The 57671-nt window shown below is 54.8% G+C and carries 44 protein-coding genes and 1 riboswitch (2 of these 45 cut by a window edge); of the genes, 4 read left to right on the forward strand and 40 right to left on the reverse strand.

Annotated features, from left to right (window positions below; genetic code table 11):
- From L6H98_RS04130 to L6H98_RS04140, 3 genes are all read right to left on the reverse strand, one after another.
- On the reverse strand, nt 1-998 hold the 5' portion of the coding sequence (locus L6H98_RS04130) for an MFS transporter (RefSeq protein WP_236413718.1). The gene continues 229 nt to the left of window position 1, outside the view; 998 of the gene's 1227 nt are visible here — the first part of the coding sequence; its start codon is at nt 996-998; the stop codon falls past the left edge of the window.
- Nucleotides 999-1157: 159 nt separating this feature from the next.
- Entirely contained in the window at nt 1158-3221 is a 2064-nt protein-coding gene (locus L6H98_RS04135) for a molybdopterin oxidoreductase family protein (RefSeq protein ID WP_236413119.1), read from the reverse strand.
- 564 nt (nt 3222-3785) lie between these two features.
- Nucleotides 3786-4628 (reverse strand): formate/nitrite transporter family protein, encoded by an 843-nt coding sequence (locus tag L6H98_RS04140; RefSeq protein ID WP_236413120.1) that lies wholly within the window; start codon nt 4626-4628, stop codon nt 3786-3788.
- A gap of 212 nt (nt 4629-4840) precedes the next feature.
- On the opposite strand from L6H98_RS04140, the gene L6H98_RS04145 reads away from it, so the two are divergent.
- Nucleotides 4841-5341: a hypothetical protein gene (locus tag L6H98_RS04145; RefSeq protein ID WP_236413122.1), complete on the forward strand. Its 501-nt coding sequence runs from the start codon at nt 4841-4843 to the stop codon at nt 5339-5341.
- Between the two features lie 76 nt (nt 5342-5417).
- Here the strand turns inward: L6H98_RS04145 and L6H98_RS04150 are convergent, their stop codons facing one another.
- The gene (locus tag L6H98_RS04150) at nt 5418-6779 is read right to left on the reverse strand and encodes an FAD-dependent oxidoreductase (RefSeq protein WP_236413124.1); all 1362 of its coding nucleotides are present in this window, start codon (nt 6777-6779) and stop codon (nt 5418-5420) included.
- A 470-nt stretch (nt 6780-7249) separates the two neighbouring features.
- Between L6H98_RS04150 and pelA the strand changes: the two genes are divergently transcribed.
- On the forward strand, nt 7250-8422 hold the full coding sequence (gene pelA / locus L6H98_RS04155) for a pectate lyase (protein ID WP_236413126.1): 1173 nt from the start codon (nt 7250-7252) through the stop codon (nt 8420-8422).
- A gap of 130 nt (nt 8423-8552) precedes the next feature.
- Here the strand turns inward: pelA and L6H98_RS04160 are convergent, their stop codons facing one another.
- From L6H98_RS04160 to L6H98_RS04205, 10 genes are all read right to left on the reverse strand, one after another.
- On the reverse strand, nt 8553-9032 hold the full coding sequence (locus tag L6H98_RS04160) for a glutathione peroxidase (protein ID WP_236413720.1): 480 nt from the start codon (nt 9030-9032) through the stop codon (nt 8553-8555).
- Nucleotides 9033-9174: 142 nt separating this feature from the next.
- The gene (locus L6H98_RS04165) at nt 9175-10002 is read right to left on the reverse strand and encodes a ferric iron reductase (protein ID WP_236413128.1); all 828 of its coding nucleotides are present in this window, start codon (nt 10000-10002) and stop codon (nt 9175-9177) included.
- 212 nt (nt 10003-10214) lie between these two features.
- On the reverse strand, nt 10215-11096 hold the full coding sequence (locus L6H98_RS04170; protein WP_236413130.1) for an ABC transporter ATP-binding protein: 882 nt from the start codon (nt 11094-11096) through the stop codon (nt 10215-10217).
- A gap of 477 nt (nt 11097-11573) precedes the next feature.
- A complete protein-coding gene (locus L6H98_RS04175; protein ID WP_236413132.1) occupies nt 11574-14801 on the reverse strand; it encodes a hypothetical protein in 3228 nt (1075 codons plus the stop codon).
- Nucleotides 14798-16057, reverse strand: a complete 1260-nt coding sequence (locus tag L6H98_RS04180; protein ID WP_236413133.1) for a hypothetical protein — start codon at nt 16055-16057, stop codon at nt 14798-14800. The genes L6H98_RS04175 and L6H98_RS04180 overlap by 4 nt, the downstream gene beginning before the upstream one ends.
- 162 nt (nt 16058-16219) lie before the next feature.
- A complete protein-coding gene (locus tag L6H98_RS04185; RefSeq protein WP_236413135.1) occupies nt 16220-16867 on the reverse strand; it encodes a beta-mannanase in 648 nt (215 codons plus the stop codon).
- A gap of 21 nt (nt 16868-16888) precedes the next feature.
- Nucleotides 16889-18172, reverse strand: a complete 1284-nt coding sequence (locus L6H98_RS04190; RefSeq protein ID WP_236413137.1) for a vWA domain-containing protein — start codon at nt 18170-18172, stop codon at nt 16889-16891.
- A gap of 139 nt (nt 18173-18311) precedes the next feature.
- Nucleotides 18312-20795 carry a transcription initiation factor TFIID gene (locus L6H98_RS04195; protein WP_236413139.1) on the reverse strand — a complete coding sequence of 828 codons (2484 nt, stop codon included), beginning with the start codon at nt 20793-20795 and terminating at the stop codon, nt 18312-18314.
- Nucleotide 20796: 1 nt separating this feature from the next.
- The gene (locus L6H98_RS04200) at nt 20797-24186 is read right to left on the reverse strand and encodes a tubulin-like doman-containing protein (protein WP_236413141.1); all 3390 of its coding nucleotides are present in this window, start codon (nt 24184-24186) and stop codon (nt 20797-20799) included.
- A 52-nt stretch (nt 24187-24238) separates the two neighbouring features.
- Nucleotides 24239-26035 carry a vWA domain-containing protein gene (locus L6H98_RS04205; RefSeq protein WP_236413143.1) on the reverse strand — a complete coding sequence of 599 codons (1797 nt, stop codon included), beginning with the start codon at nt 26033-26035 and terminating at the stop codon, nt 24239-24241.
- Nucleotides 26036-26304: 269 nt separating this feature from the next.
- Here L6H98_RS04205 and L6H98_RS04210 point away from each other — a divergent pair, with 269 nt between their 5' ends.
- Together L6H98_RS04210 and L6H98_RS04215 are read left to right on the forward strand one after the other, a co-directional pair.
- The gene (locus tag L6H98_RS04210; RefSeq protein ID WP_236413145.1) at nt 26305-26448 is read left to right on the forward strand and encodes a hypothetical protein; all 144 of its coding nucleotides are present in this window, start codon (nt 26305-26307) and stop codon (nt 26446-26448) included.
- Nucleotides 26449-26450: 2 nt separating this feature from the next.
- Entirely contained in the window at nt 26451-27383 is a 933-nt protein-coding gene (locus L6H98_RS04215; protein WP_236413147.1) for a hypothetical protein, read from the forward strand.
- Between the two features lie 902 nt (nt 27384-28285).
- Here the strand turns inward: L6H98_RS04215 and L6H98_RS04220 are convergent.
- The 26 genes from L6H98_RS04220 to L6H98_RS04345 form a co-directional block, all read right to left on the reverse strand.
- On the reverse strand, nt 28286-29824 hold the full coding sequence (locus tag L6H98_RS04220; protein ID WP_236413149.1) for a DEAD/DEAH box helicase: 1539 nt from the start codon (nt 29822-29824) through the stop codon (nt 28286-28288).
- A gap of 167 nt (nt 29825-29991) precedes the next feature.
- Nucleotides 29992-31437: a SulP family inorganic anion transporter gene (locus tag L6H98_RS04225; RefSeq protein WP_236413151.1), complete on the reverse strand. Its 1446-nt coding sequence runs from the start codon at nt 31435-31437 to the stop codon at nt 29992-29994.
- Between the two features lie 542 nt (nt 31438-31979).
- Entirely contained in the window at nt 31980-33650 is a 1671-nt protein-coding gene (locus L6H98_RS04230; protein ID WP_236413153.1) for an AarF/ABC1/UbiB kinase family protein, read from the reverse strand.
- Nucleotides 33651-34022, reverse strand: a complete 372-nt coding sequence (locus L6H98_RS04235; protein ID WP_236413155.1) for a phasin family protein — start codon at nt 34020-34022, stop codon at nt 33651-33653.
- 139 nt (nt 34023-34161) lie between these two features.
- A complete protein-coding gene (locus tag L6H98_RS04240) occupies nt 34162-34800 on the reverse strand; it encodes a ThuA domain-containing protein (RefSeq protein ID WP_236413156.1) in 639 nt (212 codons plus the stop codon).
- Nucleotides 34801-35126: 326 nt separating this feature from the next.
- Nucleotides 35127-36614, reverse strand: a complete 1488-nt coding sequence (locus L6H98_RS04245) for a cobyrinate a,c-diamide synthase (RefSeq protein WP_236413157.1) — start codon at nt 36612-36614, stop codon at nt 35127-35129.
- A 137-nt stretch (nt 36615-36751) separates the two neighbouring features.
- The gene (locus tag L6H98_RS04250) at nt 36752-37837 is read right to left on the reverse strand and encodes a cobalamin biosynthesis protein (protein WP_236413158.1); all 1086 of its coding nucleotides are present in this window, start codon (nt 37835-37837) and stop codon (nt 36752-36754) included.
- Nucleotides 37830-38627 carry a precorrin-4 C(11)-methyltransferase gene (cobM, locus tag L6H98_RS04255; protein WP_236413159.1) on the reverse strand — a complete coding sequence of 266 codons (798 nt, stop codon included), beginning with the start codon at nt 38625-38627 and terminating at the stop codon, nt 37830-37832. The genes L6H98_RS04250 and cobM overlap by 8 nt, the downstream gene beginning before the upstream one ends.
- Nucleotides 38624-39340, reverse strand: a complete 717-nt coding sequence (gene cobI / locus L6H98_RS04260) for a precorrin-2 C(20)-methyltransferase (RefSeq protein ID WP_236413160.1) — start codon at nt 39338-39340, stop codon at nt 38624-38626. Before cobI ends, cobM begins: the two co-directional genes overlap by 4 nt.
- On the reverse strand, nt 39337-40593 hold the full coding sequence (gene cbiE / locus L6H98_RS04265) for a precorrin-6y C5,15-methyltransferase (decarboxylating) subunit CbiE (RefSeq protein WP_236413722.1): 1257 nt from the start codon (nt 40591-40593) through the stop codon (nt 39337-39339). Before cbiE ends, cobI begins: the two co-directional genes overlap by 4 nt.
- Before the next feature lie 13 nt (nt 40594-40606).
- Nucleotides 40607-41755, reverse strand: a complete 1149-nt coding sequence (locus tag L6H98_RS04270) for a cobalt-precorrin-5B (C(1))-methyltransferase (RefSeq protein ID WP_236413161.1) — start codon at nt 41753-41755, stop codon at nt 40607-40609.
- Between the two features lie 309 nt (nt 41756-42064).
- Nucleotides 42065-42712 (reverse strand): precorrin-8X methylmutase, encoded by a 648-nt coding sequence (locus L6H98_RS04275; protein ID WP_236413162.1) that lies wholly within the window; start codon nt 42710-42712, stop codon nt 42065-42067.
- Nucleotides 42713-43221: 509 nt separating this feature from the next.
- Complete coding sequence (cobK, locus tag L6H98_RS04280; protein ID WP_236413165.1) at nt 43222-43992, reverse strand: precorrin-6A reductase; 771 nt, start codon at nt 43990-43992, stop codon at nt 43222-43224.
- Complete coding sequence (locus L6H98_RS04285; RefSeq protein ID WP_236413167.1) at nt 43989-45164, reverse strand: sirohydrochlorin chelatase; 1176 nt, start codon at nt 45162-45164, stop codon at nt 43989-43991. The genes cobK and L6H98_RS04285 overlap by 4 nt, the downstream gene beginning before the upstream one ends.
- A gap of 106 nt (nt 45165-45270) precedes the next feature.
- Complete coding sequence (cobJ, locus tag L6H98_RS04290) at nt 45271-47085, reverse strand: precorrin-3B C(17)-methyltransferase (protein WP_236413170.1); 1815 nt, start codon at nt 47083-47085, stop codon at nt 45271-45273.
- A 275-nt stretch (nt 47086-47360) separates the two neighbouring features.
- Nucleotides 47361-47586, reverse strand: a riboswitch (cobalamin riboswitch).
- Nucleotides 47587-47830: 244 nt separating this feature from the next.
- Nucleotides 47831-48655: a uroporphyrinogen-III synthase gene (locus tag L6H98_RS04295; protein WP_236413172.1), complete on the reverse strand. Its 825-nt coding sequence runs from the start codon at nt 48653-48655 to the stop codon at nt 47831-47833.
- Between the two features lie 148 nt (nt 48656-48803).
- Nucleotides 48804-49958 (reverse strand): endospore germination permease, encoded by a 1155-nt coding sequence (locus L6H98_RS04300; RefSeq protein WP_236413174.1) that lies wholly within the window; start codon nt 49956-49958, stop codon nt 48804-48806.
- A gap of 48 nt (nt 49959-50006) precedes the next feature.
- Nucleotides 50007-50228: a hypothetical protein gene (locus L6H98_RS04305; protein ID WP_236413175.1), complete on the reverse strand. Its 222-nt coding sequence runs from the start codon at nt 50226-50228 to the stop codon at nt 50007-50009.
- Nucleotides 50221-51420, reverse strand: a complete 1200-nt coding sequence (locus L6H98_RS04310; RefSeq protein WP_236413178.1) for a Ger(x)C family spore germination protein — start codon at nt 51418-51420, stop codon at nt 50221-50223. The genes L6H98_RS04305 and L6H98_RS04310 overlap by 8 nt, the downstream gene beginning before the upstream one ends.
- Nucleotides 51421-51424: 4 nt before the next feature.
- Nucleotides 51425-53011 (reverse strand): spore germination protein, encoded by a 1587-nt coding sequence (locus L6H98_RS04315; protein WP_236413179.1) that lies wholly within the window; start codon nt 53009-53011, stop codon nt 51425-51427.
- A 216-nt stretch (nt 53012-53227) separates the two neighbouring features.
- Nucleotides 53228-54220, reverse strand: a complete 993-nt coding sequence (locus L6H98_RS04320) for a siderophore ABC transporter substrate-binding protein (RefSeq protein ID WP_236413181.1) — start codon at nt 54218-54220, stop codon at nt 53228-53230.
- A 30-nt stretch (nt 54221-54250) separates the two neighbouring features.
- Nucleotides 54251-55009 carry an ABC transporter ATP-binding protein gene (locus L6H98_RS04325; protein WP_236413183.1) on the reverse strand — a complete coding sequence of 253 codons (759 nt, stop codon included), beginning with the start codon at nt 55007-55009 and terminating at the stop codon, nt 54251-54253.
- Complete coding sequence (locus L6H98_RS04330) at nt 55006-55971, reverse strand: iron chelate uptake ABC transporter family permease subunit (protein WP_290371415.1); 966 nt, start codon at nt 55969-55971, stop codon at nt 55006-55008. Before L6H98_RS04330 ends, L6H98_RS04325 begins: the two co-directional genes overlap by 4 nt.
- Nucleotides 55968-56921: an ABC transporter permease gene (locus L6H98_RS04335; protein WP_236413185.1), complete on the reverse strand. Its 954-nt coding sequence runs from the start codon at nt 56919-56921 to the stop codon at nt 55968-55970. The genes L6H98_RS04330 and L6H98_RS04335 overlap by 4 nt, the downstream gene beginning before the upstream one ends.
- 262 nt (nt 56922-57183) lie before the next feature.
- Nucleotides 57184-57588, reverse strand: coding sequence for a DoxX family protein (locus L6H98_RS04340; RefSeq protein ID WP_236413187.1), 405 nt, complete (start codon nt 57586-57588; stop codon nt 57184-57186).
- A gap of 46 nt (nt 57589-57634) precedes the next feature.
- On the reverse strand, nt 57635-57671 hold the final stretch of the coding sequence (locus L6H98_RS04345; RefSeq protein ID WP_236413189.1) for a M56 family metallopeptidase. Its footprint extends 824 nt past the window's final position; 37 of the gene's 861 nt are visible here — the last part of the coding sequence; its start codon lies beyond the right edge, outside the window; its stop codon occupies nt 57635-57637.

A 57671-nucleotide genomic window follows, 5' to 3' on the forward strand; every position in this document is an offset into this window, starting at 1 on the left:
GAAATAAACGCCGGGGTTGCAGGCGAGATCAGCATTTCCCCGAACGTAGCCAGCACCATCGCAAGCACCATGCCCGGATAATTATACATCGTGATCATGACCAGGTAAGCCATGCCGTAAAATACGGCGCTCGCCGTCATCTGTGCATTGGACGTGCGTGCCATGGTCCGCTTAACCCAAGTGGTGAACGGTTGGCCCACAAAAATCAGCACGCCGTTCAACGTCCAGAGCAGGCCGTACATTCGTTTTTCCATGCCCTCGGAGATGATGTACGGGGACACGCCCGTATTCCAGATCGAGTTGCCGAACAGCAGAAACAGCACGCCCAGGCTCATGAACAGATACAACCTGACATTGCCGAGCAAAGCCCATGTGCTTGCGCCTGTTTGACCGGTCCGGCTGCGTTTGGCAAGATGCACGCCCCCCTGTTCCGGCTCTGCTTTCGACAGGTAGAACCAGAAAAAGACCGCAAATGCCGCTGATGTCACCCCGTTCAATACAAAGCTGAGATGATACGAAAAGTCCGCCAAAAAACCGCTGAGCGCCGTTCCTATGGCCACGCCGATATTGTTCGCCACATAGATGACGTTGAACAGTTCAGCCCGCCGCTCGGCAAACCGAAACCCGACAAATGCCTGGATTGCAGGCAATGATAATGAACTGAACAGGCCGATCCAGCCCATGGCGCAAATGAATACGACCCAGTAGGCGCTAATGAACGGCAATGCAAACAACCCGGCCGCATTCAGCGCAAGCGAACCGATGATCAGCTTTTTGACGCCGACGCGGTGGTACAATGCGCCCCCCAGCAGTTGGCCGAATATGCCGCCAAGCGACTGGATGAGGATGACGAACCCGGCATTAGCCATCGTTTGTCCAAGCTCGTCGAACACGTACATCGTGGTCAGAGGCCACATCAAGGCACTGCCCGTGGCGTTGACCAAGCTTGCGAGCAAAAACACTTTTACTTCTTTCGGATACGTATCAAGCCATCTCAACATGTCGATTCCATTCTCCTTCATTCAAAACAAAAGCCTTCGCTCCGGCCGTCTGATCAGCCCTGAGCGAAGACATGGTTATTCTAGGTCTATTCGTTCATTGTTGTTTCCACTGCCCTCAGTCCATCTTACCCGAAAACATGACATGCGCAAGCACACTCATTGACGCTTCACTTCAACAGTGGATGAGAAAAAGGTCGCTCCATTGCCCATGTCGGACAATCGGTTTGGCGTCAGCATGTTGACCCGCTGTTTCCGTCCCGCGCCGTCCCACCATAATCCTTGGCTGATGACCGTCCCCGGCAGCATCGCATCGCTGACCTTCGCGACCAGCTCGATGCGCCCGCGGTCGTTCCAGACGATAATCGGGTCGCCGTCGGCCACGTTCCGGCGCTCCGCGTCTTCAGGATGAATGTGCAGCAGCGGCATTTTCTCCATCTTCTGATGCTTCGCCGAGTTGGCGAAGGTGGAATTCAGGAAATTATGGTTCGGCGGGGAAAGGAACATCAGCGGATATTTGTCCTCTTCGCTTGGCCGGCGCTCGCCATCATACCCTTCCACCGCCGGGTGGTATGTCGGCAGCGGCGGCAAGCCGCGCTCCCGCATCGTTTCCGAGTACAACTCGATTTTGCCGGACGGCGTGGGCAGCGTTTCGAGGAACGTGGCATGCGCCGCCATGTCCAGCTTCACGAACCGGTTGGCTTTGAGTGCTTCCAACGTAATGCCATTCATGTACGGATTGCCCGTATCTTTTAGCGCATCCGCGATCATTTGCTCCGGCGTTTCGCTGAATATTTCGGGGTCATACCCCATCGCTTGTCCCAGCAGTGAAAACAGCTCCACATTGCTTTTGCTCTCCCCGATTTTCGCGATAACCGGTTCCTGCAGCTGCACATACTGATGCCAATACGATGTGTACAAATCCGTTTCTTCGAACGAAGATGCCGCAGGCAGCACGATATCGGCGTATTTGGCGGTATCCGTCAGAAACAGGTCATGCACGACCGTAAAAAGGTCTTCTCTGGCAAAACCTTGCATAACCCGCTCTGTATCCGGCGCAACCACCAACGGGTTGCTGCAATAAACCATGAGGGCCCGAATCGGCTGCTCCGCCTCCAGCAGCGCTTCACCGATCCGGTTCATGTTCACGACGCGCGGTTCCGGGTTCGCTCGCAGTTCCGGGCGCTCCAAGGCATCGCCGTTGGTGCTGGCATAACTGTTCGTGCGCACGGCCCCGCCGCCGCGCTTCAGCCAGTGCCCGGTAATCGCGGGCAGGCAGGCAATGCTGCGCACGCTCATGCCGCCATGGTCGTGGTGCTGCAGCCCGTTGCCGATATGGATGTAACCCGCGTCGGCGCGCCCGTACAGCTCGGCAAGCTTCACGATGTCCTCGGCCGATACGCCCGTAATCCGCGCCACCCGCTCAGGCGTGTACTCGCGGACATGCTCGCGCAGCGCCTCGTGACCGACGGTATATTTTTGCATGAAGGCTTCGTCCACCATCCCGCGTTCAAACAGCACGTGCATAAGCCCGAGCGCAAGCGCGCTGTCCGTGCCTGGATAGAGCGGGATGAACCAGTCAGCCCACTGTGCGGTGCGATTGCGATGCACGTCGATGACGACGATTTTCGCCCCTTTTTTGCGGGCTTTCTCGGCCAGCACGACTTGGTGCATGTTGGTGCTCACGATATTGCCGCCCCATACCACAATGACGTCCGCGTGCTCCGTATCTTCCGGCAATGTGCCGCGATTGGCACCCATCGTATATTTCCAGCCCGTATTGCCTGCCGCATTGCAGATTGTCTGCTCCAGCACGCTGGCACCCAAAGCGTTGAAAAAACGTTTGTCCATGCCGTCCACGCCGAGAATGCCCATGTTGCCGTAGAAATTGTAGGGCAAAATGCATTCCGGTCCGTACGTCTCGGACAACGCGCGGAACCGGGTCGTGATCTCGTCGATCGCTTCGTCCCAGCTGATGCGTTCGAACCGCCCCTCTCCCTTGGCGCCGACACGTCTGAGCGGATACTGCAGCCGTTCCGGATGATAGACTCGCTCCGTCATGTTTCTGACCTTGTTGCAGATGGCGCCTTTTGTGATGGGATGATCGGGATTGCCCGTCACCTTCACGATTTTTCCGTTCTCCTTATGTAGCAGCAGGCCGCACGTATCCGGGCAATCAAGCGGGCAAACCGCCGGAAATACGCCATTGTCCTGATCGATCATGTCCTTTCTCCTCCTCCTGCAAAATGCTATTGCTATATCATATCGCCAATTCGACTTTTTGCGCAAAAAAAGTTTGCTTTGCCTGATTCACCTAAAGATGGCGCGGGTACAATATAAGCAAGGCATCAGGTTAGTGTTTCCCCACTTCCTCCTTATGCCATATCATGGACCACTCCCGAAATTCGCCATGAACAGGTTTCGTTCCCCCGAACCTCTTCGTGGCGAATTTACTTTTCTGCGGTTTACATTTTAAAATGATAAAAAAACAAGTGCAGGCATCCCTGCACTTGTTTCGTTATGAGTATAAAACGGTCCTCTTCACGTTACGTTATAACCTCTCGCGGCTTACGAACCTTACACACCTTATTCGGGTTGATTTGGCCGTCTTGCATCGGTAACGAACCTCAGACACGTTATAGTTAGCGTAAGGCCACCCGATTCCCCTTTTTCGGTAAAATAGCGTGCGTAGGATTCGTTAGCGCTGAACAAAGCGGAAATGAGCCATTATAAGATGCCTCAGGTTCGTTACGCGTCGGATCACGTTGGATTCCTCCATCGCAGGCATTATGCCTGCTTGCTCCATACCGCTCTTGTCTCCGCCTTCGGCTGCGCCCCTTCCGCTGCGGCCGCCTCCGGTTTGGCTGTGCGCATATACGCCAGGTAGTACGCCCCCGCCACAAAGAGCGCGCCTCCCGTCAGATTCCCCAACCATACGGGCACAACATTCATAAAGAACTCGCCCCACGAATAGTGCCCTTCGAAAATGGCCGCCGGAATCAGGAACATGTTGGCCACAACGTGCTGGAAGCCGATGGCCACGAAAGCCATCGTCGGAAACCAGATGCCCAGCACCTTGCCGCTCATCGTGTCGGCTGCATAGGACAACCATACCGCCATCGCCACCAGCCAGTTGCAGCCGATGCCGGAGATGAAGGCCTGCAGGAAACCGTCATGCAGCTTATGCCCCGCCATATCGACCAATTTGGTCAAGTATGCTCCGTCGCCGGTCAATCCCAGTACGTGGCCGAAGAAATACGCAACGAACAGCGCACCCAACAAATTGCCGAGCGTCACCAGCAGCAGGTTTTTGAACATGCTGCCTGGCGTAATTTTGCGTGTCGCTGCCGCCAGCGGTACGGCCATCATGTTGCCTGTCAGCAGCTCGCCGCCCCCGACCAAAACCATGATCAGCCCCACCGGGAACACTGCGGCCCCGATAAAATTGGCGATGCTTCCCCACTCCGCCGGAGCAGAGGCAATGACCCGAATATCCAGCAAAAAGCCGAGCGCGATAAACGCTCCGGCCAGAAAACCGAGCACCAACACGGTAGATACCGGACTTTGCGCTTTTTTCATCCCGGTCTGCGCCGTATATTGTGCAACCTCAAGAGGTGTTTTTGCCGCCATAACGCATCCTCCTCTTACTGTGTGATGAATCGCCCTGACAAAGGTCTTTTCTCTTCACCGTTCAACTTCATGTTTTCATTGTATCTCGCCAGGCGGCAAAACTTTGTGCAAATAATCACAATGCCCGTATTAGCGATAATGTTGAACATGTTCCTTTCCATAAAAATGCGGTAAGATGAAGAGAAACCTTACTGAAGAGGGGCTTTGTCATATTGGATTTACGAAAAGGAGCATGGGCTGCGCTTATTCTTGTCCTTAGCATTTTGCCTGGATGCATTCTTCATTTGAACAAAGTTCAGCCTTCTCTTGCACAACAGCATCTAAACGCGTTCGAAGACATGATCCACTCTATGGATGACGGGGAATATGCGCTGAACGCAATCATTCCGTTTGACTGGGATGCCATGTATTCATTTTCTCCCTATACCTCCAAAGAAGAAATCACTTCGGCCATCGGCTTCGAAAGCGATCACGTTTATGAATCGGACGATGAAGCGATCCAACAGATCATTTTCGTGAAAGACCGGGAAATCGTCTGTTCCCTCTACGGCTCTGTGGTCAAAATGGGTTATCAATTTCATTTTCAGAGCTATGACGAGTATTATCGTGAAGTGAAAAAGAGTGAGAACTTTAGCGTGACTGTTCTGCGTGAAGAGAATTTCATACATTTGAAGTTAAGTGGCAGATCGCCGCAGCATGCGGACAACCTGTAATCACCAAAAAACAGCAGGCTGACGGATCTCCGCCAACCTGCTGCTGTTTAAATATCGACTTTACATATATAAAGAGTTAAACCATTGCCGGTGCTTTCACTTCCACAGGGGGCAGAGCTTGGAGTCCCGCCGAGTTCAGGAAGTTCCACGGTTTGTTGTAATGCGGTTGGAAGAAGAAGTCGATGAACGCCAGCTCATCCACCGTCATGTTGTTCTGGATGCAAACCGAGATCGTATTGATCGACTGGGTCAGATCCGCCTGCGACATCACCTGCGCCCCGACGATGCGGCGTGTAGCTTGTTCATACACCACCTTGAGCAGCAGTTTCTCGGCAGTCGGCATGAACTCCGGACGATAGCTGTCTTCCAGGATTACCGCTTCGACAACCAAACCTTCATCGGCTGCCGATGTTTCGGTAAGTCCCGTACCGGCAATGTTTTGCTCATAAATTTTGATGCCCGATGTGCCTTGGGTTCCGAGGTAAGGCGTTGTCGGACGAACAAGGTTGCGTGCCACGAGCGTACCCATGCGCACCGCGTTGGTCGCAAGCGGAATGTAGGCTGCTTTGCCTGTCGGATTGTAATGGATCGCGCAGCTGTCGCCTGCGGCGAAAACGTCTTTGTGGCTGGTTTGCATGTATTTGTTCACGATGATTGCTCCGTTCGGAAGCATGTCGACTTGACCTTTCAGCAGTCCCGTATTTGGACGGAAGCCGATGCACAGAATGACCAGATCGGTTTCGATCTCTCCTTTGGACGTGATGACTTTGGTTACTTTGCCATTCTCGCCTTCAAATTTCTGTACCGTTTGGCCAAGAGCAAGCTTGATGCCGCGTCCAGTCAGCGTATCTTCGATGGCATCCGTGAATTCACGATCCAGGTATTTGTTCAGGATGCGGTCCACGCTGTCGATCAGTGTGACTTCTTTGCCGTTCATCTGGAAGGCCTCGACAAGCTCCACCCCGATGTAGCCTGCACCAACCACGGTAATGCGTTTAGCTTCTTTTGCCTTTTCAATGATCGTGTTCGAGTGGTTGTAGTTTTTGCAGAGCAGGATGTTATCCATCTCGATGCCGTCCAGCTTCGGAATGACTGGCCAAGAACCGGTCGTTACGATCAATTTATCGAACGTGTCTTCGAACTCTTCGCCGGTTTTCAGGTTTTTCGCCCGCAGCGTATGGTTGTCGGCATCCACCGCAGTCACTTCGTGCAGCATTTTGGTGACCACGCCAAGGTCGGCCAGTTGGTCGGGCGAGGAATAGAACAAGCCGTCGGGATCTTTGACTACACCGCCCACGTAAAGGGCAATGCCGCAGGATAAGAAAGAGATGTTGTCATTGCGTTCGTAAACCGTGATGGTAGCTTCCGGATACAATTTGGCTGTGTTGACGATGGCTGCGGTTCCTGCATGTGTACATCCGATGACTGCGATTTTCATGATGAATTCCTCCTTGAGAGTTGGGCATATGATTAAAAACAGCGGATAAATAAACGATAATTAGATATGTGAAATCATTCACTTTGTAGCGTACGTCCTTTTGTGATTAATTTCACTTTATGCCCTTATTATAATGTGACATTTTTCACATTGCAATAGGTTCTACAAAAAAATTGTACAAATTTAAAGTTTCCTCTCTCGGCTGTGGTTCGCCTTCCCCTTTACTGACATTACATTTTCCCCTGCTTTAAGACAATTTATGCTTTGCCACGCTTGGGTTTGAGACAGGTTTCTTTTCCGCAGATTTTTCTTTCGAACGCCCCCTTCGAGGCATTTGAAAAATTGTCACAAATTTATAACAGGGTGTCATTTTTATGATGGCAAACGCTTACAATCATTAATATAGATGATCCTTATAATGGATTAACTATGATTAAACTCCCAACATTCCCAACAAGGAGGCTTATCTTTTGAAAAAAAGTTCACGGTCCGCCCTGCTTCGATTCATCCCGGCTGCCACCTCCATTGCCATGGTCTCTGCAAGTGCTCTGGCCGTTTCGCCGGTTAATGCCGACTCTGCACCGGTTACGATTAAGACCGAGGTCATCTCCGCCAATGCGCCTGTGGGGGCGGATGTATCCTCCATTTTGCAGAGATTCAGGGATTACAGCGCCTTTGCAACGGGAGATCTGGCTAAGGACACGGCCTATGCGCTCAATATCGTTTCGTGGCAGATGCCTCATGGCGGCTTTTTCAAAGCGATGGAAGAAAAATACAAAACCCCATGGGATGGCAAAACCGCTCGCTCGGATTGGAAGGACCCGAATGGCGTTGAGCTGGGTACGTTCGATAATGATGCAACCGTCACGGAAATCCGTTTCCTGGCCCATATGTACGATCAAACGGGCAATCCGGTCTTCAAGGACAGTATCCGCAAAGCCGTCCATTTCATTCTGGTTTCGCAATATCCATCAGGAGGCTGGCCGCAAGTGTACCCCAAACGCGGAAACTACTCGGATGCCGTTACATACAACGACAACGCGATGGTGCGCACCATGGTCCTCATTGACGATATGATTGAACGGCGCGAAGGCTTCAATAACGACATTCTGAATGAACAGGATCGTGCACGATTGAAAAAGGCCTTGAACAAAGGCATCGACTACACGCTGAAAGCGCAAATCGTCAACAACGGCGTGCCTACGGTCTGGTGCGCCCAACACGATCCGGTAACCTTCACCCCGCTGCCGGGCAGGGCTTATGAACTGGCCTCCAAATCGGGATCGGAATCGGTAGGCATTACCGCCTTCCTCATGTCCAGGCCGCAAACGCCCGAGATCAAAAAGGCCGCGCAAAGCGCCCTCCGTTGGTTCGATACCGTTCGGGAAAATGGAACCAAATACAACCGCCAGGGACCGGTGTATTTTGAGCCCGATCCGGGCAGCGTCATCTGGTACCGTTTCTATAACGTGGATGAGGATGTTCCTTTTTTTGCGGACCGGGACGGGTTGAAATACATGGACATTCGGGAGATCAGCGAGGAACGCAGGCACGGCTATTCCTGGGCCGGAAACTATGCTCGCAATCTGCTTAGACTGGCCTCCGAGCAAGGATATTATACATTGAGACAGCCGCTCCCCTAGGTATGCTACGAGACAACCCGGTCCACGGCAATTTTGCCGAAAGCTGCGAACCATTCCGCCACGTTCACAAAAAAACCTGTCACCGGAGACTTCCGGGGACAGGTTTTTGCGTAATATTCAGGTTTAACCCTTAACCGAGCAATTGCTCAATTTCGGCCGTCATCGCCTCAGGCGATTCCTTCGGCTCGTAACGTGCCACCACTTCACCGCTTCGGTTCACGAGAAACTTCGTGAAGTTCCACTGAATCTCATTGCTCTCGCCCTCGCCCGGCTGCTGTTCGCGAAGATATTGGAACAACGGGTCCGCGCCTTCTCCGTTCACTTCCACCTTGGCGAATACCGGGAAATTCACGCCGTAGTTCAGCTGGCAGAACGATGCTGCCTCCTCGCTGCTCCCCGGTTCTTGGCCACCGAACTGATTGCAGGGAAACCCGAGCACGACAAGGCCCTGATCGCGGTAACGATCATATAGCTTTTGCAATTCGCCGTATTGCGGCGTCAGCCCGCATTGGCTGGCCGTGTTGGCGATGAGCAGCACTTTGCCTTTATATTGATCGAGCGACACGTCTTGATTGGCGGTAGTTACCGCTTTGTACGAATATACGGACATGACCGATTCCTCCCATGCTTTTGTAGGTTTCAAAGGCTGTGCCTCCCGCAAGGTTCACGAACGATGCGCTGGCGATACAGCCGATATTTCCATTATAAACCTGTCCCTGCCCAATACCAAATCTGCGAAAACGGTACCCTTATTACTTATTCGCCGCGAGGATCGCTTCGTAACGTTCCTGCCGCTCCGACTTGCTCAGCTTCGGACAGGTGTAGCAATAATCCTGTCCGTCATAGACGACATGATGCAAACAGCAGGCGGGCTTCATCAGCAGGGTCTGCCCGGGCTGGTAGGGATTCGCAACCTCCACCGGCTTGAAGGACAGGAGGTTTCTTTTCAGCCCCAACACGTCCGGAGGCATGCTGATCACATGCTCGTATCCTTCGATGACCGCTTCGCGTTCCGCCTGTTCAATGGGCATCTGCTGCACCGCCGTTGTGAACCACCTCAGAATGCCCGCCAGCTGCGACCACATTTGGCCCGGTTTGGCCCCTCCGGCTGCTGCCACTCCCTCAATCATCGGACGCAGCTGCTCGCCGTAGTATGCCGTGAGCACCTCGTTTCGCCATGAGGACTGGGCACATGCTCGATTCCGGGGTTCATCTCCCTCGGCTGCCTGTTGAACATGCGGACGCTCTGTCGCATCCCTAAGGAGGAAGCTTGCTGCCACACGGTCGTTCTTCACTTCAAGCTGCAATTCGATATTGTCCAGCGAAATGTCGAGCCGCGCATCGCATACGGCTGTCATGTAGTGGATCCCAAGCACAAGCCCCCGCAGCGAATGCGTGAAATAAACGGCCGCCGAACGCAGCGAGTCGGCACGAAGGTGTTTGTTGAACTCGGCCAGCATTTGCCTGGCTTGAACAGGATCTTTCAACGCGGCCAGGGGCATGCTCCAGACTGGCTGCTCCAACGATGTCACTGCAATTCGGCCATATTGCTGCAGCCAATCGTAATTGATCGCTCCCATGATCGAAAACCCTCCCATACGAAATTATGTATCGATGTAGATCCAGAATTAACAAGTTACTTGTTTCAAACGTACATATCCGACATACCCTGATGCCAGATCTCTAGAAATGTACGCTGGCGAACCCTAATCCTGCATAACGCGAAAATGAGCCGTGTGCATGCAGCACAACGGCCCTTATTATGATTCGCCCATTACAGGCGTTGAAATGTCTAACTTCCCGCAGCGGTGCGAATGCGCTGTTCCGTTCTTCCTGCTACATGCAGCATCGATTCATTCGCAACCGGCTGTTCGAATACTTGTTGACGTGCTCCGGCAAGCGCGTACGGCAAGCACAACGGAACGCCCGAGCGCGGGTCTATAACGATATCTGCTTCAATGTTGAACACTTCGCGCAGCACGTCGGGGTTCATGACTTCAACAGGCGAGCCTGTAGCCACCGCTTTGCCTTTCTTGATGCCAATCATGTGATGGGCATAACGGGAGGCATGGTTCAGATCATGTACGACCATGACGATGGTACGATTGGCGGTCGTATTCAGCATCTCCAGCAATTGAAGCACCTCCAGCTGGTGGGCCATATCAAGGAATGTCGTCGGTTCGTCAAGGAACAGGATATCCGTTTCCTGAGCAAGAGCCATCGCAATCCATGCACGTTGGCGCTGTCCTCCGGACAACTGATCGATCGGGCGATCATGAAATTCGTTCATGCCCGTCACTTCGATGGCCCATTCGATCATGCGCTTGTCCTCGGGACGCATCGATCCGAAACCTTTTTGATACGGGAAGCGGCCATAAGAAACAAGCTCGGTTACGGTCAGCCCTTCCGGTGCAGTAGGGTTTTGCGGCAAGATCGCAAGCTGTTTGGCTACCTCGCGCGTAGATTGCTTATGAATGGACTTTCCGTCGAGCAGCACCTGTCCGCCCTTGGGATTCATGATGCGTGCCATCGTTTTCAGGATTGTCGATTTCCCCGAGCCGTTGGCTCCGACAAGGGCCGTGATCTGGCCTTGGGGGATTTGAATATTCAGGTCCTCAACAATCAGTCTTTCTTCATAAGCGATATCCAGCTTGGACGTCTCCAGACGAAACATGCGATCATCCCTCTCTCATTTATCCGGGTATGTACTTCCGGTTATGGCAACGATAACGTATTGGTTGTATGAAAAGATTACCGACTCAGCAAGTTCAAAAAGTTCCTATATCTAAAGATACTGATAATCATTATCATTTGTCAACACCATTTCGCAAATTCATTGGGTATGGAATGCAGTATTTTGCAAGATGGACATATTTCGAAAGGAAATACATCGCATTGGAAGACCGTATTTCAGTAAATTGCACAAGAGATGCCTGCTGATGAATGCTGCTGCGCCAGCTTCCCAAGACCGTACCGCGCCGGATACATCTCCAATCAGATCGCTGCAACGACATTATATATGCTCTTCAGGCCATTACGAATTCATGGAATTTCGGCCAAACCTACGAAAAAAAGGCGAGAGTCCATACACTGGCTTCTCTCACCCTTGTTTTGTTGATATGCTTTTCCCTGAAATGGGTCTGTTACCGAGCTACAACTTGGGTTCAGGGATCAGGTTAATCACAAGCGCGCCGCTTTGCACGCTGGCAATGTTCGCTGCCTCGATTCCCTCGGGAATGCGCACCTTCTGGCCGAACGGATAAAGCCGATCCATGTCCGCTTCCGTCAGGTTCTCCAAAGAGGGGGCACTCGATCCCGTTGAACCGTCTATTGCCGACTGCTGATCTGACGTGCCATTCGTTGAACCTGTGCCAGCACTCGTTCCGTTTTCTCCAGCCTGTCCGTCTGTCCCACGCGACGATGCGTCAGGAGACTGGGTTGAAGACGAATCGGGCGATGAGGCACCATTCTCTTCTCCTTGACTCAGATCTGGTGCAGAGCTCTCACTCTGTACACCGCTGCCTTCATTGGTCGATCCTTCGGAACTGTCATGGGTATCGTCATTCCCGGATGGGTCAACTGAAGAACCAGCCGCACCGTCGCCTGCAGTTGAACCCTCTGGTTGCCCTTCCGTGGTCAGGCTCTCCCACGCTCCGGCAGCATCAAGTTCCTCTACGCTGCCATCCTTCATGTTCAACTCCAGCGAATCGGACTGCAGCGTATCCCCGCCTGTCTCCGTGCGGAAACGGATCACCAATTGCGACGAGGCTTCCGCACTCCCGCCGGAGCCGCCCGGAATAACATAGGCCACCTGCTCGGGCAGCTGCACTTCCGGCTCGCTCGTAACATCGGGCTCCTGCACGGACGGCGGAGAAGCCGCCGGCGCTTCCGAATCTTTGCCCATCCATGCCAAGGCTGCTCCCGCAATGCCGGCAACCAGAATGACGATGAACGATGCCAAGAACAGGTTCTTTCTCTTGCCTGTCAGTATGCGAACCAGCGGTGAGGCGAGCTCCGATTTGGCCCGGTCATACGTCGGTTTCATGGTCTTGTCTGCCCTTGCATAATACGGCTTGAAGGCAGATTTCGATTTGAAGGCATCCCGATCATGGGTTTTGAAATAATCCACGACCGCATCCGAGTAAGCCTTGGCTGCTTGCTGCCCTCGCATGAAGAGCCGCTGGCGTCCCGACCATTCCATGAATTGGTATAACACGTCCTTGCTGCCGACATGGCTGCGGACGAAATCCAGCAGTCCGGCATAGTCCAGCCTGCTTCCGTTCCCTCCCCGATAAAAGGCAAGGGGCAGCGCCTCAAAGGACTTGCTTCCCGGCTGCAGCCGCATTTCGGCGGCCAACCAGCCGCGCGTCCAACGCTGCATTTCGTTCCGCTCCGCCAAAGAGAGGGACTCCAGCCTCGCCTCGTCCTGATCCTCTCCGCTTAGCCAAGCTCTCGCGGCCAGCATGACATTGATGCGGGCCGTTACGTCGGCTCCCTGTCTCGCAGCCCAATCCCGCACTTCGTTCTCGTGCAGCAGAATATCAATGCTCAGCAGCTGCTCCCTGGCGACCCGGCCCAAATCGAGATCCTGAATGAGGAAAAGATTAATGACATAAGCCAGCTTATCTGCCAACCGGGTCAATTGCTCCTGATAATCGGGCGGCGCTGCTCGTTCGGACAAGCTGCCCCGACTTGCAAATCCTTGGGTCCGCGCCTCGGATTGACCGATTTTGGCGGTGATGGCTGAACCGGCTGCGGCCTTTGGCATGCGGTCCAGCAAACTGACCTGCTTCAGCGCTTCATTTGCAGCCTCGACCGGATCAGGTGCCGAAAACAGACGCTCACGCAGTTCCTCGGCAGTCCGCTCCAGCAAGAAGCCGTCGTGAACGGCTGCAGGGTGCTCTGTTACCCAGCGCTGGAAGACCTTTGTAGTATCTGCAGCCGTCTCGGCCCGTTTCAACTGTTGTTCCAAATAGGGCTCGAACAACAGCTTCGATAGCGACGGATTACCCAGCACCTTCCCGAAAAAAGCCATATGCAGACCCGGTTCACGATCCAGCAAGGCATATAGCTCTTGGACGGCGCGCATACGTTTGCGCCCACGGGCGTTGTTGATGCCGTATACGAAATAGTCGACGATGCGCGACTGGACCGCTTGAGAAGCAATGCTGAAATATTCGCCGATCCGCGCAGCGACCGCTTCCTCGGGAACCTGTTCCCGTTTGACGCCGTCCAGCTCGCGGCCGAGAAGCGCCAGAAACAGTTCATTGAGCCGCGCACGCTGCAGCGTCCCGCCTTCAGGTTTCAGATACGTGAGCAACCCGCCCAGCACGCCGCTCTTGTTATCCAGCACATCCAGGGAATCGATGCCCTGTTCAAGCCGGTAAAATTGCGCTAATTCGCCATAAGCCTCAATCGACAGCTCGCGGCCAGGCTCCATGTTGGCGAGCATTTCGTCCGCGAACGTATAAAAGCCTTCCGCGGCTGCTCTCCCTTCCGGCTGGAGCAATGACCAAGCATAGGTCATGTACGGCAGTTGGGCTGTCGACAGGTCGGCATGGGTCACCCTGCCGGACATCAAATCGAACGTAAAGTCCTTCTCCGTATTGCGATCCTTCGGACGAAGCGTGCCCCGTTCCACGAACTGCAGATGGATGCCTTTCTTCGCCTGTGGTTCCTTCGCGTACGTCATGAATCCCAGCTGCCTGCGGTAAGCATAAGGCAAAGCGGCATACAGCAAACGCAGCAGCTTCCGGGCGCCGTCCGTTATCTCTTCGGCAGGCAAATCCAGTGCTACGTATACTTTGCGGCGCGTCGCCACCGCCTGCATGACGGCGTACAGCATACGCTTGAACAGCGCTTCGCTCATCTTCAGCGACTCCAGAACCGCTTCAGGAGACGGAGAGCCCTCTTCGGCAGACAATGACGGGGCTGCAGGCAAAGCGTCCAGCGAAGGCAATATTGTGCCTTGCTCGATGTCATATGACGTGGCGAAGGCGGTGTCCAGCCAACCGCCCTGTTTCATCTGCTGCTCCGCGCGGACGGCAGGCAGGACATAGTTATGGGCAAAAAAAGCGCTGCGCAGGCCGGTAAAATCGGCAGCCTGGTAGACGTTCTGCCCGAGGAGCGTCTCGCCGTTCTCCAGGCGGACCAGGTGGATGGACGGCGGAAACTTGCTGCCGTCCTTCTCTCCCCGGCCCGTCAGTTCAGCGGGAGCATCGTAGACGCAGTAAGGATGAAGCACTTTTTTGATGTAAGCAGGGTCCAATCCCGGCGATGCCGCAACCGTATCGAATCCTTCCGTGGTGCGAAACACCCCTCTCCGCTCCCTCGTGTACATCTGCTGTTCGATCGGCGGGGTTTGGGAAGAAGGCATCATTCCACTCTCCCCTCAATATACTTCAGCTTGTACAACAGCCACAGGAACGGCTCGTCCACGCGGATCGGACTGACGACGCCCTGCAGTTTCATGTTGACCGGATTGCTGCCCAATGCGGAAACGGCGAAATAGGCCGTATTTTTGAAATACACGTCCATCGTGCCTTTGAACGGCCGGTCCACCTTCTCCACGAAGCGGCGGATCTCTCCGTCGATGTTCTCGAACTCGGTCAGGTTGAAATAGTCGCGGTGCACCATGTTGCGGAACACGTTGCTGTTCGATTTGATATAATCGCCATCCTCGTCCTTGAGGGAATGCAGCATATCGCTTTTGGTCAACACGACGGCCGTCGGGATATCGGTTTTGGCCTTGTCCTGGTACGCGATGAAATCACCGAACAGCGTCAGCACCACGTCGCGCGGCTCGTCGTATCTTGGCGTCCATTCGCCCGGCTCGTTGCCGAGATTAATGCGGATTTTGTCCCGGATGGAACGAATCTGAAGCGGATCTACCATGAACAGGATGCCAGCGGAATTTTTGATGTGCTGCCCGTGCAAACCGAGATAGTCCTGCTCCACCATGCCTTCGCCGGCCACGTCGAAGAATACCAGCGTCAGCGGAGCCTTGTCCTCGTCCTTGAAGACGAATTGGAAAATGAACGGCTCCTGCAGCTTCTCCTTCTGCGTCGAATCAAGCAGGTCCCCGCGTTCAAACAACGGCTCTTCGTAGTCGGCGCGGAACCTGCGGCTGATCTCCGCATTCAGCGGCATGCACGCGGCATCGAAATGGTCTGCCGTGTAGTGCTGGAGCGTATGGATCAGTGACGTCATGTAGACCGACTTGCCGACCTGCGACGCGCCGATAATGGAAATAATGTTGCTTGGCGCTTTGCCTGCCGTCACCGGCAGCTCATTGTGACACTGCGGGCATAGCCTGCGTCTCGTTACCACGCCGTAACGATCATTCAAGCCCATGATGATGTTGTCCGAGTAAATGCGATGCTCTTCCGGCACGTCATGGGGGGCCAATACGGCCTCCATTTCGAATACGGTATCCAATCCAAAACGTTCGCGGTAGCGATTCAGCTTGGCGTCTTCCCCAAGCGCATAATCTTCATCGTCGTCGCGATGATGCGCGGCCCGGAACACGACCTCTTCCGGCGAAAATTTGCTGAAGCAATACGGACAGACGATATCGTAAAACAACGGACGTTCCTCCGGCTGCTGCCTTTTCAAAAACCGGCTAAAAAAACTCATAGTCTCTCCCCCTTCCCTGATCAGCGCAAAAAGATGATGCCTATTGCTTGAAACGTCAAAATGGTAAAAATTCATTCCGATGTATATAAGTTCGGCCGAAAGTGCTGATTACATCAACCTCGAATGCGTCCCAAACCACTCTCTTCTTCGAAACATGCAATGCTAATCGGATATAAGCCGGTACACCGCACCGTACTTCGGACCGTCCGTAAAAAACAAGCGGACGTAATCATCCTTGGCCACCTCGACGGCCGGCAATTCGGTTCGTCCCGGCGCAAAGTCGCTGAGGAACGGGTACACCGTCCCGTCCTCCTTGTTCAACGGCACGCCGCCTGGCTTTCGCACATAGCAGAGCGCCTCCTTCGGCACGGGGACCTCGGCCGTAACGGTCATCCACACGCTTTTCCGTTTCTGGAACAAGCCTTTTTTATATCGGATCGAAAAGCGGATATCCGCCTTGCGGCTGCTTGCGAGCACGGTATTGTCTCCATCCTGCTGACGGAGCAGCACCGGGCCGTCCTCGTCCATGCCGCAGGCATGGACCGTGTAGCGAATAGCGCCGAACCCCGTGATCCGATCCACGTATCCGTTGCTTGCTTTATATTCCTCTCTGGTGTACAGCTTGAGCTTACCCTGCGTCGTTTCACCCCCGACATGGTCTTTGCTGACCAGCTCCAGCTCCGATCTTTCAACATACACGGCTTCGATGCCTTCCGGCCACAACCAGCGAAGCGTGCAATGGTCTTCGTCCATCGCAAGGGTCAACTTGCGAATGACCGGTCCCGATGAGTCCGTATCCATAACTCGCATGATCCGATGACCTCCCGATGTTTAAAATCCCTTGCTGCGCGTATCTCGCGGTCTTTGCGCGAAGCCCTCTGCGGCGTTGCTTCGCCCGCCGCCGTCCGAACGGCCGCGCTTCTTGCGCACCGTGTCCTCCCTGACCGGAATGATCCAGGTAAACAAGGTGAGCACGCCGGACAGGATGAGCAGCGCTGCAAAACGCGTAAGCGGATCGCCAATGGCCGAACCGTCGATGCCCCATTCCAGCAGCAGGCCGGCAAGCAGGCCGGACACGACCCCGCCAATCCCGAAATTCATGGCCAGGTGGCGGTTATCGAACACAAGCCCGAGCGAAACGCCCAGCGCTGCCCCGATCAGCAGCAATGCCGCCACGCGGAAAATGGCCAAATAGGTGCTATGCTGCATCATGCCCGTTCGCTCTGTTACCAGCGTCCGTTCGTCGATCGTATCGTAAATCTGCTGGAACGCCAGCTGCAATCCGCCCGCATCCGGAACATCGTAGTACAAGCCGCCAGTCTGCTGAGCGATGCTCCGCAGAAGATCGGTCCCTGACGGGTCGACCAGGCTCAGTCCGACCGTATTCACGGCAATCTGCTCCTGCACGTAGTCCGCCAGAACGCCTGACTGATTTACTTCGCTGAAACCGTCGGACAACAGGATGGCTACCGTTCCCCGGCTTGGGTCCTGCTTGCTGCGCACTTGCTCCATCGCCTCGGTTAACGCCGCCTCGAAGTTGGTCCCGCCCGAGGTGGTCACGATGCCATCGATCTTGTCGTACACTTCGTTTTTGGCGGCTTCGCTATCCATCTGAATGAAAGGCTGCAGTAACTGAGGCTCGTCGTCGAACGTGATGACGGCAACCTGTTTGTCGCTGTCCATCTGCGCAATCAACGTTTTCGCCGCTTCGAAACGCCCGTTGTTCGGGTCCGTGTCCGACATGCTGCCCGAGTTGTCGATCATCAGCACGATATCCTTGACCTGCTTGGCCCCGCCCGGATTGATCTGGTACAGCAATTGCAGTACCAGGCCGACGACGAACAACAGTGCCAGCGTAGCCGGAACAAGCAATTTCCAGGACAGGCTCATGTATCTCAGTTTCCACGATGCTCCGTTCAGCCTTGGCGAGATCATCTCGGCCAGCAGGCAGAACAGCCCTACGCTGAGCGCCAGTACGCCAAAGTACAGACCCATCAGCAGCAGGCGGGGCATCTCCCCAAGCCACTCGTGAAGCATGAGTTCCCCTGCCGCAAATCCGACAGCCCCGCCAATGAGGCTGAACAGAACCAGGAGAAGATTGATTTTTCGCTGCATGTTCACATGCATCCTTTCCGATACCGGCCCTGAGGACCGGAAAATTGACGATGGCCGCTTGAACCGGTTGTGTGCATGTTTCCGCGCGATCCGTTCTGCTCACCATCGATGACGGCTGCGGACAGGCAAGCCGAAGGCTTCAATGAAGAGGCTCCAACTTATCGGCCAAACCGTCCGGATGAAGCTCGTACCCGTTTGCTGCATAGGAATCGTAGTAGACCCTCGCATTGCGGTAGACCATCAGGTCCTCCAAATGAAATCCGCCCATCAGGTTCAGCTTTTCCACGCCGCTGCTGCGTTCTTCATACACCACGCCCAGCTTGTAAATGCGGGACGTTTCTTCGGCATGAGCCGCGTAGTCCATAAAGGCGCTGTTCGAATCACCGAAGAAATACTTCTCTTCGTACCGATGCTCCTGCGTGTAATCGAACACGCGCACCCGGATCACGGCCTGATCCTCCAGCGTGCGATACAACTTGAGGAACAAGTCGTCGCGGGTCAGCACGTTTTTGTCCCCGTAGGCAATCGTGACGTTGGCCCGCTGCAGCAGCTCCTCTTCGAACGGCATGCGCAAAGGCTCTGCCGCAAGCAGCAGCGTACGGCATACCGTCATCAGCCGCTCCAAAACCGCTTCATTACCTTCCGCAGCAAGTTTGTTCATGTCGCCCATATAGCGATCTTCAAACCAAATGTCCCGCCCCCGGCTTGCTTCCAGCTCGGCGACGAGGGCTTCCGTTACTTTGCCGTAGTATTCCATAACGTTCTGGCCGATGTAATCGTCGGCCGCGGCTGCACTTTCCTCGGCTGCATCCCGCAGCCCTGCTTCCAGCTGCGCCAGTCGTTCCGTCACGCTGCGGCTGAACGCATGCAGCTGCTCCATCTCCGCGTCGTACATCCGCAAAAGCTGCAGCTCGCTTTCCAGCCGCAGAAGCTCGATCTTGGGAAGATACACCTTCTCCAGCAAGCAATCGATCAGATTGCGGACATTCTGCTTGTCGCGGAAAAGAGCCCGTTTGAACGGCTGGTCTTCGACGCGCTCCTGTTGTCGCTGCTCCAGCAAGGCCCGGGCCGCATCCAATTGCAGCGACTTGTCCCGGATCAGCGCCAGCAGCGCTTCGCGAACGCTGCCTTCGCCGCTTCCGCTCCAGGACGCCCACTGGAAGTACCCGATGTCCGGATGTTCGGACCGGGACGCTTCGGCCTGGCGAAGCAGGGAGCCTTCCTTGCCCCGCTGCCGCACCCGTTCCTCGGCGGGCCTCGCCACGTTTTCCCGGAAGTACGCCTCCGCTCCCTGACCATAAAGCGCCTTTTCCGCCTCGCGGAGGGAGAGCGGCTTCAGGTCCGAGAAACCGACATTATGGGTCATGATGCCGCTCATGCCTTCGATCAGGTCTTCCCCCGGCAGCATGCCGAGCGTTTTGCGTTCCAGCGCCGCCGCATCCGCGCCGAAGAAAGCCAGCTTTTCCTTCATGCTCCAATCCGGCTCCTGCCGCATACGGCCGAGCAGATAGCGGTACAAGTGATACAGCACCGCTAAAGCAATCGGTTTGTTCGGCCGCCGCACTTCGGCGAAACCCGCGCTCGCATAGCCGTGGCGGGCGGTCGCGGTGCGGATGTTGTTTTTGAAAGACGTGTTATTGTAGGCATTCTTTCCTCCAGGGTTGTCTGCATCCTGCTTCCGGTTTTTCAACAGGCAGATGCGGCAGATCATCTCTGCGTTGTCGATCCACCCGCCCGGCACGCCGGTGCCGCGCTCGTTTTTGTCCGACAGCACATACACCAGGTCGAATAACGGCGAAGCGGGATGAACGACAGGGATCGATATGCCGTCCTCCGTGACCAGAAGGTTGCCGCTGTACGCAAATTCGGACGACTGCATGTAATCCAGTTCACGCAAAAAGGCGAGGCTTGCCGCGCTGGCGTAGCCGTAGGATTCGACCTGTTCCATTTCGCTCACCAGCACGTGCAGATCGGTCTGCACGGACTTGAACGACTGGCCCAGAATCGTCTCCGTCAGCTTCACCAATTCGGGCAGCAGCACGTTCAGCGGGTCGTCCGCCCGCGTAATGACCGTCACGTAGATCCGATCGAACGAAGAGTACAGCCTGCCGAACTCGGCAATCCGGTTGCTAACCTTGCGCAGCGTCCGGTTAAGCCCGGCGAGCGCCCCGTTCGACGCATGGAACGCGCGATGCACGTCCCGGCGCAGCGTTTTGGAGGATTGCCCGGTATTCACGTTCAAAGGCAGAGCATAACGGATGACCTGGCCATCCTCGAAGACTTCGGACTTGCCCAACTCTCCGGAACCAGCACCACCGGCACCATACCGCTCATGGGCCCCATATACCCCAGGTTCATGTTCCTCCTGCTTGCCGTCAGCATCCGTCCCGCCCTGATGGTCTGTACCGACCTGCAAATACGCAACGCCGTCGCCGTTGTCCCATTTGACGCGATTGATGGCTCTCACCGCAGGCAACGCAGGCGAAACGGAATCGCCCACGAACAGGAACAGGGCCGGGTAATGAATGCTGCTGCGGCCATCGGCCAGACTGCCCTGCCGCTCCTGCTCCGCTGCATATGAAGCAGCGAATTGTTCAAGCTTGCGTTTGATCACGGCCGTCATCTTACTTCAGCCTTCTGCGGATGTCGTTCAGCTTGGCCGACATCGTTCTGTAGAATTGGTAGAGTTCCTCCCCGTTGGCCAGCTCCACCCGCTCGTACTCGAGCTGATCGCGGGCTTCCATATACAATGTGGCCAGATCGTCCAACTTCGCAAGCAATGGGGCGATGTCTTCGGACGCGGTCAATTCGTTGTCGCGGCGGGACGCTTTGCGCATCAGCGTGTTCCGGTCCTTCTCCGACAAGGCGCGGAAGTTGCCGAACACCTCGTATTCCGCATAGTTGCGGCTCTTCATCAGGTTGGCGAACGGCTCCCACGCGTCTTCCTCGGGATCGCGGTCGTACACGTACAGCGCGCCTTTTTTGACGATCGTATCCGTGTAGAGCGCCTCGATGAAGCGGTCATACCACTGTTCCTCGTCCTGATGCTGGGAAAGGATGCTTTCCAGTTCGGCGACTTTGGCCGAGATGGCCTCCATCTTCGCCAGCTCTTCGCGCACGCGAACAATGAGCTGCGGCGAGCGGACCAGGTTTTCTTTGGCCATCTCTTCGTTGATGCTGCCGAAAATGTCCTTCGTGCCAACGCGCGGCAATCCTTCTGCAAGCAGGCGCTTCAGGTCGGTCGAAGCCCGCTTTACCTCGCCCAGATTTGGCGCAGAGGACGTCAAACGCATGTCATAACCGGCCAGCTTCGCATTCAAGTCGAACGGTTCTGTGGTCACCACGGCATAGCGGCTGCTGGTGTTCTCATCTTGCGTTTTGGCCGTGATGATCCGGTACCCGAGCGCTTGGTCGAATTCGGCGCGAACGCGGGCGTTGTACTGTTTAACGCGGGCATTCTCATACACATCGCCCCACGATTTCTCCGGAATCGGCGATGGCAGGTAGGTCCAGTTGTTTTTCTCGGTCTGCACTAAGTGGCGGCCAATGCCCTCTTTGTCCAGAATCGTGCGCTCGTAGCTCTCTTCGTAAACTTTCAGCGGGGTATAGACGAAGAGCGGTACCCCGTTCCGGGTGTTGAGCCAGAAGATCCGGTTGCGCACCTCGCTCTCCTTGACGGTAAAGTGGGATTTGCCGACCGCGTTGTTTTGATAGTTGCGGATCCCTTTGAGAATACCGGGCGCCTGCGCAGGCACCGACACGAAGCCCCAGGATGGGAAATGCAGGCTGCCCGTGCTGTTGCTCAGATTGAATACCGGCACGGCCTCATCATCCAGCTTGCCTGCGATGTGGCGTTCCACAAACTTCTCGACCGACTCGTCCTTGCCGTATTTGATGACCAGGAAGTCTTCCATGGAACGGGTGATCAGGTCACCGAATTTCTCGGTCAGGAAGTCGGAGATGGAGCTGACGATGTCGATTTCGTTCTCCTGCACCCACTGGCTTGAATTGTCCAGCAGCTCGCGCGAGAAGTCGCGGATCAGGTCATCGGTATCGCGCTTGTCCAGCATGCTGTCCACGAGGCTCACGATATCCGGCACGCTAACAACGTTCCAATAATACGTTTTGTTGCCTTTGTGGTCGATCTGTTCCTCGCCGCGCGTGAGAATATCGCCGTTCTTGGCAAAGATCGAACTGAGGGCATTGAGCGTTTCGGTGAACACGTTGTAAATGCGGGAGTTCTCGCGGTTCAGCAATTCGTACAGGTCTTCGTAGAATTCGATCAACTGGTCGTTGCGCTCCACATCGGCGTGCAGCCAGTACTCATGGATTTTTGCTTCGATATACGCATTCTTTTTCTTTTCTTTCGATACAAAAGCGCTCTTGGCGTCACCCAGCTTCTCCTCGCATTGCTCCTGCGCCGCCTCGATATCGCGCGGGATGCGGAAGGCATTCTCGCGCAGCGTTTCGATGTAGGACTGGATCATCTTCAGCACGCAGAAACCTTTCTCGGTATAAATCAGGCGGGATACATAGAAAGGCCCCTGCTCCGGATGCAAAAACATGCGGCGGATCTGGTCGGTAAATTGCCCCACGATTTCGCCGGGCAGCTGCTTCTTCGCTTTGATGTATTCCTCGCGTGCACGCGACAGAAAGTTCTGCTCCAGCTCGGTGTCCATGTTGACCACCTGATGTTTGATTACATTGTTATAGGACAGGCGCTCGCTGTTCTGATACCCCGGCAGCGGTTCGGGCACGCGCGATTCAAATGCTTTAACGACGCTTTCGAGATCGATGCCCAGCTTGCGGGCAAACTTCTCGGTATCCTCCTGGTTCGGAGCCTTCGAGAACATGGTGCTCATTTTATCGAACATGCGATAGGCCAGATACGTCGTCATCTCTTCGATCGGCAATACGGCCGAAGAAGCGCCGATGATGTTGTAATCGTAGTTGGCCGGGTACACTTTGTTCATCTGCGCGATGTTGGTGCGAATGTTGCTGATATAGTCATGGATCGCGAATTCTTCGCCAGACTGTTTCTCCTCGCTCGCCATGAAGTTGGTGATGTTCTCTGCGGTCACGTTCATGCAGTAGTCGTACGCGTTTTCCAGCAGCTTGCCCTCCGTGTTCGTAGCCGAGATCAGATGGCATAGATTAAAAGGCGGAAGCGGCGAATTGACCGTCAAAATGTTGCCGTACTTTTGCGTGAACCGCTCGCCGCGGCTGTCCACGTTCATCCAGTAATCCAGTTCCTTCAGCGCAGCGTAGCCGTTCTTGCGGATATACTCTCGCGTATGTTCGCTGAGGCTTTTGTTGGACAGGTTCACGTCAGGGGTGAACAGGTAACCGAGCGTATTGACGCGGTCGATGCCCGCCGAACCGTGGTCGCGCTCGATGATGCCGCGCACGATGTAGGAGATGTCCAGAAAACATCCGCTGCCCGTTCCGCCAGACAGCCCTGTCAGCAGAAACACCATCAGCTTTTTGTTCGTGCCCACGGACAACGTTTTGATTTTTTTGTCGATCGCCTGCACGACCTGGTTGATCTTGGTGAACAGCAGCAGCCGGCCGGCCTGGCGAACGCCTGCGGCCCCGTTCATGCCGTCCGTAATGCTGAGCTCCGGCGACAACCAGTCCGTAATGTACGGCTCCAGCACGCTGCGGTTCTGCAGCAATCCGCCGATCTCGGCATTGGACAGCAGCACGAATTCGTTGATCGGGTCCAGCCCGATTCCTTTGTACCGTTTGGCGCGGTCCTGCTCGTTCGTTTCAAAAGCCAAAAATTCAACGTTGGCCGGCTTTTCCATTTTCTTTTTGGATACCGGGTCCTGCGGCAGCTTGAACCTGCGGTTAATCTGATATTTCAAACGCAGCAGCGCATCGATTCCCGTACCGCCAAGACCGATGATCAGAATCGGGTTGTCGATCGTATCGACCCTGATCTTTTCGCTGACGATTCCCCCGCCAAGCGATACGTCCAATTGCTGGATATGCTCTCTCACGATTGGTTTCATTTCATGTCCTCCCTATGCATGGGCATCATGGATGCCGGATGATGGATGATGATCACACCAAATATTCGATCAAAATCGTTTTGTCCGCCTGTTGCAGCGGGATGCTCAGCCGGTCGCCGTTCTTCAGTTCAACGCCTGAGCTTGCATCGACGGCGCGTCCGGATTTCTCCAGCGTGCCTCCTGCCGTGTTGCGCAAAATGATGCGGTCCCCGTTGCCAGGGGTGAATATATATTTCTCCGTTTCTTTCAATTCGGGGTCGAGCTGCAGCAGTTGATGCAGGTGGAACCGCCCCCGGAAAGTCATCAGCTTTTTGTATTGCGGGTAAGATTTGTCCCCGGTGTTCTCATCGCGGATCTCGATGACCATCTGGCCGACGAAGCCGCGGTTTTTGCGTTTCAGCCAGCCCATCAGGAACCAGCCCCCGACCGCAACGGCGATCAGCGCCAATGCACCGATGATAACGGGTATCCATGGAAAAGGCTTGTCTGTTTCGGGACTCGAAGTCGTCGGCTGTTTTCCGCCGCTTGCGCCCGTTCCCCCGGCATTGACGACGATCGGGGCGCTCTCCCTGTAGAAGCTGTCTTCTTCGGCACGGATCACCAGCTCATAATTATGGTTGTCCGGCACTTCGAATGTCCCGGCGAACCCGCTGCCCGTATTTTCGAGCGGCTGCTCCGCCGTTTTGCCCGTATCCGTATCCTTGACGACCAACGTCGCCGTCATGTCGGCATAAAGATCGTTGTCCTGCAAAGGCTGTCCGCCGTTTTCCAATCTAGCAGCCAATTCGACGGTGTCGCCCTTGGCATAGGACTTGGTCTTAATCGGGTCCGCGACGAGCTGCAGATCGTAGTTGAACAGCAGGTTGATGTCGATGCTGTCCTTCGGCGCGCCTTTTACGCGCAGCTTCCAGTCTCCTTCCTGCGGTTTGAGCAGTTTCAACAAAGAATAACTCTTCGACGTGGACAACTTGGCTTCATCCGAATTCAAATCCACGGCTTTGCCCGAAGGATCGGCCAATTGAATTTCGACAGGCTTGGACGACATGATGGAAACGTTGGCCTCCAGCACGCTGTCATTCGGGACGTTAACGGTAACATCCTGATAACTGCCGTTTCCCGTCACCGATGGCAGCTTGACCACGTTCAGCTTGGCATGGTCCGCAAAAATTTCGCTTAAAATCTGCGGCAGATCATCCGGCGTATCGGTAATGAACGACTTGCCTCCGGTCTGCTTGGCCAAATCGGCGAGAGCTGCCCGGTTGAGCTTGCCGTCGGCATTCAGTCCGATCGTGTAAACCGGAATGCCTTTGTTCTGCGCTTCCTTAACGGCAGCGGCCAGGTCGGCATCCGACTGCGACTGCGTGCGGCTGCCGGATTTGTTGAAATCGTTGTTGCCATCGGCCAGCAATACGATCATCGGCGAGTGGCTCGCATCCGCGCCATGTTCCAGAATGTTGACGGCTTCGCTCATGCCGACGGAAATATCCGTGTAAGGCCCTCGCCCCAGCTGGTCGATGAACGTTTTCAGGCTGTCTTTGTCCGCATCGGACTGAATTTCAAGCAAGGCTTTCTCCCGCTCGATCTGATCCGTATATGCAACAATTCCTACCTTGTCTCCCTGAGCCGGGAGCATATCGATAAACATTTTCATGGCTTCATTGCTGATTTTGTCGCGATCGCTCGTATTCATCGAGTTGCTTACGTCGGCTACAAGCACCGCGTCGATTCCGCTCGTCTGCGCCTGGGCAGCGGCCGCTTGGGGCAGCAGTGCCTGAGGCAGCAGCAGCGTGATGATGACCAGCAGGGCAACTGCTCCGCCGAGCCAACGCATTTTGCTTTTCTGCACCATGGGTGTACTCCTTCACGTTTGAGATTGAAATGGGAATAGTTTATTATAGGCCTCAAGCCTTAAGGAAATCTTAACAGCATGCTAATAAATTCTGAAAAGCCCCCCTATACTGAGTTACAATTTTGTCATGATTGGCAAAAATCGACAAGAACAAGCACCTGTTTCGGGAAGTAAAGCCCAACTATGGAAATATGATATAGTTATTCCCGTCGGTTCGCAATGATTGCTGTGCTTGTTATAATCACATCAAACCTTGAAAGGGACGGATTATGGTTACATACGTATGCCTCGCCATATTGTTTCTTTTTGTCCTGATCCGCTGGGTCAAGCTGTTGGTGCATCGCCGCAAACCGGTGACCCGGGAGGATTCGGACCGCACTCTTTATACTATTTTGAACGGTGAGCGTGATTGAGCATGGGTACCAAACAAGTGGTTTCGATCAGACCTTTTATACGAACGACGTATGCCTTTGAAAAGTTGCGCGTATGCAAGCGCTGCGGGACGTATACCTGCCTCTGGGAAAACGAATGCTCCTCCTGCGGACGCAGTGCACTCGTATCCGTACAGCAGCGGGCCGCTTCCAAAGTGAAACGCCGCATCGCTCGCGACATCGTGCTTGTAGCGTTGCTCGGCGCCGCCGCCGTTTATTTGGGCGAATCGTTGGATCAATCGATGCTCGCAGCCTCGGTAACACTGCTGCTGCTCGGCTTGCTCGCTTTTATGCATAAACGCTCGTTCCTTACGGAGCAATTGCGCCAAATGAAACGAACGCTGCAGGAGGATCGTGAAGCGATCCGCCAAGGCATCAACCGCAATTGGGCGCTCGTGGCCGAAGCGCGCAAGGAGGACGAAGTCCTCGCATACGAAATGCTGCGCGAGATCGGCTCGCTCGTCTACAATGACCGCATTCGCCTGCAGCAGGTGGCGCTCCTGCAATCGTTCGTGCTGCGCAGCGACATGGACCTGCAGCTGCGGCCGCTGCTGCTCGGCAGCTTCGAGCGCCTGCTCGCCGAATACATCGGCGAGATTGCCAGGCTGAAGCCGGAGCTGATCCGGGAAGACGCCATTCGTTATGTCGCGAACTACGAGGTCCAAATTTTGCAGCTGCACAACGGCATCCAAATATTGACCGCCGTCGTTGCCGCTGCCGTGCGCAAAAGCAAATACATCGAGCTGTTCCCAAGCCTCATTACCCGCTATGCCCGCTTCATTCCCAAGGATCGGTTCATGAGGCTGTACCAAACTCTCGAACGTTATCCCGGGAAAGCGCGCGGGGGCTTGGCCGAGTCTGTAGCCCGGGTCTATAACGAGAGATACCGTGAGCAGCCTGTCGATGCCTGGAGCTGATGGACTGATGGAGGCGCGACTGAGAGATAAGAGAATGAGGGATTGCTAGAATTCGACAAATAAAGTACTAGTAATTCTCCCTTGAGGCTCCCAAACATGATACAAATTGAAATCATTCAACCTTATATAGACGATGAAATGAATGTCTGCCCCTGCAACTGAGGCCGGAGACATCGTTTTCGTTTTGTGCGACTCAATTCATTTGGTTGTCAGCCTGCCATTTGTTAGCTGATTAAGCCATCCAAAAAGGCGCTCCTGGTCACGAGATGACCGAGAACGCCTTTTTTTCGTTTGATGCGGCATGGTTACATGCTGTTTATGCGAATGAGGGATAAGGATATAACAACGTTTGTTTGCCATATTATCCGCGGGAAGGCCGCGAGCGCCTCACTTGCCATTGCTTCTAACATAACTCTACTTATACTTTGCGACATATACTTTGCGCTCCACCCATCTTACTTTGGCCTCTGCGCTTGCTAGCCGCAACTATACTGATTCCGCACACCGCCTACATGAGAAGTTCTAACGAACATTGGACGCGTTATTGGGCCTCTTTTGAGTCCAGGGAAATTGTTACGAACTTCAGGCACGCTATTTGGCCTCCAAAGGCTCGTGCACCTACTTTTTCGATCAAATAACGTGGCTCATGTTCGTTAGAATTTGATGACCACGATTTAGGGCGATATAAGGCGTGTGAGGTTCGTTAGCGCGCGTGAACGCGAAAAACCGCAGCCCGGAAAGAGAGACCTCTCTACTCTTCCGGAATACGGTCTATATTCGTGCACGGTATATATCTGCGGACTGTTACCAGTTCGAGGCTTGTTCACGTGCTCTTCTGCTAATTATGTCAGTAGGCTGGCATGACGTCTCCCTGTGTCCTGCGTCTTGGCGGAACCGGAGCTTTAACGCCCCCGGCGTCCCCCGCTACGACCGCCACGCGAGTCGCCGCGGGAGCCTTGGCCCGCACCGCGGCCGCTGCCACCGCGAGCATCGCTGCGTCCTGCGCCGCCGCGGCTATCGCTGCTGCGTCCGCCGCCATTGCGGCCGCCCGAGCGGCCGTTCTCGCCACGGCCGCCTTGGCCCTGGCTCGCGCCACCGCCGCCGCTGCGGGCAGACCCGCGGCTTCCGCCACGCTCGTCGCGACGTCCGCCGCTGCGTCCGCTTTCGCCGCGGGAGCCGCGTCCGCGACCGCCTTCGGCACGGTCGCCCCGGCCCGAGCCGCGACGCGCGCTGCCCGTCCCGGCAGAACGTCCGCCTGAGCGCTCTTCCTCGCCCAGGCTGTGAACCGTGCGTCTCGCCGCGCCGGTGGACTCGACAGGCCCTTCGCTGGTCCAGATGATCCGGGACAGCTTCTGGCCGATGCCTTGCTCGATCCGGGCAAGCTCCGGCTTGTCGTGCTGCGCCGCAAACGTCACGGCAAGGCCTTTGCCGCCCGCGCGTCCCGTACGGCCGATGCGGTGGATGTAACTCTCCGCATCATGCGGAATGTCGTAGTTGAAGACGTGGGTCACGCCTTCAACGTCCAAGCCGCGCGCTGCCACGTCGGTCGCGACCAGCAGCTGCAGCTTCGCGTCGCGGAACGCTTTCATGACGTTCTCGCGCTTCGCTTGCGACAGGTCGCCATGCAGCTCGTCGCTCATGTACCCTGCCTCGCGCAGCTCGGCGTTCAGCTTCGACGCGCGGCGCTTCGTGCGGCAGAAAATGATCGCCAAATACGGGCGATACGTATCGATCATGCCGCGAAGCGCGTTCAGTTTGCCCCGATCCGTGCATTCCAGCACCTGCTGGCGAATCTGCTTGATCGGGATGACGGACTGGGACGATACCTTGACGTCCACAGGGTCCTTCATGTAGTTTTTGCCCAAATGGCGAACGCCTTTCGGCATCGTGGCCGAAAACAGCATCGTTTGGCGTTTGTACGGCAGCGCTTTGATCAGTGTTTCCACTTCGTCCAGGAAGCCCATGTGCAGCATTTGGTCGGCCTCGTCCAGCACCAGCTTGCGCACGTTGTCCAGCTTCAGCGTGCCGCGGCGCAAGTGATCCAGCAGCCGCCCCGGCGTGCCGATCACGATCTGCGTGCCGTTCTCCAGTTTGCGCAGCTGTTTCTCCACATCCTGTCCGCCATATACGGCAAGCACATGAAGTTTATCGTCATTGGCGGTAAGCTTCTTCGCTTCCTCCGTAATTTGCAGCGCAAGCTCACGCGTCGGCGCGATGATCAGTGCCTGCGGCGAGCGGTCCGATACGTTGATTTTCTGAATAATCGGCAGCAGGAAAGCCAGCGTTTTGCCCGTGCCCGTCTGCGCCTCGGCAATGATATCGTTTCCGCCCAGCAATACCGGAATGGAGCGTTCCTGTACCGGCGTCGGCACGGTGATTCCCTGATGCTTCAGAATCTCGCACCATTCGGGCCTGATGCCCAGTTGTTCAAAATTAGCCAATCGTTACACCTCTGTCAGTTCATTTAGATTAAAAGCAATTTAGTCCGTCTGCTCTTCTCATCCATACCGTGTAGTTTACACGTTTGTCCAGCAAAACAAAAGGGTACCGCGCACTGGCGGCACCCTTTGCACTTATTCTACCATTCCACGTCGCGTGGATGGATATACTAATGGCCCTGAGAAAGGGCGAATCCGCTCTTTTCGAGCAAACGGCTGCTTTCCTCGTTCAGCCCGCGCAAATGCACGGTTTTGCCCAGCTTGGCGTATTTGAACTTCACCTTGCCAATCGCCACGACGGCCGTGTTATCCCAAATGTGAGAACCGCTGAAATCGATCGTGATTTCATCCGGGTCAGCCTCGGCATTGAATTCATCCACGAACCGGGAGGAAGAACCGAAGAAAAACGGCCCATGCACGCGGTACACCTTGCGTCCTTGCTCTTCGCTCGATTGCACCCGAATCTTGGCTTGCTTCCAGCCGAAATGCAGCACGCTGAGCACAACGCCGACGAGCACACCGATCGACAAGTCGCTGGTAATGACTACGATCACCACGGTCACGACCATAACGAAGGCCTCTGCCCGCGGCACGCGACCGATGTTTTTGAGCGAGCTCCAATCGAACGTGCCGATGCATACCGTAAACATGACGCCGACCAGTGCACCGATCGGCACCTGCTTCACGACATCGCTGAGCAAGAGCAGCAAAATCGCCAGAAATGCACCTGCGGTAAAGGTCGACAAACGGCCGCGGCCGCCGGATTTCACGTTGATGACGGACTGGCCGATCATCGCGCATCCGCCCATGCCGCCAAAGAAACCATTCACGAAATTGGCGATCCCTTGGCCGCGAACCTCGCGGTTTTTGCTGCTGCGCGTCTCGGTCATTTCATCCACGATCGTCGCGGTCAGCAGCGATTCCAACAGACCAACAAGTGCCATCGTAAAGGAATACGGCAGCAGAATCATCAGTGTGTTGAAGGACCACTCAATGTTCGGCAGATGGAACATCGGCAACGTGCTTGTCAGATTGCCCATCTGTCCGACCGTTTTGACGTCCAGATGAAAGACGAACGTGATGATCGTCATCACGATAATGGCAACGAGCGGCGCAGGAGCAGCCTTGAAAAAGCGCGGCAAAATGTAAATGATCGCCAGCGTGCCCGCTACCATTGCGTACATGATCCAGTTTGCACCCGTAAAATGCGTCAGCTGTGCCATGAAAATCAAAATCGCCAAGGCGTTCACGAATCCGGTCAATACCGAATGGGGCACAAACGTGATGAAACGCCCTACTTTGAAAATGCCCAAAATAAACTGGATGATGCCCGTCAGAATCGTTGCGGCAAACAAATACTCCACGCCGTAATCCTTGACGAGCCCAACCATCAGCACGGCCATCGCTCCGGTCGCCGCAGAGATCATGCCCGGTCTGCCGCCCGCAATCGAGATGACGATCGCGATCGTAATCGAAGCATACAGCCCCACCATCGGGTCCACGCCCGCGATAATGGAGAAGGCAATGGCTTCCGGAATAAGCGCCAGCGCCACCGTAATGCCTGCGAGCACATCGCCGCGGATGTTGCCAAACCACTGTTGTTTTAACGTATTCATATGTCTAGTGCCGCTCCTCCTAATCCAACAAACCTTAATTCGTCTCTAGCCAAATGTGGCGGAACGGCGCACTCCGCTTCCAATCGGACGGCATGCCGAAACGAAACTACGGATTTGATCCGTAACCTAGCTTCTGACTGGACCTTGTAAAATTATGCATGCAAAATAACGGATGCACGCCCTTGCCCGCCATCGTGTTCATTGATTCGAATTTCCGTTTCCGTGTGCGTCCAGGACATATTCCGCGACCGGCTTAGACGTTGCTGCTTAAAACATGAACGGTCATCGACCGTTCTGGCTTTCCCCTCTCAGAAAAACCGGGTCCGTTGTGTACTGACCTACTATTATAGAGAATAAGTTAAAGATGCACGAACGTTGATACAGGGCTTTAATCGCTTGTTTTCATCCATTATCTTTTATTTTCATGCCAAATCCTTTGATTATCTTTTGATTTATTGAGCACAGGTATGGAAACACAAATAACCCTTACTTTTGCGTAAGGGTTACTTGCCATAAGTATAATGATCGCTTCCGCAGAATGCTCAGAACCTGCCTGACTTGAATATCGAATAGAGTAGAAACGCCACCATGAGAATCGCGACCAGAAATCCGATCTCGATCACGGGAATGTCCCATAACATCGTGGATTGGTGACTGATGGAAGAACCGATGATCAATCCGACCATAATGATGCAAAAGGCCAACAACACAATGCTGAACGATAGACGGTTGCTGATCTGGTCCAGCCTGCGAAGCAACGTTTCCAGTTCAGGGACGCTGACTTCCAGGCGCAGCTTGCCCTTGCTGATGATGGATGAGAGCTGTCGCAGCTGCCCCGGCAATCCCATGACGCTTTCCGCCATGTCGGCCGCGCTGCGGAACAGCCTGTTTTTGATTTTCCCCGGGTTAAAACGATCCTTGAGCAGCTTGCGGCCAAAAGGCTCGGCCATGTCCACGATGCTCACGGTAGGGTCGAGATGTTCGATTACGCCTTCCAGCGTCAGCAGTGACTTGCCCATCAGAAGGATGTCCGGCGGCATAATGATCCTGTGACGCTGAGCAACGCCGAACAGATCATTCAATGCTTGACCTACGCTGATTTTCGAAAAAGAAATATCGTAATATTTGGCCCGCAGTTTGTCCAAATCGTTGTGGAGCCCACGCTCGTCGATATCATCCGGCATCATGCCCAGCTTCTCGATGGCCCGGATCATGGCCTCGGTATCCTTGCGCATGAGCCCAATGACCAGCGATGCCAGATGCTTCCTCATTTCCTCGCTCAGGCTGCCCACCATGCCGAAGTCAATGAAGGCGATACGCCCATCCTTAAGCACCATCAAGTTCCCCGGATGTGGATCGGCATGAAAAAAACCGTGCAGAAATATTTGGTTCAAGATCGCATCAACCAACCGCTGTGCGATATCCTTCACGTCATACCCGCGTTTCGCCAGTTCATCGGGGTCGTTCAGCTTGATGCCCTCAATATACTCCATCGTCAGGATGCGAGATGACGTTTGATCCCAATAAATTTCCGGAATCTTCGCCTGGCCGTCCCCTTCATACTGCAGCGCGATCTTTTCCGTATTGCGGCCTTCCACCGTGTAGTCCAGCTCGGCCAGCAATGCCGCAGCGTACTCCTCGACCATTTGCGGAATTTGATACTGTCGGACCCAGTCCCACCGCTTCTCGGCCATGGTCGTCAACTCGCGCAGAATGTCCAGGTCTCGCTGCACGATGCGCGCAATGCCGGGCCGCTGGACCTTGATAGCCACGGCTTCCCCGCTCCGCAGCTTGCCCAAATGCACCTGACCGATGCTGGCCGCTGCTACGGGAGTATCCTCGAACCGGGAAAAGATCTCCTCGAGCGGCATATCCAATTCCTGTTCCAAAATCCCCCGCGCCGTGTCCGAAGAAAACGGCGGCACCTGATCCTGCAGTTTCACCAATTCCCGGATCACCGGATCGGGCAGCAAATCCGCCCGCGTGCTTGCCAGCTGCCCCAGTTTCACGAAAGCCGGTCCCAATTCCTGCAGCACCAGCCGAATCCGCTCGCTCAACGTTTTGCTTGCATGCTCCTCACGGGACATCCAACGCCGGGGCAGGGCCAGCAGCTGGAAAAGTCCCAGCTCCTCCACCATATACCCGAAGCCATGGCGCACCAGCGCCATGGCGATTTCGCGGTATCTGCCGACATGTTTGATGCGCACGGCCATCTACTCGTTCTCTTTAAGAGGAGGGACTTCGAGCGGCGCAGGTGCGGCAACCGGTTCAGCTTGCGGGGAGTGACCCAGTTTGGCCAGCTTGGCTTCAAGTGCTTCAATGCGTTGTTCCAGCCGAGCCACTTCGCCTTTGGTCGGCACGCCGACGTCCACAAGCGCACGCTGGACCTGTTCGTTGATCCATTTCTTGATCTGGCCTTGCTCTTCATTGCCGCGTTCCATCAGCTTGTCGACCAAGTCCCTGGATTCTCCGGGCGCAAGCTTGCCCCGTTTGACCAGGTCGTCCACGGTTTTTTCGATTTTTTCCTTGCTTACAACGGTAAGACCGAGCCCTAACGAAATTGCCTTTTTGAACAAATCGCTCATTCCTGTCATCCTCCTCTTTGTTGATTTCTATATTATACCCCTAATGGACGGCAACCAAAAGAAACCCCAAATCGACGGACTGACCGTGGCCATCTTGCAAAAGGCAACCCCCGTACCTGATCTTGTCTGCGCCTAACCGTTACACGTAACGGGCAGCCCATTTCCCTGCTTGCAGCACCAGCTGACGATAGGTTTCATGGGCAAAAGAAGGCACGTGATGTCCGGGCATCAGATACACGATCCGTCCAAGACCGTATGTATGCGCCCACGCGGCCGGCTTCGGTCCTTCCTCGGACTGATACTCCAGAAGCACCGTCGTTTCGGTGAATGTGCCGAACTCAAACAGGTAGGCTTCCTCTTCCATTGCAAAATCCGAAATGCCTTCGGTTACGGGATGATTCGTCGCCGTGACCTTGAACTCCAGCGGAGCATAGGCCGGATGGTGCAAAAATTTTGCGCCCATCATCTGCGCCAGCTCATAGCGGTTTTGCAGGGAGATGCCGTTGTGGATGATGACGAGCCCTCCCCCATTGCTGACGTAAGACAGCAACCCCGCTGTCTGCTGCGGCGAAGCTTTGCCTCTCCAGTCGTCGAAATACGAGATGCACACATCGAATCCCGATATATTTTCCTGAAGCAGCATGTTGCGATTTTCGCTGCACTGTACGGTCATGATATCGTGGAAGATTCGACTGATCTCCACGTCCACGCCTTGCATCGGATGCCAGTCGGGATGAGTGTAATCGCCGAGCAGCAGTGCCTTTTTACGATGATCCATTATTCATAACTCCTTTCGGATTCAACTTCAGTCAGACGATTTGCATGAAAACAACCGGCACCTCATTCTTCGGATATGCTCGTGCAGCCATGTCCCCGCCGGCCAGACCGACCGGAAACGATATATCTTCTAGTATAGCCGCTTTGTTCGCAGGCATATCCGGGAAATGCTGAACGGGGTGTCCAATTATACTTCATTCCACGCTTCTCGGCAAAAACCTTTTCCCAATCCGCCGGAAAACCAACTTCGCGACCAAAGTCTCAGAAGCCGGTTATTTCGCAAGGTGATCATTTCGACTAAGACAAAATACCTTGCCAAACATGGGTTCAAGATTCTTTATGACCAGTTTGGCCTTTCAGCTTGTAATGGAGGCAGTGGGTTACCCATCTTTGCGCCGCAGCCGGATTCGATCCGAAGTGAACGTGCGTATAACCGGCCATCACGCTCCCTGCAGCATACCCCTCCTTCTTCATCCCTCGCAGTCCCTTGGTTTCATAGGCAAACGGAGTCTCGAAGCCTTCCTTATAAGTCATGGTGGAGTAATGGAACTCATGCCCTCTCACTCCTTCTCCTTGTTCCAACAAAAAAGTGCTCTTAACCGCATGGGCTTCACGGTAGCCCAGAGCGGCCCGCTTGGTCTGCATCTGCACATCGGCAGGCACGATGCCTGCCATCGCATGCGTTTCTCCCTGGCGATCGGTCAGCGTCTCGGCCAGTACCATATAACCCCCGCACTCGGCAAAGAGAGGCATGTCCTTCCGAACCGCCTCTCTCAAACCTGCAAGAAATCTGCGATTCGCGGCAATGTCGGCGGCAAACTCCTCGGGGAATCCGCCTCCCAGATAGATGCCGTCCGCATCATCCGGAATGCCATCACCCGCCAGCGGACTGAAATAGGTCAGCCTGGACCCGGCTTCCTCTAACAGCTCCAGATTGTCGGGATAATAAAAATTGAATGCTGCATCTCGTGCCACCGCAATCGTAGGCTGCTGTTCAGAGGTCTGCTGAGTCTTCTGGTGTTCGGATGGGCGCGAAAATTCAGATGTATCTATACTCTCCCAAGCATCAAGCGGCGGCGCGCCAGCCGCAATCGCCATAATCGCATCCAGGTCGGTGCCTTCGAGCAGCACATCGGCTGCACGCTGGAACAATGGCTCCAGCTCGCCGCGTTCAATGGCCGGCACCAATCCCAAATGGCGCTCCGGTATCGAAAGCTCCTCATCGCGCTTCAGCCAGCCAACGACAGGAATGCCGCACATTTGCTCAATCGCTTTTTTGACGATACCGTAATGTCCGGCACTGCCGCAGCGGTTCACGATCACGCCCGCAATGTTCAGCTCGGGCTCCAGCTGTTGGAAGCCAAGCACGATGGCAGCCGCACTGCGGGCCATGCTGCGCACGTCCACGACCAGCAGGACGGGCGTTTGCGTCACGAGTGCAATTTCCGCCGTAGATCCCGTGTTGCTGAGCGGGTCCTTCCCATCGTAGAGACCCATGACGCCCTCAATGATGGAGATATCCTGCCCGACCGAAGCCTTGGCAAAAGCAGTGCGCACGTATTCCGGCGATGTCATCCATGCATCGAGATTGCGGGAAGCTCTGCCCGTAACGGCCGTATGATACGTCGGGTCAATGTAATCGGGTCCGCATTTAAAGCCCTGTACACGCAAGCCGCGGCCGGCAAGGGCCTTCATCAGGCCAAGGGTTACGGTCGTTTTGCCTGCGCCGCTGCCCGTGCCCGCGATAATCAATCGGGGCCTGTTCACGTCTGTAAAATTCACTTCTTGATTCGAGGCCATGTTCGAATTCGTCATTCGTCGCTCCACCTTTCAAAAAAACCGCACCGAAAAATCGATGCGGTTCAATCCTGTTCGTTTAGATGCTGCGGGGAAATCAGGTTTACTTTAATTTCGTCGCAGTCTCTCATTCCTGCATTTTGCAAAATGATCAATCAAAATGGGATGCGGGCAACCGACAGCGTCAAATTGCCGCTTTTTTTCTTCTCCAGTAACCAGTGGTCCGCACCGGAAGAAAGCAGTGCCGCCGGTTCGCACACGCCGTAAGCTCCTGTGTACTTGAACACCGTTTCCGACGGGTTTGGCAGCTCGACCGCGTTCAACTCCGCCGGCGTATACGTGACCAGCTCCCAGCCGTACTTGGCGCAAAGCGCAAGCAGGCCCTCTTCGTCTTTTTTCAAGTCAATGGTAGCTACGTTGCGCACGCTTTTGACCGATAGGGACAGCTCCTCCAATGTGGCGAGCATTTCCCGCTCCAGCTCCTCCATGGCCGTACCGCGATTGCAGCCCATGCCAAGCACCAGGCTCTTCGGACGGTAGAGCACCCCGTTGCTGAGGAAACGCTCCTGCTCGGCCTTTGTCAGCAGGCGATCGCTGACGACCAATGCGGCATTGAAGTCGAACGATGCTGCGTCCTCCAGACGATCGAACACGCGAATGTGATCCGGGACGGGTTTGTCGTACTTCCACCAGTTCCGCTCCCCGGTTTCCCGGATCAAAGCCACAGGCTCCTCGTTCACGACGGCGGCGCTGACAGGCGTGGCCTTGTCGAAGCTGTCCACCGTCCAGCCCAGCTCGCGGCCGAACAGGTCAACAGGGATCGTGCCCTGCACGTCGGAAGCCGTCGTAATGACGGCGTGCGAACCAAGCACACTCGCCACTTGCCGGGTCAGCTCGTTTGCGCCGCCCAGATGCCCGGACAGCACGCTGATGACGTTCTCGCCGCGGTCATCGATGACGAGCACGGCCGGGTCCACTTTTTTGTCGACCAACAGCGGCGCGATCATACGTACCACCGCTCCGAGCGAAATGATGAGAATGATGCCGTTGTACTGTTTGAACAGGTCCGGCAAAATCAGCTTTACGGAACCCTCGAACATGCGATAGCCGAGTTCTTCTTCGTCTCCCCGCGCAAACTTGGTCATGTAGTATACGTCGGTACCGGGGAATTGTCCGGCCAGCTCGCGTGCCATTTGCACGCCATGCTTTGTGATCGCCACAACCGCAAACGGGTTACTCACCGGCCTTCACCCCTTTGCGGTAGCCGTGCGTGAAGGTTTTGTCGTACAGCTTGGAGCGGTGGACATCCCGGTTCACGATGTCGGGATCGAGCGCCCATCCGGCCAAAATCATCGCATGCATCGTAATGCCTGCGGCACGCAGGTCGGCTGGGAGGTTTGCCAGCGTCGTACGCACGATTTTCTGATCAGGCCATGTCGCCCGCTGAACGACGGCCACCGGCGTATCCTCGCTCCAACCGGCCGCGAGGAATTCGTTTACGACCTTTTTCGCCAGCGTTGCGCTCAAGAATAATGCCACCGTGCAGTGATGCGAGGCCAGATCGCGCAGCTTCTCCCGCTCCGGCACGGGCGTACGGCCCTCGGCACGGGTCAAGATGACCGTCTGCGTCAGGTCCGGCACGGTCAATTCGGCGCCGAGCACTGCCGCCGAGGCAAATACCGAGCTGACGCCCGGAATGATCTCGTAAGCAACGCCCTGCTGCTTGAGCAGCACCATCTGTTCCAAAATGGCGCCGTACACGGCCGGATCGCCCGTATGTACGCGAGCTACGCTCCGCCCTGCGCGCACGGCCTCGCCCATCAGCTCGACCTGCCGCTCCAGGTCCATGCCCGAGCTTTGCAGCACTTCGGCTTCCGGCTTCGCCGTCGCGATCAATTCGTCATTGACGAGCGAATCGGTGTACAGCACCAGGTCGGCGCTGCGCAAAATGTTCGAACCTTTGACCGTGATCAGCTCGGGATCGCCGGGTCCGGCGCCGACGATGTATACTTTCGGTTCCAATGTTTTCATTTGCTCACCACCATCAGGGTCAAATATTCCAGCTCCTGCCCTTTCAGCTCGCGTGCGTCGCGCCAAACCAGCTCATACGGAGAAGTCACTTTCGTGACCACCGAAGCTTTGCCGCCCAGTCCCATTTCGTCCAGCAGCTCCAGCATCAGGTCAAGCACCTTGGCCACCTTGATGAACACGATCGTATCGTGGTTCTCGATCGCTTTCCGCATCGCCTCCTTGTCGGAAGTCGCCGGAACGATGCCCACCTGCTCATCGCCGTCCGCCAAATGCATGTCCAGCGCCGCCGCCGCACCCAGCACGGACGAAATGCCCGGAATCGATGAGATCGGCACTTCCGGATGTAGCTCGCGCATCAAACGCGCAAGGTGAATGAACGTGCTGTACAGGTTCGGATCGCCCTCGGTCACGAAAGCCACGTCCTTGCCTTCCTTCAGCGCCCCCCAGCATGCTTCCACCGTTTTGTTCCACTCGCGTTCCAGCACGACCGGGTCTTTCGTCATCGGAAAGATCAGGCCAAGCATTTCCTTTTCTTCGGGGTTCACGTACAGCTCCACGATTTCGTGGGCATACGATTTGCCGCCCTTCCGCTTCTTCGGATACGCAACGACCGGGCATTCCCGAATCATGCGATACGCTTTGACCGTAATCAGTTCCGGGTCTCCCGGACCGACGCCTACGCCATACAGCGTGCCTACTGCTGCCGTGCTCATGTTGTTTGCCCCTTTCTCTCTTCCGCTCCGCTCTCGCCGGTTAGCTCTTCCGTCTTGTGCCGACCTGTGATCACGTAGATCGGGTTCAGTCCGTCGAAACGCGTCATGTTCAGGATCGGTTTGCTGCGCGCCGTCTGCAGCAGCGTCACCGATGCATCCAGGCCTGCGCCCTGCATGGCCTTCATGCTGTCATGCAGCGTTTCGATCGTCGCTGCATTGACCACGATGCGTCCCTCCGGACGCAGCCGGGACGCGCAGAGCGCGATCAGCTCGGCGAGCTCGCCGCCGCTGCCGCCGATGAAGACGGCGTCCGGGTCGGGCCAGCCGTCCAGCCCCGCAGGGGCCTTGGCATGCAGGACGGTGAAGTCCGTCCGGAATTTGATGCGATTGGCCTCGATGTTCGCGAGGTCGCCTTCATTTTTTTCGACGGCGAAGACTTGGCCCTTCGGCGCAAGCCGCGTGCACTCCACGGCCACCGAGCCGGAGCCCGCTCCGATGTCCCACACGACGCTGTCGTCCCGCAAGCACAGCTCGGACAGGCTGAACACGCGCACTTCGCGCTTCGTGATCAAGCCCTTCTCCGGCTTGCGCTGGTGGAACTCCTCATCCGCAAAGCCGAACCCTCGGCGCGCCGGCGGCGCATCCTTGCGGCGCAGCAAAATGACGACGTTCAGCGGACTGCATTCCGTCTCTGCCAGCTCGTCCAGCGTGTAACGTCCTGTACGCTCATCCTTGCTGCCAAGGTTTTCGGCCACAAACGCATCGTATTCGGTCATTCCGAAATGCTGCAAATATGCGGCAATGGCGGCGGGGCTGTTTTTGTCGTCGGTCAGCAGCGCGATTTTGGCCTTACCGTCGATGCGCTGCGCCAGCCCTTGCAAGGGCCGACCGTGCACGCTCTCCAGCACGGCGTCCTGCCAGCTCTCGCCCAGCCGGGCAAATGCCAGCTGCAGCGAGCTGAGATTCGGCCGGATGTCCAGCGCATCCGGGCCCAGCTTACGCGCCATGTACCCGGCGATGCCGTAGAACAGCGGGTCCCCTGAGGCAAGCACGACCACGTTTTGCGTGGCATGAAGCTCCTTTATTTTTGCGACCAGTTCGCCCAGTCCGCTTCGGATCGTTAATTTCTCGCCTGCAAACGCAGGAAAGAACTGCAGCAGCCTCTCGCCGCCAACCAGCACGTCCGCCTGCTCGATGCAAGCGAGGCTGTCCGCAGTCAAGCCTGCTGCACCCTCCTCGCCAATGCCGATCATGCGGATCTTTCGATCATTCGTTTCCGTTGATGCCGTCCAGTTCACTTACTTCCGCCCTCCCCAGTTCCATTCCTTTCATCGTGACAAGCACGACCTCTACCGTTAAACCGCCCCCGGCATGTTCCAGACAGTGCCTGCAGGCATATGTACACAATTTTTCGAAATATGGCAAAAATCCGGCCTCCGTCATCATATCTGCCACCTGCGTCGCCGTGTTGGCTTCCTCGATCGCCTGGGCCAATTCTTCTCCCGCCCCGGTTTCCCGAGCCACGGACGCAAGAAATCCAAAATCCACCGGCGCGCTCTTGGAATGGACCATCATGACGCCTTGAGCCACTTTGGCAAACTTGCCTGGCATACCCACGAGGCTGATGCGTTTCATGCCAAGACGTTTGCCGTGTTTAATGGCAAAGCCAACGAAGTCGCCCATCTGAATAAAGGCTTCCTCCGGCAGCTCGGGCATCATCTTCATGGCGTATTTCTCGCTGCTGCCCCCGGTCGTCAGCACGATGTGCTCGCAGCCCGAAGCCTGCGCGACCGATATGGCCTGCACCACGCTGGCCCTGTAGGCCGACGTGGAGAACGGCACGACCACACCCCGCGTGCCCAGGATGGAGATGCCGCCTATGATACCCAAGCGGGAATTCAGTGTTTTCTTGGCGATTTCCTCGCCGTCGGGCACGCTGATGACTACCCGTACGCCGCGTGCCGCACCATGCTCGGCGAGTACCTGCGTGACCGCTTCGGTGATCATGCGCCGCGGCACGGGATTGATCGCCGCCTCGCCGACCGGCACGGGAAGCCCCGGTTTGGTCACCCGGCCCACGCCAATGCCTCCGTCCAGCTCGACGCCCGGCTCGTCCCGCCACGTGACATGCGCGATGATCTTCGCCAGATGCGTGGCATCGGGATCGTCGCCGGCATCTTTGATCGTGGCGCAAGTCGCCACGCCTTCTTTCAATTCCTGCTCCTGCAGCTCGAACGAGTGGTCAAAACCTGCCGGCAGCGATACGACAGCCCGATCCGGCACAATGCCGGTCAGCAGCAGCTGCGCGGCCCCTTTCGCCACGGCCGTTGCGCACGCCCCTGTCGTAAAGCCGGAACGCATCGGTTTATCCGGATCCGGGGCCTCTCCGCTTTTCATGCGTTTTTTTTCCATCATGGTCGTTGACCTCCCGTTCGTACTTGTTGCTTCGATATAGATTGCAATTATATAGGTTGAACAAATGATTATTACACGGGGCCACTACGTGGTCAGAACCATCTTCCGATCGCTCTTATCCCCGGATTTTTTTGATCCCTTTTTTTCAAGGGGAACATCCGGGGATAAATACGAACGCTTCGCTTCTCCAGATTTTTTCTGCCCTCTCCGTTATCGTGTAAGCATGCAGTTCAACCTATATAACATGAGATTCTTTTATAGCAACCCAGTTCCTCAGCTCCTGGGCGTACTTATAGAATGCTATAGCCATTAGGCTTTGGCCGCCATCAGGGAGATCGCGTTCAATGCAGCGACCACGATGGTGCTGCCGCCCTTGCGGCCGATGTTGGTGATGAACGGAATGTCGAGTTTGCGCAGCTCGTCCTTCGATTCCGCCGCAGACACAAAGCCGACCGGCATACCGATAATCAGGCCCGGCTTGGCTTCGCCTTCTTTGACCAGACGAATCAGCTCCAGCAAAGCGGTAGGCGCGTTCCCGATGGCATAAATGCCGCCCTCGTACGTTTTTACCGCTTTGCGCGTGGAAATGATCGCACGGGTTGTGTTCAGGCGTTTCGCCTCTTCAATGACGTCCGCATCGGAAATATGCACATGCACGTCCCCGCCGAAGCCGCGAATGCGGTCTTTGCTCACGCCGGCCTGGATCATCTGCACGTCCGCGATGACGGACTGGCCGGCACGAAGCGCTGCGATGCCTGCCGCAATCGCGTCCGGATGGAACACCATGCTGCGTCCGAGCTCAAAATCCGCGGAAGCGTGAATGACGCGTTGCACCACAGGATATTGTTCAGCCGTGAATGGATGCTCGCCGAGTTCCTCGGTAATCATTTCGAAGCTTTTTCCTTCAATTTCCTGCGGCTGTACGGTGAGCGGTTTAAATTCCGTTTTGAAATCCATGTGCCTGCACTCCTTCATTATTGAAAATGGTATTAACGGTCATGGCGTTCCCTGTTCTCGGCTTCTTTCTCACGAACCTGAGACACCTTATTCGGGTGTTTTCACACACTTCTTTAGGCTAACGAACATCAGCATCGTTATTGGCGGGAATCCGGACGAAAGTGACCTTTATACTGCCAAATAGCGTGCCTCAGGTTCGTTACAGTTCCAAGAAGCTTTTTTTCGCAAAATAAGGTGTCTGATGTTCGTTATATTTTCGGGCCCTGCTTAACTTGAATTTGAATGGTTCAAATTCCAACTAAATAATCAGGCTTAGCCGCTCCGGTTGTCCCCATGATTGTACGTGCTTTATGTGCTTTGTGTGCTTTGTTTGCTTAGTGTTCTGTTTGTATTGCGCTCAACTGTACATTTCGCCGTTCATATGACGGTTAAACTGAACGTCTTCAAGCTCGCCTTAAATTGGCCCGGAATACGGTTATTTTTAATTAATCCGGGTTGCTGCACCCATATTACTTATGAAAAATACGCCCTAACTCTTCCAATACGCCTTCGTAATGGTCAAACACCGTACCGAACTCGACCTCCGGTCTGGCGATCAGCACGACATGGATGCCCAGTTCCAGCGCCGCTTGCACCTTCTCGTCGACTGCGCCGGTTTTGCCGCTTTCCTTGGTGACCATCACTGTCGTGGCATAATGTTTATATAAGGCTTCATTCAGTTCGCGTGAAAAAGGTCCCTGCATCGCAATGATGTTACGCTGCTCCACACCCAGCTCCCCGCATTTCTCCATGTTGTCGAGACGCGGCAGCATTCGCGCCACCAATCGAACGTCCGGATCGCCGAGCAGGTGCTTTGTGAAAATTTGCAGCGTTTTGCTGCCCGTGGTCAACATGACTGATCCTTTAAGCTCCTTGGCCTTGATCGCTGCTTCCTCGTAAGACGGCACGACATGAAGCAGCGGATGATCGTCATAGGCCAGTCCTGTCCGTTCATAACGGATATAGGGAATATCCGCCTGTTTAGCCGCTTCCATCGCATTGGCATGGGCTTCCTCCGCAAATGGATGGCTTGCATCGACAATGGCTTTGCTGCCTTGCTCGCGGGCCAGCTGCGCCATTGCTTCAGCGGTCATGCGGCCTGTCCGCACCTTTAACCCGGCTTCCGCCAGACTGTTCGCCGCACTCTCCGTTACCACCGACGTTAACACTTCAACACCGGTTTCGTGAATGCGTAACGCCAACTCCCGCGCATCGCTTGTTCCGCACAACATCAGGATCATGGACGGCCCACCTGCTCTCCCGCAGACGCCTCTTGCTTGTCCGAAACGTCATGTTCTCCCTTTCCGGGGGCGCGGTTATCCCGTTCTTCGTCCTTCTCGTGATGGGACAGAGGAATCTCCCCATCATGATCGTGATGAAAATCGCGTGATGATGCAAAATGATCATGCTCGTGATGATGATGGTGATCGTGATCATGGTGATGGTCATGGTCATGATGGTGGTCATGGTCATGATGGTGGTCATGGTCATGATGGTGATCGTGATCATGGTGGTGATCGTGATCATGGTGGTGGTCATGGTCATGATCGTGATGATGGTGGTGGTGTTTCATCGCTTCGATCCGATACTGGAACTCGTTCCAAGCTGCATCGACTCTGCCTTCCAATGCATCAAATGCACGCTGATTCACCAGTTCCACCAGCTTGGGATGGAAACCGAAATAACCGCCCAGTTCAACCTGAATCTCCGGATGCTCGGCTGCGAATGCCGCCGTCATCTCGTCGATCCGTTTAATCAGCACACCCGTAAACAGGAAATACGGAAGAACGATAATCCGTTTGGCCCCAAGCGCCAGACAGCGCTGCAGCCCTTCCGGGAACAAAGGCTCGGTGACGCCGATAAAACAGCTTTCCGCCCATTTATAAGGAAGCTTCTCCCACAACATCCGCGTCATTTTGAAAAAGTCGCTGTTGGCATCCGGATCACTGCTTCCCCGGCCAAGAACCAGCACCGCCGTTTCCTCATCCCGGGCTGGAGCAGGCGGGGCAGCCACTGCGACTGCTCCGCGAGAGGCTCCTGCCGATACGGGCTTCGCCTCATGCAAGCGAGTCTGCAAAATCTCAATCACTTTGTCGTGTACGCCAATCGGGCGGCCATACACGAATTCAACCTGCGGATAACGTGCTTTTGCACGATCGATCGCATTCGGGATGTCTACTTTGGCATGTCCGGCCGCAAACAGAATAATCGGCACCAGCACAACACGTGTCGCTCCTCTGTTCACGCAGGCTGTAACACCCTCAGCGATGCTTGGACGCGTCAATTCCAAAAAGCAAGTTTCCACGATCGTAGCTTCCGGAGCCTGCTCTGCTACGGTACGCGCAAACTCCTTCAGTTCGTTGTTCCCCTCAGGGTCACGACTTCCGTGACCTACCAGCAATATGGCGTTCATGTGCGATTGCTTCCTCCCCATTCCCGGCCCCTCAGGACCGGGCTTCCTGATTGATATGTCCATGCATTGCTTATTGGTTCAAAGGTAAATCCGGGCTCCCGATCATCTAATCCCCACAAACCGGGTTTACTTCAACCGTGACCGGTGCATCCACATGGCGGAAGCCCTGAATCACGCCAACCCGTTTGAAAAATTTATGAAAACGCTCATTCGGATGTCCTTTTTCTTTGTACTCCGCAACGATCCGTTCCACGATGCCGCCAATTTCGTCGCCCGGAATGCCTTCCGCGACCGGTTGCGCGGGATGGGCGTTGCGCCCGAACTTTTTGCCGCCGAGGAACAGGTCGTAACCGCCTTTGCGGTACACGATGCCGATATCCTCCAACACCGCGCCGTAACATGCCATGCCGCAGCCGTTCAGGGCCACGCTCGTTTCCTTCGGCGCACTCACGCCGCCGATGACGGCCTGCAGGTGTTCTGCCATCGGTACGGCATCATCCTTCTCCATGTTGCAGAAGTCGCAGGCTTTCACCTTGATGACGTCCCCGATCGGCACCACGATGAACTTCGCGGCGCGCAGCTCGGCAACGAGCCGGTCCGGCTCGAAGGTTGGCACGCGCAATATGATCTGGTGCTCCGGCGTATACTCCAGCTCGCCGTCGTCACCCGCGCATTGCGCAAGCAGCGCCATCTGTGCGGCGCTGAACTTTTTGTTGCCGACGCCGGGCGATACGCCCACCTCGAAGAGCGGCGGCTTGCTGCCTGGCGCGGGCGCCGTGCGCTCCAGGGCCTGCGGCGCAGCGGCTCCAGGCCCGGCGTCCAGCCAGCGGCTGGCTGCTTCGCCCGCGAGGGCCCCGCCTGCCGCGAGCCGACCGAGCGCCTCCGCGGCCAGCTCGGCTGCGCCGATGGGCGCGGCTGCGGCGGCTGCGTGCGGCGCGGCAACCGCCGGCGCAGGCCGCTCGGCGACGAGCACGGCAGTGGCGCCGCCGGCATCGCTGCCCTCCGGACTCGTCGCCGTTCCCGAAGGCGCAGCGCCGGCCGCGCTTTGGCCCGCTGCCGTACCGCTTGCGGCTGCACGGGCCTCCATCGCGCCGAGCGACCATGGCTCGGCTTCCGTGCGCAGCCGCTCATGCGGCCGGAGCGGCTGTTCCGTCGCGTTCAGCGTGTATTTCCGCTGATAGCCGCGTGGGGTCACCATGAGGCCTTCGTACATCATGGTGGACGAATTGCCGATGATCACGGTCGTCAGCATGCCGATGTCATGGTTCAGCATGTCCTCCAGCGTGGTGATGACCACATGCTGGCGGTCGCGGTACGCGCTTTTGACCAGCCCGACAGGGGTCTTGGGATCACGGTAACGCAGCAGAATCTCCTGCGTTTCTACGATCTGGCGGGTCCGCCTGCCGCTCCGCGGATTGTACAATGCAATGACGAAATCAGCGGAAGCCGCGGCCTCAACCCGGCGCTTAATGGTGTCCCACGGGGTCAGATGGTCGCTCAAACTGATCGTGCAAGCATCGTGCATGACAGGCGCTCCCAGCAAGGAAGCGCAGGACTGGATCGCCGAAACGCCCGGAACCACCTCCACTTCCACGCCGCTGTCCGGCTTCCATCCGCGCTCCATCAACACTTCGTATACGAGGCCGGCCATACCGTATACGCCCGCGTCGCCGCTGGAAATCACGGCCACGATTTTTCCCGCTTCCGCCTGTCTTACCGCTTCCTGCGCACGGCTGACTTCCTCGGTCATGCCCGTACGTACGATTTCCTGTCCGGTCAGCAGCGGCCGAATCAGGTCGACGTACGTGTTGTAGCCGATAATGACCTCGCTCTCTCTCAGTGCCTCAAGCGCCCGGTGGGTAATATGCTCCATGGCCCCTGGACCGAATCCGATAACAAGCAGCTTGCCTAGTCCTTGCATCTGTTTCTCCTCCTCCGATAACCTGTCCGACTTAAACAGTGAAGAAGGACGGCTAAGCCGGCCTTCTTCGCGCCTTATCGCATATTCAAAACTCTGAGAACGCCAATAAATCCCGTCCGCAATGCGGACGGGATACGAATGTACGTATGCTCAAGAACACAGCATCATTCCGTGGAAGAATGATCCTGCTGATGCATGGCCCGGAAGGGTCTGCCGGACGGACCTATGGTCCGCCCTTTTCCTGATCGTTCGTACACCGCTCCTTTCCGCGAAGGGTCCGGTGACACATTCAAGGTAGGTCTCCTGGCTCTGGTTCATCAGCTTCCTTTTCCGTCTTCCCCGGTGATCCGAGTGACTTATCAGCAGCAGCTCCAACGTCTGCGCAACCGATACTATTGAAAGGAGCCTCCCCATTACAGTGGCGGGACCGCTCGGGATTTGCACCCGATTCCCTGTTACCTCTTGCCTGAAAGCAAGAGCACCTTGTCTGTTTTCATGTGATGATATTGTCTTCATCATACCATCCGTCAGGAAATGATGTCCATGCCCATGAAGGCCTGCATTCATTTAATTTTCCCGCCCGGACGCAATCCTTTGCCTGCGAAACTAAAAAGGCCCTGATCCATGTATGGATCAAGGCCTCTTCTTATTAGCTTTTCCGTTCCTCTTCGGTTGACCAAAACCCGCACATCAGCATAGCGAAGGACTGCTCTCAGCCTTTTCGCCTTTTTATACCGTGCATCCTTTAAGCCTGATCTACCTTCAAAGCGGCGTAATAACGGCCCAGCTCCACGATGAGCGCCCCCATCTTTTCTTCCTCGGGGACAACGCGAACCTCGATGCCTTCCTCGCGCATGGCATTTGCCGTTACTTTGCCCACCGAAGCGGCCACCACGCCCTGCCTGAACGCCTCCTGCATCTGTTCCAGCTTGCCTTGCGAAGCTGCGTATTCCGTCAAAAAACGCACCTGCGGGCCGCTTGTAAAAGCAACGGCGTCAACCTCGTTCGCGATGATTTCGTTCAACAGCTGCGCCAGCTCCGCTTCTTCCGGCGGCACATGCCGATAAGGCAGCACCTGCCGCACCTGGGCTCCTTGCTGCTCCAGCCAACTCACCAGTTTCGGTGCCGTTTCGCCATGGAGCTGCAGCATCACTTTTTTCCCGGCAAGATCATGTGCAGCAAACTCGCGGATCAAGCCCTCCGTGCTGCCATCATCGTCCCGAACGATGGGTGAAAGCCTGCGCTTGCGCAGTGCATTCACCGTTTTGTATCCTCTCGCCGCAATCGACGAAGCCGCAAGTACATCAAGCAGCGCTCCGGCAAGTTCCATATCCTCTGCCATATCAAAAATGGCATCGAGCCCCATGCCCGTCGTCAGCACCGCCCAGTCCGGCGGATTGGAAATCCAGGAGACCAGTCCGTCCCGAATGCTCCGGTCATCCAGAAACACCGTTCCCTGTGCAGGCCGTACCAGCGGAATTCCGCCCATTTTTTCAACCAGCAGGGACATCTCCCTCGACTTGCGCGGTCCCGTCAGAGCCACGCGTATGCCTGCCAAATGTTGCGCCATATCGTTCCCCCCAGTTGGATTCTGCCGAAAGTTCATCAGTCTGACTTCAGTATACAGGCAGAGCCCATGCAGGGGAACCTTGAATACCCTTTATTTTCGGGGTTTTCCTATAACGATTTTTTATAAAATCCATAAACCATGCACCTTCTTAAGAAGGTTGAAGTTTTCCGCCCTGCGGGCCGCTTCGCTTTCTTTCATCCTCCTGCCCGGATTTCTCCGCATGCTGCTCATGCTTGCCTGCCCGTTTCTTTTTGGGTCGAAGAAACAGAAACAACAGGATCGGAATCAAGACCTCAAACACTATGGCGATCCATGTCCATTCCCGCGTAAACCGGTAAAGCTGGACGGCGTTCCGGAAAAACCAAAACGCGCAAACAAACCCGAGCAGCGCAATCGGTCCGGTCAGCACTTTGCCGGATACCTTCGGAATCATCCGTTTGAGCCCCCAACATACAAAATACAGATCAAACGCGATTTTGGTAACCATGGCAGGCAGGGTCGCCGCGGCCAATGGCAAGTCAAACCGGTCCAGAAACTCGCTGATCTGCAATTGCCGTGCCAATTCGTAAGAAGGATACACCAACCGTGAGGCAATTTCCACGCCGATGGACGCAATCGTTTCAATAAGGATCAACATCATCAGCAAAACGGCCCATAACATTCCCCGAAAAGCAGGCTTGAATTTAAAGTCACTGCCTTTCATGACAAAGGGGAGCGCAACCATCTCGCCAAAAAAGGAAAAGATGTACCAAGTGCCTCTCCCCACGCCTGCCGCATCAACATCCAAATACGGCAGCAGATTGTTCAGGTCTACTTGCGGGGCAACCATAAACGGCACGATGACCGAATTGACCAGAAACAGCGTGACATACAGCTCTGACATTCCGATCAGTGATCCCAAACCGCCCCTCACGATAAAAACGGCCATCACGAGGATCGTTAGTGCAATAATCGAGATCGGGGTCGTTTCCAACAACGTTATGCTGACATAATCGCCGATCAAACGCAAATCCCTTGCGAAGACAAAAAGAAAAAACAGGATGTACAGCATACCCGTAACCCTTCCCCAAAAAGGATGCCGTTCCACCAGGGATTGAAACAAGTCCTTATCGGGAAAGCGGCGCATCATCCGGCTGATCAGCCAGAAGGATATCCCCATCACGACAAATGCGGGGATATAGGACAAGTAGGCATGTTGTTTGGCATAATAGATGGCTTGTGCATGAGGCTGAATTAACGTGCCGGTCATACTCATCAACATGACAAGCAGAAACAGCTGCCTCGGTTTCACTTCCTGGTTCATGGTACTCCCTCCCGTCTTCCATATGGATGCCCGTGTCGTATCCGCTTTTTAAGGCAAAGGAAGCCAGTGCTGAATAAGGTGGGCGATCCATACAGATACAAAAAACGTTTTTTTGAGCTGGATGACGTATAACCATATGCCTGTCGTAACAGCGATCAAACCATAGGAAAGCCAGCGGTTTACCGCCGCCGCTTGCCGCAGATGTTTGAAATCCATAAAAAGAACGGCGACGACCATGGCCAAATAGGTAAACAACAGCGGCTTAATCATGGATGATATCCTCCTCGACTACGCCAATCGGCTTGTTGACGATACCGACATTTTCAATGATAATGTGCGGCTCGACCTCAACCGTAATGTCCGGGTAGATATCTCTCCATCGGTCTTTGAGCTTGTCCCATTCTTTCGGATATTTACGATAGATCGCACGGCCCACCCCCAAAATATCGGCCCGATATTTTTTTTGAAGCAGCTGCACGCCTTCTTCAATATCCGCTTTCACTTTTTGATGGATCGCTTTATTTAAACTCATGATCTCGTTTTCCCTAAGATCACCGTAATTGGACTCGTTGTCCACGATGACGCCCTTTGCATACATTTGAATCTTAACGCTGACCTTTCCGTTGACCACATGGGGCCGCAAGGAAGAATTATTCTCGTTTAACTTGATGAAAATATCCCCCTTCCCGCGTGGCGCCTTAACCATGATCTCGGGTTCGTTGGCCTCGCCCATGGCCAAAATAAGCGCGTCTGCCGGAGCTTTGTCTATCATGCCTACCAGTTTATCCTTAATAAATATGGCAATTCCGTCCAGCTTGATGTTTGTTTTTACATTCTTCCAATTTTCAGGGACATTCTCAGTCACGGAAGCGACTGGCAGAAACGGATCGATCCCCTCGGCCAAAATGGAGTCGATAAACGTTTTGAGCGAACGCGGGTGCCGCATGTTCAGCAGACACAGCTCCCGTACCATTTCGGAAGGGAACTTTTCGATAGGGGCATCGGCATCCAGCACTTTATAAGCCGGCCCCCTCGTTACGATCGGCAAGGCCGAGAAACGGTTTAATGGATAACGGGTCAGCAAATCAAGCATGGGGGCAACCCCTTCCTTGGCAAGCTCCTCGCCGATCAGCAATGTACGGCGATGCGCATAGTACAGCCGTCTGGAAAGTGACTTCTGGCCTTCAAGCGACGTTCCGCGCAGCGTTTTGGCCGTATTGGACAGCATGAACCAGGACTTGTCACCGCTGGTGCCGCCTCCTCCCCCTTCGCTTCCCGTGGAACCGGCCTGGCCCGGAAGCGCAATCTGCAGGCTTGACCGATAGTTGTTATCCTCCCTGTCAATGGCTATGCCGATGACAAAAGCGATGTCGTTGATTTCCTCGCGATCCCAGCATCCCGAGAGGACAACGGTGAGCAGGAGCAACATTGCCATGGCACGCCGCTTATGCAAATTCAGCATGATCTCACCATCCTTCCTCCGACTCCGGTGACCCGTTGATATTTGGATTCATTCGCCTCTGATCGACATCAACCTTGGAAGGGCGACGAACCATTTTCCACCACGGCACACGCATCACGATATCCTTCGTATCCGATTTATGGTATGGGCTCAATCCGGACAAATACGGAACGCCAAAGGAAGTCATCTGCGTCAGATGCACGGAAATCAGCACAAGCCCGATAACGATGCCATATAGACCCAGCATACCTGCCAGCAGCATGATCGGAAACCGCAGCAAACGCACCGTGATCGCAAAGTTGAACCGGGGAATCGTAAATGACGCGATACCTGTCATCGATACGATAATGACCATGGGTGCAGACACAATGCCGGCCTGAACGGCAGCCTGCCCGATCACGAGCGCGCCCAGGATGCTGACGGCCTGTCCCACCGTTTTGGGCAGCCTGACCCCCGCTTCGCGCAATGCTTCGAAGGATAGTTCCATAATTAGCGCCTCCACCAGTGCGGGAAAAGGAATGGCTTCCCGGGCAGCGGCGATGCTCAGAATGAGCGTGGTCGGCAGCATGTCCTGGTGAAACGTCGTGATCGCGATATACAGCGCCGGAAGGAAAAGCGCAATGGCCACGAAAAGGAATCGGATCCAGCGGATGAGATTCGAAATGAAGAAGCGTTCGTAATAATCCTCGCTGGCCTGAAGCATCTGCCACATCGTGACCGGCGCGATGAGCGCAAACGGCGTTCCGTCCACAAAGATGGCAAATCTCCCCTCCAACAGATTGCCGGCAACCGTGTCCGGACGCTCGGTATAGTGCATTTGCGGGAACGGAGAAAAGGGATGATCCTCGATCAGTTCTTCGATATATCCGCTTTCGAGGATGCCATCGATTTTGATTTTGTTTAACCTTTCCTTCACATCCTTGATCAGCTTGGGATCGGCAATGCCTTCCAAATAGGTCAGCACCACATTGGTTTTCGTTTCGGTGCCCATCGTCATGCTCAGCATTTTCAGCGAGGATGTTTTTAATTTGAAACGAAGCAAGGCCGTGTTCACGCGAAGCGTCTCTGTGAACCCTTCCCTCGGTCCCCTGATGACGGACTCCGTCTGCGGTTCTTCAACGCCGCGGCGAACGCCCCCCTTTACATTGAACAACCAGCCTTCCTTGCTGCCGTCCACAAGCAGCAACACCGATGACTCCAGAAGCCCGTCAGTGGCTTCCGCCCAGGAATCTACCTTTTTGATCTGGGTCAATGCGATTCGCGTGTCGTCCAGAGGCGCTTCCGGCTCATTGGTCCGATCTTCCACCAAGCCTCGAATGAGCGGACGCAGCATATGTTCCTGAATGTCCGAGGAATTGACGATGCCCTCGATGTATACCAGCAATCCTTGCACGTCGGGCGAAATCATGACGTTTCGGAAGACCACGTCCGAGGCATCCGAAAAGATCTCTTTAAGCGCCTCCAGATGGCTCTCATGGGTCGCACCGATGGGCTGCCGGACAAAAGGCGGGGCGGGCAATCCCAATGGAATGTGTTTTTTATTTTGAGAATTGGGGAAAGAAGGTCCTCCCTCCGTTTTGTTTCCAGCCATGTACCGTCCCTCCGTTCTCGAATCTATACACGGTAGCTTGTGCCAGCATAAACGGAATTATGTGTCAATTTTCAAAATGGTGAAATAACAATGCGGTCCATAGGATGTGAACTACAGAAGAACAAATAAAAGGCCACCCGAGTTTGTGTACTCGGATGACCTCTATGTAAAAACGGTGTAAAGGAAACCTTAATGGGTGGGTCTAAGACAATGGACTCATTGCACGTTGGCATCCACTTCCTTGATCATCTCTTGCAAAGATTCGAGCCCGCCGCCGGACAGATACCAGTAGTTTGGATCAAGGTATACGATATGACCTTCCTTGAAGGCATTTGTGTTTTTCACCAGATCGTTCTCGATGACCTGCTTGGCCGGAACGGCTTCTCCCTGGCCGGAAACGACCGCGCTGCGATCCACGACAAACAAATAATCCGGATTTTTCTCCATCACGTATTCAAAGGAAACGCTCTGTCCGTGCGTGGACACCTCAATATTTTCATCGGCAGGTTTGAAGCCGAAGACGTCATGAATTACGCCGAACCGGGAACCGGCGCCATATGCGCTCAATTTACCTTCGTTCGTCAGTACGACCAGCGCGTTTTTGCCTGAAGCCTTCACTTTATCGTTCAGCGCTTTAATCGAGGCTTCGATGGAGGAGATGGCTTCTTCAGCCTCTTTTTCCTTGCCGAAAATTTGACCAAGCGTCGTTACGTTCCCTTTCAGGCTGTTCATGTAATCGGCATTGTCCACGGCCATGTAGATGGTAGGGGCAATGTCGCTCAATTCCTCATACGAATCCTGCAAACGCCCCGAAATGATGATCAGGTCCGGTTTCAAGGCATTGACCGCCTCAAAGTCGGCCTCTTTCAGCCCGCCCACGTTGGCGTATTTGCTCTCATCGTTATATTTGGACAGATACGGGGGAACGCCCTCCTGGGGAACGCCCGCAACTTCAACGCCCAATTGGTCCAGCGAATCCAGAACTCCGTAATCGAAGACAACGACCTTTTGCGGATTTTTTTTCACGGTCGTCTCGCCCAGCATATGTTTGACCACGATCTCTCCATCCGTTTCAGCAGGTGTCGAAGCCTGGGTTTCCGTCCCGGACGCATTCCCCTGTCCCGCATTCTCGGCTGATTTCGCTCCACCACATGCCGCCATCACAACAGACAGCGCAAGCAACAACGTGAATAACCATACATTTTTCATTCGTGAACACCTCTCGCCTTTCATTGTGAATTATGAAAAATAAACGCAAATTTTACGTCCGTCAATCCATTGCACGGGAATGTGCATATCGTAAACCTCTCTCAACACTTCCGTGTCAATGATGTCTTCGGTCCTGCCCTCCTGCACAACTCGCCCATCCTTAAGCGCGACGATATGATCCGAATAACAGGAAGCAAAGTTGATGTCGTGAATGACAATGACGACCGTTTTGCCCAGTTCATCGACCATCCTGCGAAGCACCTTCATAATTTGTACGGAGTGCTTCATGTCCAGATTGTTGAGCGGTTCATCCAGCAGCACGTATTCCGTGTTCTGAGCGATGACCATCGCAATGTAAGCACGCTGCCGCTGGCCGCCGCTCAGTTCATCCAGATACTTTTTCTGAAACGGCCCCAAATCCATATAATTGATCGCTTCCTGAATATGCAGCCTATCTTCTGGCGTAAGCCTCCCTTGCGAGTACGGAAAGCGTCCAAAAGCAACCAGATCTTCTACGGTCAGCCGGATATTGATATGGTTGGATTGCTTCAGCACCGATATTTTTTTGGAAAGCTCCTTGCTTTTCCAGGTCCCGAGCTCGCGCCCCTCAATAAGCACCTGGCCGGAATCCTTCTCAATCAATCTCGTAATCATGGATAACAGCGTGCTTTTCCCCGCACCATTCGGGCCGATGAACGAAGTGATCTTGCCTTTGGCGATGTTTATGGAGACATCATCCACTACCCGGACTCCGCCGTATTGTTTTGTGACATTTCTGACTTCTATCACGACTTATTCTCCTTTAGCAGCAAATAGATGAAATAGACACCGCCGATAAAATTGATAATGACGCTCACTGTAGTGGCAAAGGTAAATACTCTTTCAACGATCAGCTGCCCGCCGACCAACGCTACGATCGAGATCATCACGGAGCCCCACAGCAGCACGATATGCCTATGGGTTCTGAATACTTGATGGGCCACGTTCGCCACAAGCAGGCCTAGGAACATGATCGGACCGACAAGCGCGGTAGAGATGGATACCAGCACCATGACAACCAGCAGCAGACGTTTGACGATCCGAGCATAGTCCACGCCCAAGTTCACTGCATGATCTTTGCCGAGCGACAAGACGTCGAGGTATTTGTTGAATCGTCTAGCATAAAGTAGAATCAGCACGATCGCCGCCATGGAAATGATCAGCAGATCGGTATTGACGTTATTGAAGCTGGCAAACATTTTGCCCTGCAGCACCAAAAACTCATTGGGATCGATCAAGACTTCCATGAATGTGGACATGCTCTGAAACAACGTGCCGAGAATCAAACCTACCAACAGCAGCAGGTAGATGTTTCGCCCTCTCTCCCTGCGGAACATGAACTGATGCAGCAGCAGGGAGAACAGCACCATCAGTGCAACCGATACGGCAAAGTTGATATTTTGGTTGATGAAGCTGATATGTGCACTGCCAAACACAAATACCGCAAAGGTTTGGAACAGCATATACAGCGAGTCCAGACCCATAATGCCCGGTGTAAGAATGCGATTGTTCGTGATCGTCTGAAAGATGACCGTGGAGTAGGCAATGCACGCCCCGGTGAGCGCGATCGCCAATATTTTTTTCCCTCTCCGAGGCAAGATGTAATCCCAGTTCCCGCCTGCCTGGATGGTCATAAACACCGCAACCAGAATGACTGCTGCCGCGACCAGCAAAATAAACTTCCACGTGTTAGCCGTAAATTTCATGTTCATGATGCATACGCCTTTCTTCGAAGCAGCAAATACAGGAACAATACGCTGCCGACCACGCCTACCGTCAGACTGATGGACAGCTGATACGGATAAATGACGAGTTGTCCCAGAATGTCGCAGACCAGCACAAAAATGGCGCCAAGCACCGCCGTATGCGGCAAAGTACTGCGGAGATTGTCCCCCTTGTACAGGGTGACGATGTTCGGCACGACCAGCCCCAAAAACGGAATCGTTCCTACCGTGATGATCACGACAGCCGACACCATCGCAACCAGAATGAGTCCGATATTCACAACTCTCCGATAAGCAAGCCCCAGATTGGTGGCGAAATCTTCTCCCATGCCCGCCAGCGTAAACCGGTTGGCAAACAGGTAGACGATCACCAGCAGCGGGATGCTGATATAAATCAACTCATACCGGCCTTTCATGATGGTCGAGAAATCTCCCTGCAGCCAAGAGGAGATATTCTGGATGAGATCATTTTTATAAGCAAAAAACGTCGTGATCGAGCTCATGATATTCCCGAACATCAGGCCCAGAAGCGCAATGTAGACGGTATCCTTGAATTTGACCCGCTCCAGAATACGCATGAAAATGAAGGTGCCCGCCAAGGCAAAAACAAAGGCCACCAACATTTTTTGCAAAGGAGAAGCGCCCGGGAACCACATCAACGTGACGAGAATGCCGAGCCGTGCCGAATCCATCGTTCCCGCCGTCGTAGGCGAGACGAACCGGTTCCGTGTGAGCTGCTGCATAATCAGTCCGATGACGCTCATGCTGACCCCGGCGACAAGGATGCTGATCAGGCGCGGAATCCGACTGACCTGCAGCACTTGCAGCTGTACAGCATTCAGGTCAAATAAATCCCAAGGCGCAATATCTGAATTGCCGATAAATATGTACGCGAAAGACAAAACCAGCAGTATGACCAGCATGTACCTCAACTTCATCTCTCTTACAGACCCCTCGCTTATAGCCGTAAAACGGAAGTACCCCTTCTTGCAGCCAATTTTCATCTGTTTGATTCTTATGATAATGATATTCATTATCGACATTGTGATTATATTAATTTTTATTAAATTGATTGTCAACCCACTTCATCGTCCTGAACAGGTTGGAAATTGCGCAAAAAAAAGAAAACAACCTGCCGAAGCAGGTTGTTTTCTGCCATATCCTGTACGTTTCACTCCATATACGCTTCAAACTAAAACATCAACGGTGTCCTGAACCGGACTGCCTTGAGAAAAGCTGGTCCAGCGCAAGAAATCGGCTGCCTGTGAATAACAAGGCAAGCGAACTTGCCAGCAGCGTATATTCCAGCTCCGTTCCGCCCAGAAACGGCGCATCCGCCTTGGCCATGATCAATGCTCCGGCCGTTACGGCAATGAACAGCGCAGCAAATACGCGGGTGCCCAGGCCTAGAATCACGGCTGCTCCGCCTGCGAGTTCAATGATGGCCACAACGGAGGCAAGGTATCCAGGAACGCCAAGACTTTCGAAGAAGCCTACCGTATTGCTGATACCGCCTTCGAACTTGCTCCAGCCATGCAATGCAAAGACCGCTCCTATGGCGATCCTCAGAAAAAACAATCCGATTTCCACACTTCTACTATTCAAGTTTCATCTTCCTCCTTCCATTCGGGGTGGGCTGAACCGGAAATGGTCAGCCAATCGACCACACAAACAGGACCGATAACATA

The sequence above is a fragment of the Paenibacillus sp. JJ-223 genome (genome assembly GCF_927798175.1).
GTDB lineage: Bacteria > Bacillota > Bacilli > Paenibacillales > Paenibacillaceae > Paenibacillus > Paenibacillus hubeiensis.

What these genes read in the sequence shown, in the direction of transcription:
- L6H98_RS04135 (WP_236413119.1), bottom strand. Translation starts at nt 3,221, where the DNA reads ATGATCGATCAGGACAATGGCGTATTTCCGGCGGTTTGCCCGCTTGAT.
- L6H98_RS04140 (WP_236413120.1), bottom strand. Translation starts at nt 4,628, where the DNA reads ATGGCGGCAAAAACACCTCTTGAGGTTGCACAATATACGGCGCAGACC.
- L6H98_RS04150 (WP_236413124.1), bottom strand. Translation starts at nt 6,779, where the DNA reads ATGAAAATCGCAGTCATCGGATGTACACATGCAGGAACCGCAGCCATC.
- L6H98_RS04160 (WP_236413720.1), bottom strand. Translation starts at nt 9,032, where the DNA reads ATGTCCGTATATTCGTACAAAGCGGTAACTACCGCCAATCAAGACGTG.
- L6H98_RS04165 (WP_236413128.1), bottom strand. Translation starts at nt 10,002, where the DNA reads ATGGGAGCGATCAATTACGATTGGCTGCAGCAATATGGCCGAATTGCA.
- L6H98_RS04170 (WP_236413130.1), bottom strand. Translation starts at nt 11,096, where the DNA reads ATGTTTCGTCTGGAGACGTCCAAGCTGGATATCGCTTATGAAGAAAGA.
- L6H98_RS04175 (WP_236413132.1), bottom strand. Translation starts at nt 14,801, where the DNA reads ATGATGCCTTCTTCCCAAACCCCGCCGATCGAACAGCAGATGTACACG.
- L6H98_RS04180 (WP_236413133.1), bottom strand. Translation starts at nt 16,057, where the DNA reads ATGAGTTTTTTTAGCCGGTTTTTGAAAAGGCAGCAGCCGGAGGAACGT.
- L6H98_RS04185 (WP_236413135.1), bottom strand. Translation starts at nt 16,867, where the DNA reads ATGCGAGTTATGGATACGGACTCATCGGGACCGGTCATTCGCAAGTTG.
- L6H98_RS04190 (WP_236413137.1), bottom strand. Translation starts at nt 18,172, where the DNA reads ATGCAGCGAAAAATCAATCTTCTCCTGGTTCTGTTCAGCCTCATTGGC.
- L6H98_RS04195 (WP_236413139.1), bottom strand. Translation starts at nt 20,795, where the DNA reads ATGACGGCCGTGATCAAACGCAAGCTTGAACAATTCGCTGCTTCATAT.
- L6H98_RS04200 (WP_236413141.1), bottom strand. Translation starts at nt 24,186, where the DNA reads ATGAAACCAATCGTGAGAGAGCATATCCAGCAATTGGACGTATCGCTT.
- L6H98_RS04205 (WP_236413143.1), bottom strand. Translation starts at nt 26,035, where the DNA reads ATGGTGCAGAAAAGCAAAATGCGTTGGCTCGGCGGAGCAGTTGCCCTG.
- L6H98_RS04210 (WP_236413145.1), top strand. Translation starts at nt 26,305, where the DNA reads ATGGTTACATACGTATGCCTCGCCATATTGTTTCTTTTTGTCCTGATC.
- L6H98_RS04215 (WP_236413147.1), top strand. Translation starts at nt 26,451, where the DNA reads ATGGGTACCAAACAAGTGGTTTCGATCAGACCTTTTATACGAACGACG.
- L6H98_RS04225 (WP_236413151.1), bottom strand. Translation starts at nt 31,437, where the DNA reads ATGAATACGTTAAAACAACAGTGGTTTGGCAACATCCGCGGCGATGTG.
- L6H98_RS04230 (WP_236413153.1), bottom strand. Translation starts at nt 33,650, where the DNA reads ATGGCCGTGCGCATCAAACATGTCGGCAGATACCGCGAAATCGCCATG.
- L6H98_RS04235 (WP_236413155.1), bottom strand. Translation starts at nt 34,022, where the DNA reads ATGAGCGATTTGTTCAAAAAGGCAATTTCGTTAGGGCTCGGTCTTACC.
- L6H98_RS04240 (WP_236413156.1), bottom strand. Translation starts at nt 34,800, where the DNA reads ATGGATCATCGTAAAAAGGCACTGCTGCTCGGCGATTACACTCATCCC.
- L6H98_RS04245 (WP_236413157.1), bottom strand. Translation starts at nt 36,614, where the DNA reads ATGACGAATTCGAACATGGCCTCGAATCAAGAAGTGAATTTTACAGAC.
- cobM (WP_236413159.1), bottom strand. Translation starts at nt 38,627, where the DNA reads ATGAAAACATTGGAACCGAAAGTATACATCGTCGGCGCCGGACCCGGC.
- cobI (WP_236413160.1), bottom strand. Translation starts at nt 39,340, where the DNA reads ATGAGCACGGCAGCAGTAGGCACGCTGTATGGCGTAGGCGTCGGTCCG.
- cbiE (WP_236413722.1), bottom strand. Translation starts at nt 40,593, where the DNA reads ATGATCGGCATTGGCGAGGAGGGTGCAGCAGGCTTGACTGCGGACAGC.
- L6H98_RS04270 (WP_236413161.1), bottom strand. Translation starts at nt 41,755, where the DNA reads ATGATGGAAAAAAAACGCATGAAAAGCGGAGAGGCCCCGGATCCGGAT.
- L6H98_RS04275 (WP_236413162.1), bottom strand. Translation starts at nt 42,712, where the DNA reads ATGGATTTCAAAACGGAATTTAAACCGCTCACCGTACAGCCGCAGGAA.
- cobK (WP_236413165.1), bottom strand. Translation starts at nt 43,992, where the DNA reads ATGATCCTGATGTTGTGCGGAACAAGCGATGCGCGGGAGTTGGCGTTA.
- L6H98_RS04285 (WP_236413167.1), bottom strand. Translation starts at nt 45,164, where the DNA reads ATGAACGCCATATTGCTGGTAGGTCACGGAAGTCGTGACCCTGAGGGG.
- cobJ (WP_236413170.1), bottom strand. Translation starts at nt 47,085, where the DNA reads ATGCAAGGACTAGGCAAGCTGCTTGTTATCGGATTCGGTCCAGGGGCC.
- L6H98_RS04295 (WP_236413172.1), bottom strand. Translation starts at nt 48,655, where the DNA reads ATGGCGCAACATTTGGCAGGCATACGCGTGGCTCTGACGGGACCGCGC.
- L6H98_RS04300 (WP_236413174.1), bottom strand. Translation starts at nt 49,958, where the DNA reads ATGAACCAGGAAGTGAAACCGAGGCAGCTGTTTCTGCTTGTCATGTTG.
- L6H98_RS04305 (WP_236413175.1), bottom strand. Translation starts at nt 50,228, where the DNA reads ATGATTAAGCCGCTGTTGTTTACCTATTTGGCCATGGTCGTCGCCGTT.
- L6H98_RS04310 (WP_236413178.1), bottom strand. Translation starts at nt 51,420, where the DNA reads ATGCTGAATTTGCATAAGCGGCGTGCCATGGCAATGTTGCTCCTGCTC.
- L6H98_RS04315 (WP_236413179.1), bottom strand. Translation starts at nt 53,011, where the DNA reads ATGGCTGGAAACAAAACGGAGGGAGGACCTTCTTTCCCCAATTCTCAA.
- L6H98_RS04320 (WP_236413181.1), bottom strand. Translation starts at nt 54,220, where the DNA reads ATGAAAAATGTATGGTTATTCACGTTGTTGCTTGCGCTGTCTGTTGTG.
- L6H98_RS04330 (WP_290371415.1), bottom strand. Translation starts at nt 55,971, where the DNA reads ATGAACATGAAATTTACGGCTAACACGTGGAAGTTTATTTTGCTGGTC.
- L6H98_RS04335 (WP_236413185.1), bottom strand. Translation starts at nt 56,921, where the DNA reads ATGAAGTTGAGGTACATGCTGGTCATACTGCTGGTTTTGTCTTTCGCG.